We start from the raw sequence: 51,990 nt of genomic DNA, 5'->3' as shown, positions 1-51,990 counted from the left end.
CCGCATATCGGCTTTGCTCGGTGCGCAGAAAGTCGGCCGCCTGCTCGGGCGTGTTCAACATTAGGAAATTGTCCCGGCTGGCAAAACCTGCCTGAACCTGCGGATCGTTGAAGGCCTTGACGAAACCGGCATGGATGCGCTGGACGTGCTCGGCCGGCAGACCCTTGGGCCCGACCACCGCAAACCACCCTGCCACGTCCACGTCGGGGAAACCCTGTTCGACGAACGTAGGGATCTCGGGCATGGACTTCAGGCGCTGCCTGCCCATCACGCCGATGGCGTGCAGCTTGCCGCTGCGCAAGTGGCCCTGCACGGCATCCAGCGACGCCACGCCCATTTCTATCTGCCCGCCCAGCAGATCGACGACCATCGGGCCGGTGCCCCGGTACGGTATATGGTCGGCCTGCACCCCGGCAGCCTGCAGGAACATCTCGCCGGCCAGATGAATGATCGTGCCGTTGCCAGCCGAGCCGAAATTCAGTTCATTGGGCCGGGTTTTCAGGTATGCCTGCAGTTCGGCAGCGGTGCGCGCAGGCACTTTGTCCGGATTGACCACGAAGATGAAGGGCGAGCCCCCGATTATGCTGATGGGCGTGACATCGGCCAGGCTGTCGTAGGGCAGGTTCTTCAGCACGGCCGGGTTCACCGAGTGATTGTTCGAGATGATGCCTACCGTGGTGCCGTCTGGCCTGGCCCGCACCAGCGCCTGGGTGCCGATCACGCCGCCCGAACCGGGACGGTTCTCTATCACGACCGACTGGCCATCGAAGGCCCTGGACAGCGCCTCCTGCGCCGAGCGCGTGATCACGTCCACGCCGGAGCCGGGACTGAGCGGCAGAATGACGTGAAGAGGGGCGGAATGCTGCGCATGCGCAGCGACGCTCGAGACCGCGGCGGCCGCTGCCAGCATGATCAGCGTTCTGCGCGCAAGGGAAAGCCTGGGCATGATTGTCTCCTCCAGGAGGGTTGCTTGGTCTTATGGTTTGACGCTGCGGGCCGCGCAGCGTGTGTCGGTGCATTGAGCAGGCTAGTCCGGATGTATCGCTCCCTTTGCCATGCGTAGCACTTCTTCGGTGTGTTCGCCCACCTTGGGCAGCGGCATACGAACCCCGGGCCGGCGATTGCCCAGCATCAGCGGGAGCAGCACCACATCGGTCGTGCCGCCATCGTCCGTTTGCATGGGCGCCAAGCCTCCGCTTTGCTTGAGGTGCGGGTCCTGGACCAGTTGGTCCGGCCGGCTGATCGGCGCGTAAGGGATGCCCGCCGCCTCGAGCCGAGGGGCCAGGTCGGCCAACGCATGCTCGCGCAGGATATCGCCCAGTTCCTGCAACAATTGAGGCCGGACCGCCACCCGCGCCGCGTTGTCGGCATACTCGGGCCGCTCCAGCAGATCCTGGCGGCCAAGCACCTGGCAAAGAATCGCAAATTGCCTGTCGCTGACCGCGCCGATGAACAATTGCTCCCGGTCTGCCAGCGTGAATACGTCGTAGACGCTCCAGGCCGATACGCGCGAAGGCATCGGCGGCGGGGCCTCCTGGGTCATTAGATATTGCTGCATGTGCTGGGCGCAGAGAAACACGCAGTTCTCGAACAGCGCGCTTTGCACTTCCTGCCCCTTGCCCGTGACGTCGCGCTCTCGCAAGGCGGCAAGCACGCCTATGACGCCGAACATGCCCCCCATGATGTCGTTGACGCTGGTCCCGGCCCGCAAGGGGCGGCCTGACGGGCCTGTCATGTACGCCAGCCCCCCCATCATCTGCACGACCTCGTCCAGGGCCAGGCGCTTTTCGTAGGGACCGGGCAAGAACCCCTTGTGTGATGCATAGACCAGACGGGGGTAGCGTGCCGACAGCGTCTGGTAATCCAGGCCGAATTTGGCCATCAGGCCGGGGCGGAAGTTCTCCAGCACGACGTCGCACTGGCCGATCAGTTCCACCGCGGCTGCCTGGCCGCCTTCGGTCGTGATGTCCAGCACGACGCTTTTCTTGTTGCGATTGAAGCTGCGAAAGAATCCGATGCCCAGCCCGGGCAGGTTGCGGGTCCTGTCCCCGCCGGGCGGCTCGATCTTGATGACCTCGGCGCCGAGGTCGGCCAGGATCATGCCGCAGGTCGGTCCCATCACCATATGGGTGAACTCCGCCACGCGGATGCCTTTCAGGGGAAGGGGATGAGTGTCGGTCATGGGACTCCTGTCATTTGAAGCGCTTGCACGCAGGCATGCTCAGCCTGCGAGGTGCGGCCGGTCGAAATGGCCGGGCAGGCCGGCCTTCCAGAGGGTGCCGTAGGTGGGCTCGCCATCCAGCCAGCGCGCCACCTTGCGCCTGAGCGCAAGCAGCTTGCCGATGTCGATGCCGGTGTCTATGCCCATCGACGCGAGCATGAAGGCCAGATCTTCCGACGAGGCGTTGCCGCTGGCGCCCGGCGCATGCGGGCAGCCGCCTATGCCGGCCAGGGAGGCATCGAACCGATCCACGCCCAGTTGCAGGGCGGCATATACATTGGCCAGCGCCAGGCCGCGCGTGTCGTGAAAATGGCCGCACCAGAACCTGTCTCCGGCAAGCCGCAGCGCCTGCTCGAACAGGCGAGCCACCGCAACGGGATCGGCATAGCCCACGGTGTCGGCCAGACTGACCCGGTCGGCCCCTGCGTCCAGCAGCGCCTGCATCAGCCGCAGCACCTCCGACGCCTTCACCTCGCCCTGCAGGGTACAGCCGAAGGCCGTACCCACTCCGCCTTCGATCAGCGTCTTGCTGCCCGAGGCGTCCCGGGCCGCGCGGATGCGCCGCATCTCGCCCACGACCTCGTCCGGCGTCTTCCTGAGGTTGGCCATGCTATGCGCAAGGCTGGCCGAAAGGGGCAGGACCATCAGGTCCGCTCCGCCCTCCAGGGCATGTTCGGCGCCCCGCAGATTCGGCACCAATACCGAGGCGAACAGGCCCGGCAGGGTCCTGGCATAGTGCAGGACCTGCGCCGTATCCGCCATTTGCGGCAAGAGGCGGGCCGGCACGAAGGAGCCCACCTCGATCTCGACCTGGCCGGCTGCCAACGCTTCGCGCACCCATTCGCACTTCTGTTCGGTCGTCAGCAAGGTTCGCACGCTTTGCAGGCCGTCGCGCGGCCCCACTTCGCGTATGACTGCTTTCTGGGGAAGACAGGCTTTCAAGGCGGATTTCCGTTTTCAAGGAAAGACGCTGGAACCTTAGGCTATCCTTATTGGCAAGTAAATTGCCGGATATCGGCCTTTATGTTTCCAAACTGGAAATCCTGATGAAAGACCTGGATATCACGGCCTTGCGCATGTTTATCGCCGTCTGCGAGCACCGCAACCTGGCCCGGGCCGGCGAACAAGCGCACATCAGCGTGTCCGGCCTGAGCAAACGCATGGCCCAGCTGGAGGAACAATTGCAGGTGCCGCTGCTGCACAGGCATCGGCGAGGCGTATCCCTGACGCCGGCCGGGGAAATCCTGCTCGATCATGCCCGCGCGATGCTGGCTGCGGCCGACAAGGTCGGCCGGGACATGACGGCCTACAGGCAAGGCATCAAGGGGCAGGTGCGCCTATTGGCCTCCGTTTCCTCGATCACCGAATCTCTGCCCGATGACATCGCGGCTTTCCTGCAATTGCCTGAGCATGCACACATCAGGGTGGACATCGAGGAGCGCAACAGCGCGGCACTGGTGCGCGAGGTCCGCGAAGGCCTGGCGCCCGTGGGAATCTGCTGGGACGCGGCCGACCTCGAGGGCCTTGCGGCCTGCCCCTACCGGGAGGACCATCTATGTGCCGCGGTACCGCCTGCGCACCCCTTGGCAAACCTACCGCGCTGCAGCTTCGCACAAACGCTGGACAGCGAACATGTGGGGCTGCCCGGTTCCACCGCCGTCTACTCCATGCTTTCGCGCGAGGCCGCCATCATCGGCCAGCCTTTGCATTACAGGGCCGTCGTTTCCACTTTCGATGCCTCGCTACGATGCGTGCGGGCCGGCCTGGGCGTCGCCATCGTGCCGCTGGAGATCGGCGCGCCGTTTGCCCGGGACGGCAGCATCAAGGTTCTCCCTCTTACGGATGCCTGGGCCAGGCGCCGCTTCGTGATCTGCTTTCGGAACGAGGCGCATCTCTCGCCCGCGGCGCGGCTGCTGGTTCGGTACCTGTCGGACAGGAAATGACCGTTTCCAACTGCCCAAAGTAAGCGAGCCTGAATTTCCATACGCTCAACGACATGGCAATCTTTTTTCAAGTCACCGCCACTGTGAAGGACAGTAAGATGGCGCGACCAGAAAAAAGAAAGGAGACGGATCGTGGGCTTGAGAAAAGCGCTGTGCGTTTTTTCCGTTTGCACGGCCGCACTGCTCGGCTGCGGCACGGCCGGACACATCCCGTCGAAGGCGATCGCGCCCATATCCGCCTACGATCGAGAAAACCTGCCCGCCGCCGCAGACCAACTGTCCTGGACCACCGAGGAAAAATGGTGGGACACAGGAACATGAACCTGATTTTCGAAAGCAAATATATCCGGGCTGGCGGAAAAACAAAGAAACTGGCCAGACAGGAGAACATAAAACTGACATACCTGTCGGATGGGAAAGAAGTAAGCATCGATGACTACCTTGAGCGCACGAACGGCACTTCGCTGCTTGTGATCAAGGACGGAAGGATAGTCTTCGAGCAATATGCAAACGGAAACCGGGAGGATCACGCCGCGTCATCCAGGTCCATGGCCAAATCCATTACATCGATGGTTGCCGGCATGGCCGTCAAGGACGGCAGCATCGGCAGCATCGACGATCCCGTCGTCAAGTATCTCCCCGAACTGAATGGCACGGCATACGAAACCGTCACGCTCAAGCATTTGCTGACGATGTCCAGCGGCGTGCGGTACTACGAGAACGCCAAAGACCCCGCCTCGGACCTGACGCCGCTGCAAGGCTGCCTGCTGGCCAACCGAAGCGGCTGCCTGATCCGGTTTCTCCGCGACCTGGCCAGCCGGCCGAATGCGCGGGTGGCCCCGCCTGGCGAGAAATTTCACTATTCGACGGCCGACTCCGTTGCAATGGGCATCGTCGTCGAACGCGCTGTAGGAATGCCGGTAACGGAATATCTATCCCAAAAGCTCTGGATACCGTTCGGCATGGAGCGCGACGCATACTGGAACGTCGAATCGCAAGATGGCAATTACTTTGGGGGGTCCGGGTTCGGCGCGACGCTACGGGACTATGGCCGCCTGGGGCTCTTCCTTCTGCACAATGGCAGGATCGATGGGGAACAAGTTCTGCCCGACATCTGGGTCAAGGAATCGACCACACCGAGTCCTGCCCGAGAGGATTACGGCTATTACTGGTGGCTGGATCACGGCAACGCCGCTTTCAGCGCCCGTGGCAGCAGCGGGCAGAGAATCGCTATCGTGCCGGGCAAGGCGCTGATCATAGTCAAGACGTCGGCGGCATTGAACCGCGAAGAAGACCAGGCATTGCTTGACGCCATTATCCAGCACTTCGACGCGTCCTGAGCGTCGCACCGTCCGGACGGCCCACCACCGCCCCCATCATCCACCCTCAAATGCCAGAACCCGCTGGCGGAGCCAGATCCGGCCTGCCGCCGGCTGTCGCCCCCAAGGTCTTGCGCAGGCTGCGCGCGGCCGCGCGCCGCGCCGGCAGCCCTACGTGTCGGCCGATCCGCAACCGCCTGCGTCCCTCGCACAGCCATAGCTCTTCGCCCCGGTCTCCGCCCCATTGCAGGCGGGTCCAGGCCGCGGTGAATACATGCTGCTCGCGCCGCAGGCCGCGGGTGGTCTCGACCAGTAGGGTGCCGTCCTCGCGCAGCCACAGCCGTTCGCCGTCGACCGCGTGGCGGGCAAAGGACAGGAGGGCGGCGGCCACCACCAGGGATTCGAGCCCGCAGACCACCGTGCCCATCCACAGGCCGCCTGCCATCAGCGCCACACCCACGGCCAGCGGCGTGCCGATCAGCACGGCGGAAGTCAGCACGAATCGGCGCGGACAGGTGCTGCAGTTGCGCTTGAGCAGCCAACTGCGTGCCGTGACCGGGAACTCGGGCGGGCTCCAGGCGGGCGCATCGGGATCGGACGGAAAGGCGCTTTCGTTCATGGCGGACAAGGCGCCGGACGCAAGGGTCGGCACGCGCGGAACAGGCACCACGCCATCATATACCCGGCCAGGCGGGCTTTAGGCGGCCTGCGCGCAGCGCGAACCGCCCGCCGTCTTGGCGGCGTACAGCGCCCGGTCGGCGGCATGCAGCACCGCCGCCGTATCGTTGCCGTGGCCCGGTATGCGCGCGATGCCCAGGCTGGTGCCGATCCTGGCCTGCACCGCGGAAGGCAGCACATAAGGGCTGCAGACGGTGGCGATGACCTGGTGGCCGAAAGCCGTCACGTCAAAGCCGGGCGCCAGCGGCACCAGCAGCACGAATTCATCGCCGCCGATACGCGCGGCCATGGCGCCGTGGGGCTTGAGGCCTTCCAGGCGCTCGCCCACCGCGCGCAGCAACGCGTCGCCCGCCGCATGACCGTGCGTGTCGTTGACGGCCTTGAAGCCGTCCAGGTCCAGGTAGTAGACCGCGTAGGCGGCGCGCCCGGCGCGGCCTTCGCCGATGGCCGCGTCGATGGCCGCCAGCAAGGCCGAACGATTGGCCAGGCCGGTCAGGGAATCCTGCAGCGCGCGGCGCTCGTTCTCGCGTTCGGCCCGCATGGTCGTGACCAGCATGCGGTTGAGCCGGTACGAGGCCATCGTCATGCTGAACAGGTAGAACGGCGCCTGGATGAAGATCAGCCAGAGCACCGGCTCGTCGGCGATCAGCGCGGCCAGGCAGCATGGGCCCAGCGTCAGGGTGATCATGACCGCGGTCATGCGCGGCGCGCCGAAATTGCGAAAGCAGATGCCGCCCACCATGGCCGCTGCCGACAGGCAGGACAGGGTGGCGATCACCCAGTCGCCGCTGATGATGGAAATGAAGCCGCCGTAGCCCACGCTGGCGGCCCACATCACCGCCAGCAGCAGGTAAAGGTCGGTATGGGTGCGTCCGCCGTGCCGGGCGTTGCGCCGCGCCGCCGCCAGCACCAGCAGGCGGCCCAGGCAGATGGCGATTTCCAGCCCCAGCCACAGCTGGAATAGCGGTTCCGGGCGCCGCAGCGCGATGACCAGCGCCACCATGATGCTGTTGACCACGCCGCCGAAGAAGATCGGCAAGGTGCCGAACAGCCCCGCGATCAGCGCCACCCGGATCTCGTGCGGCACGTCCTTGCCCGCATCGGCCAGCCAGCGCGTGGCCGGCCACTGGGGCATACTGAAAACTCTGCCTTCGGTAATCATTCGTGCTTGACCGGACCATGCCGGAATGAAGAGGGCGGCCGACGCTGCCCTGGACGGCATGGCTCAGAACCGTTAGCGAAGGTTACCGGAAAAGCATGTGCCGGTGCGGCGAAAACGTTTGCGGGCAGCCCTGCCGCGGCAAGCGGACCGGGCCGCCCCGCGAAAGGCCCGAATCCTTGACCCGGAAAAGCATCGATGCCGTTAAACGAACCCTATCTGCTTCTGGACGTGGCCCGCATGGCGCAGGCCGACCAACGCACCATCGCCGCCGGCACGCCGGGGACCGAACTCATGCAACGGGCCGGGGCGGCGGTGGCGCGCGAAATCATCCGGCGCTGGACGCCGCGGCCGGTGGCGGTCCTGTGCGGGCCGGGCAACAACGGCGGAGACGGCTACGTGGTCGCCTCGCTGCTGGCCGCGCAGGGATGGCCGGTGCGCGTGGCGGCCCTGTGTCCGTCTGCGTCCCTGCCCGACGATGCGCGGCACCATGCCGAATCCTGGGGCGATGACGTGCTGCCCCTGGAGCCGCTGGCGCTCGAAGGCGCCGCGCTGGTGGTCGATGCGCTGTTCGGCGCCGGGCTCGCGCGCCCCTTGCACGGGGCCGCCGCCCGTACCCTGGCGGCCGCCCGGGCGGCGGGCCTGCCCATCGTCGCGATCGACATACCCAGCGGGGTGATGGGAGACAGCGGCGAAGACCTGGGCGCGGTGGGCGCCGCGCTGACCGTGACCTTCGTGCGGCGCAAGCCAGGCCACCTGCTGATGCCCGGGCGCACCCTGTGCGGCGAAGTGGTGGTGGCCGACATCGGCATTGGCGAGGCCACCGTGGCCAGCCTGGGCGGCAACACCTGGGAAAACGTCCCCCAGGCCTGGCGCGACGCCTTGCCGCTGCTGGCGCCCGACACCCATAAATACCGGCGGGGCCATGCCCTGGTTTTCGGCGGCTATCCCATGACCGGCGCCGCCCGGCTGGCCGCGATGGCGGCCGCCCGCGCAGGCGCCGGCCTGGTCACCGTGGCCGTGCCCCCGGAAGGCTTCGCCATTTATGCCGCCTCGCTGCTGAGCATCATGGTCAAGCCCTGCGCCGATGGCCAGGCGCTATCGGCGCTGCTGGAGGACGAACGGCACGGCGCCTGCCTGCTGGGGCCGGGCGCCGGGCCCGGGCCGCAGACGCGCCGCATCGTGCTGGCCGCGCTGGCCACGGGACGTCCCTGCGTGCTGGATGCGGGCGCGCTGACGGCGTTCCGCTACGAGCCGCACACCTTGATGCAAGCCATCGCCGGCCCTTGCGTGCTCACCCCCCACGAGGGTGAGTTCGCCCGCCTGTTCGACGCCGGCGGCAGCAAGCTGGCGCGCGCGCGCCTGGCCGCCGCGCAATCCGGGGCGGTAGTGCTGCTAAAGGGCGCGGACACCGTGGTGGCCGCCCCCGACGGACGCGCGGCCATCAACGCCAATGCGCCGGCCACGCTGGCCACCGCGGGCGCGGGCGACGTGCTGGCCGGCCTGATCACCGGCCTGCTGGCGCAAGGCATGGACGCCTGGACGGCAGCCTGCGCGGCCGCATGGATACACGGCGAGGCGGCCGCGGCGTACGGCCCCGGCCTGATCGCCGACGACCTGCCGGGCCTGCTGCCCGGCGTGCTGGCCCGGCTGGGCGCCCCGGCCGGCGCCGCGCATCAGGGTCCGGTCCAGGGGTAGTTGGGGCCGGGATCGTGGAAGCCGCCCGGCATCATGGTGCGTCCGGGCGCGGGCGCCGGGTATTGCTGCGGGGACGGCGAAGCCGCGCCGGGATATTGCTCGCCGGGCGCGCGCACCGGCAGGTCGCGCTCCTGCGCGCCGTGATAGGCGCGGTCGTGCCGTCCGTCGTCCGTGGTGTCGCGGTAGGTGCAGCCGCCCAGCGCCAGCGCCGCCAGCACGCCCGCCAATATGCTTGCCTTGTTCATGAATGCCTCCTTGGTGCCGCGGGACCGGGCCATCGCGCCCGGCCGCGGGCCGCGCGCACGCGCCTTGCATGCGCCGCCGGCCCAGCACGAACCACGTTAGCGCAGCGGCGCCGCACGGGGTGCATCAGGGTGTATCGGCATGCGTAGCGGCGCGCGCCGCGCCGCAAGCGGCCAGCGGCCCGGTGACACTTGCAACCACCCATGTCCCGCCCCCGCTTGCGCGCCCCCGCTTGCTATAAGGAACAAGGCCGCGCCGCATCGGCCCGGCGGCCCCGCATGTCCACAGCAGGAGCACACCGTGCCCACTTCCCCCGCCCGCGCGGCGATACGCATCGGCATTTCCGGCTGGCGCTATGCGCCCTGGCGCGGCACCTTCTACCCCAAGGGGCTGGTCCAGGACGACGAACTGGCCTATGCGTCGCACCAGGTGCCCACCATCGAGATCAACGGCTCGTTCTATTCGCTGCAGCGCCCCGAACGCTACCAGCGCTGGTACGAAGCCACGCCGCGGGGATTCGTCTTCAGCGTCAAGGCGCCGCGCTACGTCACGCACATCCGCCGGCTGGCCGATGTACGCGCCCCGCTTGCCAATTTTTTCGCCTCGGGCGTGTTCAACCTGCGCGAAAAGCTCGGCCCCGTGCTCTGGCAGTTGCCGCCCAGCCTGCCCTTCGAGCCCGGGCGGCTCGAAGCCTTCCTCAAGCTGCTGCCGCAAGACACGCAGGCCGCCCAGGCCCTGGCCCGCTCGCGCGAGGCGCGCATGAGCGGCCGGGCGCGGATCAAGGCCCACGTCCACGGCCCCCTGCGCCATGCCCTGGAAGTGCGCCATCCCAGTTTCGCCGACCCGGCTGTCGCCGACATGCTGCGCCATTACGGCGTGGCGCTGGTGGTGGCCGACACGGCCGGCAAATGGCCCTACCTGGAAGACGTCACGGCCGGGTTCATGTACCTGCGCCTGCACGGCGACCAGGAGATCTACGTCAGCGGCTACACCGACCAGGCGCTGGACCGCTGGGCCGCGCGCATCAGCCGCTGGGCCGCCGGCGCCGAGCCGGCCGACGCCCGGCGGGCGGGCGGACCCGCGGCGGCGGCGCCCGCGCGCGACGTCTACTGCTATTTCGACAACGACGTGAAGGTGCGCGCGCCCGAGGACGCGCGCGGCCTGATGCGCCGGCTGGGGCTGCCCATGGCCCCGCAGGCGCCAGGAGACTGAGTTCAGGCGGCCAGCTTGGCCGCCGTCCGGGCCACCAGCTCGCCCTGGAAGCGCGCACCTTCCAGTTCGTTGCCGCTGGGCTGGCGCGAGCCGTCCCCGCCGGCGATCGTGCTGGCGCCATAGGGCGAGCCGCCAGTCACCTCGTCCAGCGTCATCTGGCCCTGGAAGCTGTAGGGCAGGCCCACCACCACCATGCCGAAGTGCAGCATGTTGGTGATCAGCGAGAACAGCGTGGTCTCCTGCCCGCCGTGCTGGGTGGCGCTCGAGGTAAAGGCCGAGCCGACCTTGCCATTGAGCGCGCCCCGGGCCCACAGGCCGCCGGTGCGGTCCAGGAAGGCCGCCATCTGCGAGGACATGCGGCCATAGCGCGTGCCGGTGCCGATCACGATGGCATCGTATTGCTCCAGCTCCTCGACCCGCGCCACAGGAGCGGGCTGGTCCAGGCGGTAATGGGACTTGCGGGCGATCTCCTCGGGCACCGTCTCGGGCACGCGGCGGATGTCCACCTGGGCGCCGGCCTTGCGGGCGCCCTCGGCCACGGCATTGGCCATTTTTTCGACGTGACCATAGGACGAGTAGTAAAGCACCAGGATTCTGGCCATGCGACCTCCTTCGTTCACACGCTGGGCGATCGCCTCAAGATAGCCTAGCGGCCGGCGTCCAGGCGTAGGCCAAGGCAAGCATGTGCAACAGCTTGCGAGCGCCGGGCCACGCCCGCCGCCCAGCCGGACGTTGACGGGTTGTATGCAATTTTTGTTTAATGGCTGCGCCTTCCCCTTGCCGGCCTACCCCAGATGCAGCCCTTACGCTCCGACTATCCCCGCGACCTGATCGGCTACGGCCGCAAGCCGCCGCAGGCCGACTGGCCCGGCGGGGCGCGCATCGCGGTGCAGTTCGTACTCAACTACGAGGAAGGCGGCGAGAACTGCGTGCTGCACGGCGATCCGCAGTCCGAGCGGTTCCTGTCCGAGATCGTGGGCGCCGATGCCTACCCGGACCGCCACCTGAGCATGGAATCGGTCTACGAATACGGCTCGCGCGTGGGCGTCTGGCGCATCCTGCGCGAATTCGAGCGGCGCGGCCTGCCCCTGACCGTATTCGGCGTGGGCATGGCGCTGCAGCGCCATCCCGAGGCGGTGCAGGCTTTCATGGAACTGGGCCACGAGATCGCCTGCCATGGCTGGCGCTGGATCCACTACCAGAACGTCCCGCCCGGGATCGAGCGCGAACACATGCGCCTGGGCATCGACAGCGTGCGCCGCCTGACCGGCGGCGTCTGGCCGCTGGGCTGGTACACCGGGCGCGACAGTCCCAACACCCGCGCGCTGCTGGTCGAACATGGCGGCATCGAATACGACAGCGACTACTACGGCGATGACCTGCCCTTCTGGACCGAGGTTGCGCGCGGCGACGGCAGCCGCACGCCGCACCTGGTCGTGCCCTATACGCTCGATGCCAACGACATGCGCTTTGCCACGCCGCAGGGCTTTAACACCGGCGGCCACTTCTTCGAATACCTGCGCGACACCTTCGACGTGCTGTACGCCGAAGGCCAGGACACCCCGCGCATGATGTCGGTGGGCATGCATTGCCGCCTGCTGGGCCGGCCCGGCAGGCTGGCCGGCTTGCAGCGTTTCCTGGATCACATCGGCCGCCACGACCGCGTCTGGGTCGCGCGCCGCATCGACATCGCGCGCCACTGGCGCGACCGCCACCCCTGCCCGTTCCACCACCCATGAAGATCAAGATCGTCAATCCCAACACCACCTGGAGCATGACGGACAAGATGCAGGCTTGCGCCCGGCAGGTAGCGGCGGCCGGCACGCAGATCCTGGCGGTCAGCCCCTCCATGGGACCGGTGTCCATAGAATCCCACTACGACGAGGCGCTGGCGGTGCCCGGGCTGATCGAGGAAATCCGCAAGGGCCAGGCCGAAGGCTGCGACGCCTACGTCATCGCCTGCTTCGGCGATCCCGGGCTCGATGCCGCGCGCGAGCTGGCCAGCGGCCCGGTGATCGGCATCGCCGAGGCCGCCATGCATTGCGCCAGCCTGCTGGGCACGGGTTTTTCTGTGGTGACCACGCTGGGCCGCACCTGCGGGCAGGCCTGGCACCTGGCCGAGCGCTACGGGATGACTCGTTTTTGCCGCAACGTGCGCGCCTGCGAGCTGCCGGTGCTGGCGCTGGAGGAGCCGGGTTCGGACGCGCGGCGCATCATCGAGGCCGAATGCCGCCGCGCGCTGCACGAAGACAGGAGCGACGTCATCGTGCTGGGCTGCGCCGGCATGGCGGACCTGGGCGCGGCGCTGGCGCGCGAACTGGGCGTGCCGGTGGTCGAGGGCGTCTCGGCCGCGGTCAAGCTGGCCGAAAGCCTGGTCGCGCTAGGCTGCAAGACGTCCAAGCGGGGCGACTATGCCGCGCCGCCGCCCAAGCCTTACGAGGGCGAGCTGGCGCGGTTTTCGCTGCAGGCGCGGACGGACTAGCCGCGGCGGCTGGCGGTCCAGCTGCCCGAGCCGCCTTCGGTGCCATTGATGCTGTCGCCCTGCACCTGGCCGCTGTAGCGCACGCCGTTGACTACGAAGCTGATGCGCGTGCCGTCCACGCGGCCCTCGGTGATCTGGGCATCGCCCAGCTTGCCCGAGATCATCTGGTATTGCTGCGTCAGTGCCAACGGCTGGCCGCCCAGCTGCCACTGGCCCTGCACCTTGGCCGGCACCACCCACAGCAAGGCGGTGCAATAGCTGCTGCAATCCTGCGTGACGGTTTCGGAGGCGTCAGGCTCCCAATCGCCCATGCGGAAGGTATTCGAGACGATGCGCGTGCCCGGCTCCAGGTCCAGGATGGTGGGGCGCAGCTTCTCGTTGATGCTGGGCAGCAGGAACATGGTGATCACGTCCGCCTGCGACAGGTCGGTCTCGAAGAGGTCGGCCGTCTCGAACGTGGCGCGCTCGGAAACCCCCGCCTTGGCGGCGTTGCGGCGCGCCAGCTCGACCATGTCGGGGTTGTATTCGATGCCCTTGGCGGTCAGGCCGCGCTGGGCGGCGGTAATGACCGTGCGGCCGTCGCCCGAGCCCAGGTCCATCAGGCGGTCCTGGGGAGTGACCTGCGCCAGGTCCAGCATTTTCTCGACCACGGATTGCGGCGTGGGCACCCAGACCACGTCCTTGCCGGATTGGCCCACGTTGGGAACGTACTCGGCGGCGGGCTCGGCGGACGCGGCGCCGGCCTGCTGCGCCTGCCCGGCCAGCGGAAAGGCAAGGGCCAGCGCCAGGGCGCCGGCCCGCAGCAGCGCCTGGCGGCGGCCGGAAAAAGAAACGCGTAGAGATTCGATCATGCTATGACTTCCTGTACGGGATCTGATGGAAGCGGCGGTGCCACGAGCCGCCCCTGGACGGGCCGGCCCGGCTGCGCACCACCGCCAGGCGGAGTATTTAGGAATGGACGATGCCTCGCGAGCCTTGCTCGGACCGCGCGCAAGCGTTCAAGTTCCTTTCAGCCACGCCCGCCTCAGCCGCCCTTGCCCAGGTGCTGGCCGAACCAGGCCAGCATGCGCCGATAGCCGTCCTCGGCCGGCTCCTTGCGGTAGCTGGGCCGGTAGTCGGCATGAAAGGCGTGGGGCGCATCGGGATAGACCACGAACTGCGATGCCCTGGCCGCCGGCGAGCCTTCGGCCAGCGCCTTTTTCATCGCATCGACCGAGGACAGCGCAATGCCGCTGTCCTGGCCGCCATACAGGCCCAGCACCGGGGCATGGAGCTTGCCGGCGACGTCCACCGGATGCTGCGGCTGCAAGGCGCTTGGGTCGCCCACCAGCCGCCCGTACCAGGCCACGCCGGCCTTGACGCCGGGATTGTGCGCGGCATACAGCCAGGTGATGCGCCCGCCCCAGCAAAAACCCGTGATGCCCAGCCTGCCGGTGTCGCCGCCGTGCTTGCCGGCCCAGGCCACGACGGCATCCAGATCGGCATAGACCTGTTCGTCGGGCACCTTGCTGACGATCTGGCTGAGCAGCTGGGAGACTTCCTGGATCTTCGAGGGATCGCCCTGGCGCGCGAACAGTTCGGGCGCGATCGCCATATAGCCTTGCTGCGCGAGGCGGCGGCAGACATCCTTGATGTACTCGTGCACGCCGAAGATTTCCTGCACGACCAGGATCACCGGCGGCTTGCCGCCCTTGGCCGGCATGGCGCGATAGGCCGGCAGCTTGCCGTCGGCCACCGCAATGGCGACCTCGCCGGCCTTCAGGCCGTCGTCGCTGGTCTTGATGGCGGTCTGGGCCACGGCCGGGCCGGCCGCCAGCGCAAAGCCGCTGGCCAGCGTGGTGGCAAGAAAGCCGCGGCGATCCAGCGCCAGCGGCGGCAGCAGGCTGTCGAACTCGTCGTCGTTATGTGGCATGGCAAAGCTCCTGGCAAGTTGAAGAACGTGACGCAATGCACTGCTAGACGAAAGGCGGCAAGCGCCGGCGGTCATCCCCGCCGGGCGGTCCAGCCCGAGCCTTCGATGGCGTCGCCCTGGACGCGGCCGGTATAGCGCCGGCCGTTGACGGTGAACGTGATATCGCGGCCATTGAGACGCGCATCCGAGATCGGCGCATCGCCCAGGCTGCCGCTGAGCTGCTGGTACTTCTGCTTGAGCACCAGCGGCCGGCCATCGAGCCGCCAGCTGCCTTCGACCTGGGCCGGCACGACCCACAGCAGGGCGGTGCAATAGGTGTGGCAGTCGTCATCGACCTCGGCCGAGGCGTCGGGCTCCCAATCGCCCATGGGGAAAGTGTTGGAGACGACGCGCGTGCCCGGCGCAAGCCCGAGCAAGGTCGGCCGCAGTTCCTCGTTGATGGTGGGCAGCAGGAACAAGGTGATCACATCGGCCTGCGACAGGTCGGCCTCGAACAGGTCGCCCTGCAGGAAGGTGGCGCGCTGGGATACGCCGGCGTTGGCGGCGTTGCGCCGGGCCAGCGCCACCATGTCGGGGTTGTATTCGATGCCCACGGCGGTCAGGCCGCGGCGCGCGGCGGTGATGACCGTGCGCCCGTCGCCCGCGCCCAGGTCGATCAGGCGGTCCTGGGGGGTGACCTGCGCCAGGTCCAGCATCTTGTCGACCAGCGTCTGGGCGGTGGGCACCCAGATCACATCCTTGCCGTCCTGCCCGACCTCGGGCGTGAAGTTGTCGGCCGCCTGGGCCGCCGCTGCGGCGGGCAGCGGCAGGCCCGCGGGCGCCAGCGCCCAGAGCGCCAGTGCGCAGGCCAGCGTGGCCAGCCGCGGGCGCGCGGCCGCCCGGAGGGAAAAATCGAGCATGACGGATTCCTTGTCCATGAGGGAAAGCCGCGGGACATGGCAAGGCGTCCCGCCGGCAAGCCGGTCCTTTTTACAGGACAAGCGCCGCAGCAATCCAGTCCCCGCATGGAGGAAAATACCCGCCCGGACCGGGCGGCGGCCTTGCGGGGCTCAGGCGGCGATGCGCGCCTGGGCAGCCTGCGGCTCGCGCTGGTGCGCGCGAAAGAACGGCAGGGCGCGCGCCACGGCCAAGTCGATGCGCGCCTGCAGGGACGGCGAGCAAATCCGGTAGTCGCTGAAATCCGCATCGGTGGCATAGACCCCGATAGGCAGCGTCACGCTCTGGAAAAAGCTGAACAAGGGCCGCAGCTGATGATCGATGACCAGCGCGTGGCGGTCGCTGCCGCCGCAGGCAGCCAGCAGCACGGGCGTATCGACCAGCGCATCCTGGCCGACCAAGTCCAGCAGGTGCTTGAGCTGGCCGGGCAAGGCGCCGCGATAGACCGGCGAGACGACGATGAGCAGGGCCGCCGACTCGATGGCCTGCAGCACGGCCTCGGCCTCGGGCGCCAGTTCGCGGCGCGATTGCGCGGCGCCGCTGACGCGCGCGATGTCGCCCAGGTGGATCAGCTGGCTGTCGATATGCAGATGCCGGCCGAAGCCATCCAGCAGGGATTGCGCCAGCACCAGGCTGCGGGAGGGAAGGAAGGTGCTGCCCGACAGGGCGACGGCTTTGAGGGTTTGGGTCATGGGCGCACTCAGTCCAGCTGGATGCCGGCCTGCGCGGCCAGCGCCTTCCATTGCGGGATCTCGCGCCGCACGACCTCGTCCAGCGCCTGCGCCGTGCTGCCCACCGCCACCGCGCCCTGCGCCAGAAAGGCCTGCTGCACGGCCGGATCGCGGCCCGCGGCCACCAGCGCATCCTGCACCTTGCGGATCGCCTCGGGCGGCGTGGCCGCCGGGGCGAACACGGCATACCAGGAATCCACGTCAAAGCCCGGCACGGTCTCGGCCGCCGCCGGCACCTCGGGCAGCACGGGCGTGCGCTCGGCGGTCGAGACCGCGATGGCCTTCAAGCGCCCTTCCTTGACGTGCTGGGTCACGGCCGGCAGGGACACCCATAGCAGCGGGATCTGGCCGCCCAGCACGTCCACCACCGCCGGCCCGCCGCCGCGGTAGGCCACGTGCATGAAAGGCAGGCCGGTGCGCTGCTTGAGCAGTTCGCCGGCGATGTGGCTGGGCGAGCCGGTGCCGGCCGAGCCGTAGGGGATCTCGGTGCGGCTTTGGCGCGCGTACTCCAGCAGCTCGGGCAGCGTCGAGGGAGCAAAGGACGGATGCGCCACCAGGATCTGCGGCGCCGAGGCCACCAGCGACACCGGGGCGAGGTCCTTCTCGGTATCGAACGGCAGCTTGCTGTAGATGGCCGGGTTGATGGTGTGCGAGGACAACGTGATCAGCAGCGTGTGGCCGTCGGGCGCGCTGCGCACGACGTGGTGCGTGCCGATGGTGCCGCCCGCTCCGCCGCGCGTCTCGATGATCACCGGCTGGCCCAGCGCGCGGGCCAGCGGTTCTTGCAGGATGCGCGCGGCCACGTCGACGCTGCCGCCGGCCGGATAGGACACCACCAGCGTCACGGGCTTGCTGGGAAATGGCGCCGCGTGCGCACAGGCCGCGGACAAGGCCAGCGCGGGCAGCAGCCCATGCGCGGTGCGGCGCAGCGCGCGGGCCAGGCGCGCGGCACGGGAAAGCGGACGGAGGACGGAATGGCGCATGGCGGCTTCGCGGCAGGAAAGGAAGCGGCATTTTTAGTACAGCGCCCGCCGGCCCGTCCAAGACCGGCTGCGCATTAGGATAAAGCCCCAGGAAATATCGGCGCGGCGTATTCAGGCCGCCCGCCACGCCCGCGGCGGTATCTGGACGATGGCGCTTTCCCGGGCCGGCTGCCCCTGGCGCAGGTGCCGGACCAGGTCTGCCGTGGTCGAGCGGCGCGTCAGCATCAGGCAGCTCACCTGCCCTTGCGCCACGCGGGTGGCATGCCAGCAGCCCGGCCGCATGCAGATCCCCTGCCCCTGCGGCACGGCAAAAGCCGCCAGGGTGCCAAGCGCCGGCGCGCCCGCCGCGTCGCTGGCGGCCACCACGTGAACCACCGGGCCGGTCAGCGGCACGATGGCCTGCTGGGTAAGCAGATGTTTTTCCAGCTGGCCGACCTCGGCGCCGCTGCGGTAGTTGACCCACAGGACCTCGACCTCCCCGTCCGGGCCCGCGTCAAAGGCATGCTCGTGCCAGAAGTCGGTGGCGGCGTTGCTGAAGGCCGGCACGGCCTGATGCGCGGGATAGGGCTTGCCCAGCATCCAGCCGTAAGGCGCGAAGGCTTCGGGCGTCAGGGCCTGGACGGCCAGGGGGGCGGAAGACGGCATGGCATGGACTCGGTATGCGCCCGCAAAGCCGGGCGCACGCAGCATACTCCGGCGCGGGTTGCACCTGGTAGCGAAGCCCTACAGGCGCATCGGACGCGTTCCCGTACATTGTGCGCTTGGCATCGGACGACGGGATAGATGGGACGCGCACTGGCCCTGGGCAGACTGGTTTGGAAGGACGAATTGCGCCTGGCGCTGCAGACCGTGGCGGCGGTGCTGCTGGCCTACCACGTGGCGCGCTGGCAGGCGCTGCCGGACCTGAGCTGGGCCGCTTTCTCGGCGCTGTTCGTGGTGCGCGCCAGCGCCGAGGGCACGGTGGGCGAAGCCGGCGCGCGCATGCTCGGCGCCCTGGCGGGCGTGTGCATCGGCGTCACCTTCGCGCTGCTGGCCAACGGCCTGCTGGACCAGACGGTGTCGATCCTGGCCGGCGTGGGGCTGATGAGCTATCTGGTGGCGCGCAAGCCGATCCTGAGCTATGGCCTGGTCACGGCCGTCATCCTTACCGTGACGCCGGACCCCGACGTCATCACCGGAGCCTGGGACAAGGTCGTGGCGATCGGCACCGGCTCGCTGTGCGGCGCCTGCGCGGGCCTGACCGTGCTGCCCATCTCGGCCCGCCGCCGGGCGCGCAACAAGATCGCCGAATCGCTGGAAATGCTCGGCGAACTGGCCAGGACCTGCACCGCCACCTTCATCGATTGCCGGGCCAGCCCGCGCCAGGAGGGCTATTCCACCGTGGACCCGTCCTCGGAGACGGCGCGCGAGATGCTGGCGCAGGCCCGCGCCGGCTTGCTGCATCGGCGCAGCGCCCGCCCGGCCGGCCAGGTGCTGGCCCGGGTGGACGGCCTTTGGCGCACCGTGCCCCTGCTGGACAGGGCCACCCAGCTGCCGCTGTCGGAGACGGCTTGCCAGGCCGTCGGCCACGCCTTCGAGGCGCTGGCCCAGGCCTTCGCCCAGGACATGCGCAGCCTGGCCGCCGCGCTGCGCCAGCGCCGCGCCCCGCATGCCAGCCTGCGCACCGGGCCGGCCATGCAGGAACTGGAAGACGCGCTGGCGCGCCATGCCCTGCCCGACACGGACCGCGAGGCCGCGCGCATCACGCGCTGGGCCTGGCGCCAGCTGATCCACGAGCAGCGGGCGCTCGAACGGATGCTCAGGCAGGCGCACGAGAGCTAGCGCCCGGCCGGGGCGGGGTTCTCAGGCCTGCCCGGGCTCGCCGGCGGCGCCCGCCCGGTGGCGCTGCGCCAGCCACTGGCGCAGCGCCTCGGGCGGCAGCGGCCCGGAGAACAAATAGCCTTGCAGCACCGGACATTGATAGTGCCTCAGGAGCTCGTGCTGGGCCGGGGCCTCCACGCCCTCGGCGACCACCGTCAGGCCCAGGTTGCGCCCCAGTCCTATCACCGCGCTGACCAGGGCGCGCAGCCGTTCGTCCTCGAGCGACTTGCCGACGAAGCTGCGGTCTATCTTGACCTCGGTCACCGGCAGCTGCACCAGGTTGGACAGGCTCGAATAGCCGGTGCCGAAATCATCCACCGCCAGGCCCACGCCCAGCGCGCGGATGGCGTCCACGGCCTGCAGCATGCCCGGCGTCAGGGCCATCATGCTGCCTTCGGTGATCTCGATGGTCAGGCAGCGGCCCGGCAGCCCGTAGTCGTGCAGCAGGCTTGCCACATAGGCCGGCAGGTCGTCCTCCTGGAAATTGAGCGGCGACAGGTTGACGGACACGGCCGGCACCTGCAGGCCCTCGGCGCGCCACCGGGCCAGCTGCCGGCAGGCTTCCCGCAGCGCCCAGCGGCTTAGCGACTCGATCTGGCCGACCTCCTCGGCCAGGCCGATGAACCTGCCGGGAGGCACCGCGCCGAACTCGCCGTCGTGCCAGCGCGCCAGGGCCTCCAGGCCGTGGATGCGCTCGCTGCCGGTGTAGACCTGCGGCTGGTAGTGCAGGCTCAGGCGTCCCTCGGCAATGGCGCGCTTGAGCGCCGCGCCCAGCAGCAGGCGGTCGCGCGCGGCAGGGTTTATCCGCGGTACCCGCAGCTCGAACGTGCCGCCGCCCTTGTCCTTGGCCGACTGCATGGCCGAAGTGGCGGCTGCCAGCAGGCTGTCGCGGTCGCGGCCGCCTTCCGGATAATGGCTGATGCCGATGCTGGCGCCGAGATTGAGCGTATGCCCGCCGATGGCCATCGGCTCCTGCAGGCACCGCTGCAGCATGCCGGCCAGCCAGCTGGCCCGGATCTCGTCGCAGCGCGCCACGACGACGAACTGGTCGCCGTGCATGCGCGCCAGGAATTCGCCGCCGTGCAGGTGCCGGTGCAGCCGGTTGGCCGTCACCACCAGGGTCTGGTCGCCCGCGGCGTGGCCCAGGGTTTCGTTGATGTCGCGAAAGCGGTCCAGGTCGACGACCAGCAGCGAAAACCCCTCGCCGTCCGCGCCGGCGCCTTGCATCTGCGCATCCAGGTGGCGCAGCAGGTTGGCCTGGTTGGGCAGGCCGGTCAGCGCATCGAACAGCACCAGCCTGGCGATCTGCTGGCGGTTCTCCTCGCGCTCGATGGCCAGCACGCACATGTGCACGCCCGCCTCGGCGATGCGCTGGAGCTTTTCCTGCGGCCGCACGCCCTGCCGGAAATAGAAGGCGAAGGTGGCGGCCACGCTGCCGTCGCGGCGCTTGACCGGATAGGTCCAGCAGGCCCGGTAGCCGTGCGGCAGCATCACCTGCCTGTAGGGCGCCCACAACGGATCGGTGGCGATATCGTCCACCATCACCGGCTCGCCGCGGTACGCCGCCGTGCCGCAGCTGGCCACGCCCTCGCCGATCTCCATGTCCTGGAAGAAGGCGCCGTACTCGTCGTGAAAGCTGGGCGCGGCCCACGGGCGCATCCGGTTGCCGGAGATCAGGCACACCGACACGCGCACGCCGGGGGAGATATCCTCGATGCGGCGGCAGATGTAGTTGCCCAGGTCCTGGAACGACAGGTCGCTGGTCAGCGCTTGCAGGACGTCGCGCTCCATGGCGCGGATCTGGCGGTCTTCGTGCGCCAGCGCCAGGCCCTCGGGCAGGCCGGCCTCGTGGTTTTCCTGCATGCTCAGCGGCCTCTGGGGATATGGCGGGCGGCCCGGGCGGGCGCGCGGCATGCTTCTTGCCGCAAATCCAAAAGCAGTTGATTATAAAAGCGCGCCTCGCCCCCGCCGACACCCGGCTGCCGATACACTGTCACACACAGGTAGACAATGCGGATAGAAGATCTGGAAATCTTCCTTGCCACCGTGCAAACCGGCAGTTTCACCCGCGCGGCGGAGAAACTCAGCCTGTCCAAGCAGTACGTCAGCCGCCGCATGGACGCCCTGGAAGCCTCGCTGGGCGTGCAGCTGTTCGTGCGCAATACCCGCAGCCTGCGCATCACCGACCTGGGCCACGAGCTGCGCGCCCACGCCCAGCACATCCTGGGCGCGGTGGGCGCGGCCGAGCGCGCCATCTCGGAACGGCGCGACCGCCTGCAAGGCCGGCTGAAGATCACCGTGCCGATGTCCTTCGGGCTGCGCTATCTTGCGCCGGTGCTGTCGGGATTTTCCCGGCAGCACCCCTCGGTCCAGCTCCAGGTCGAGGTCAACGACCTGTTCGCCGACCTGATCGGCGAGGACTTCGACATGGCGCTGCGCATCGGCCGCCTGCCCGACTCCTCGCTCATCGCGCGCAAGCTGGGCGAGCTGCCGATGTACGCCTGCTGCAGCCCCGACTATGCCCGCCGCCACGGCGTACCGGCCACCCCGCACGAGCTGGCCGGCCACCAGTGCCTGCTCTACGGCCGCGAGGGCCAGAGCGGCTGGCAGTTCAACATGGACGGCAATCCGCTTACCGTGCCGGTGCAAGGCCCCATGGTGGCCAACAACGGCGAGTTCCTGTGCGATGCGGCCCTGGCCGGCTGCGGCATCGCCTTCCTGCCGAGCTTCATCGTGGAGGCCCCCATCCAGGCGGGGCTGCTCGTGCCCGTCCTGCAGGCCTACAGCCCGGCGCCGCTGCAGGTCAGCGTGGTCTACCCGCATCACCGGCAGGGCTCGCTGCTTGTGCAGACCCTGTTCGACTTCATCCGCCTGAACCTGCCGGCATCCAGCTTCGCGCCCCGCGTACTGCCGTTCGAGGCGCAGCAGGACGGCGTCCGCCAGGCGGGCTAGAGCCCCGGCGCCGCACCCGGCCCGCCGGCCCGCCCCGGCAGGCCTTGTCCTACAGCAGCCCGGCCTTTTGCGCCACCTGCCGCCACTGTTCCAGCTCCTTGCCGATCCGCTCGGAGAAAGCCTGCGGCGTGCCGCCGCCGGGGGCGATCCCGCGCTCGGCCAGCACGCCTTGCAGCGCGGCGTCCGCAAGCGCTTCGTCCAGCGCCGCGTTCAAGGCCTGGACGATGGGGCGCGGCGTGTCCTTGTTGGCCATGATGCCTATCCACGCGCCGCTCAGCAGCTCCGGATAGCCCTGCTCGGCCGTGGTCGGGATATCGCCGGTCTGCGCCAGCCTGGCCGGCGCGGTCACGGCCAGCGCCTTGAGCTTGCCGGCCTGCACCAGCTTCATGGTCGCGACCGGGGAGTCGAAGGTGAAATGCACCGTGCCCGCCAGCAGGTCCGGCATGGAGGCGCCGCTGCCGCGGTAGGGCACATGCAGCGCATCGACTTGCGCCAGCGTCTTGAACCATTCTCCGGTCAGGTGGATGACGGTGTGGTTGCCGAAGGACGAATAGCTGTATTTGCCGGGATTGGCCTTGAGCAGCGCCACGAACTCCTTCATGTCGCTCACCGGCAGGGAAGGCGTGGCCACCAGCAGGTAGGGCCATTCGCCCACCAATCCCACCGGGGCCAGGTCCCGCCGGGGGTCGTAGCGCAGCGCCGGGTTCACGGCCGGCCCCACCACGATTTCGGACGAAGCGGCCACCAGGAAGGTGTAGCCGTCCGGTTCGGCGCGCATGACGGTCGCCACGCCGATGGCGCCGCTGGCGCCCGAGCGGTTCTCGACCACGACCTGCTGCCCGAGCTTGCCCGTCAGGCGGTCGGCCAGCAGCCGGGCCACCGTATCGGCGCCACCGCCGGGCGGGTAGCCCACGATGAAAGTGATCGGTTTGGCCGGCCAGGCGGCCTGGGCATGCGCGCCCCCCAGCGCCGGCAGCAGCGCCGCCGCCGTCCATGCGGCCAGGCCCAGGACCGCGCCCGGCAGGCGCCACGCCCACCGGCGCAAGCGCCCGGCAACATTATCCACACTCCAAGAGATCCGGTTCCCCTTCATGGCTTTCTCCATAAACAGACTGGTCTACTTGTCTCGCTCCGGGAATCGGCGATTCCCTTCGTGCCCTGCACGGTCCTTCAGTCCTGGGCGCGCTGCTCCTGCAGCAACTGCTGCGCGCCCAGCTGGTTCAGGCGCCTTCCCACCCTGGCGCCCAGCGAGTGCGGATCGGTGAAACCCGAGCCGTCGCTCACGTGTATCGAGGCCTTGCCGTCGCCGGCAATGACCACCGCTTCTATCCGCAACATGCCGTCCGCGATCCAGGCATGGCAGCCGATGGGCGAATCGCAATGCCCGTTCAGCGCCTTGAGCACCGCCCGCTCCGCCTGGGCGCAGTAGGCCGCCTGGCGGTCGCTGATGGCGGCAAGCAAGCCCGCCAGGTCGGCGCGCGCGCGCAGCGCCTCGACCACGACGATGCCCTGGCCGGCCGCCGGACACATCTCGCCCACCGAAAAAACCCGCGAGATCCGGTGCTGCAGCGACAAGCGCTCCAGCCCGCTCTTGGCCAGTATCAAGGCGTCCACGCAAGGCGTCTGGCCGCCGTAGTTGAACTGCATCGGGATGCCCTGGTCCATCCGCTCGATCCGCTTGTCGGCCGCGCCGCGAAACGGCACGACGGTGGCATCGGGATACAGGCGCCGCGCGAAGGCCGCGCGCCGGACCGAGGCGGTGCCGATGACCGCGCCGGCCGGCAGCCGCTCCAGGCCCTTGCGCAGCACCAGGACATCGCGCGGATCGTCGCGGGGCAGGAAGGCGCCCAGCACGAACCGGTCGTCCACGTAGTACTCGGCGTTGCCCGGCATGTCCTTGAGGGAATGCATGGCGACGTCGACCTCCTGCCGGCACATCATCTCGCGCATGGCCGTGATGAACGCCCCGCCCTTGCCGCCCAGGGCGCTGAGCCGGCTCTTGAGATCCTTATCGGCCTGCGCCTGCCTGGCGACGATGCGGGTCTGCAGCGCCGGGGCGGCGCGCGATGCCGCCCCGGCCACCGCCTCGGCCTGCCGCAGCGCCATCTGGCTCTTGCGCGTGCCTATCCTCAATGGCCCGGCCGGCGCGGGTGCGCCGGCTTCGGTACGCGCGTCCTCATTCATATTGCGCAAACCCGGCGGCACGCCACTTCAGCGCGGCGGACAGGCCTTGCTCGCGCTTGATGCGGTCGAAGGCCTCGGCCTCGGGCGAGCCGATCGTGTTCATCATCGCCGCGGCCTCGGCGCCGTATTCGATGGCGTGGCGCAGCCCCATCATCTCGAAGGTGCGGTTGATGATCCGCTTGTTGGTGCGCAGGTATTCGAGCGACACCTGCGAGATGCGCCTGGCCAGCTTGAGCACCTCGCCGCGCAGCGCATCCTTGGCGAAGACATCGTCCACCAGGCCGATGCGCAAGGCCTTGTCCGCATCGAAGGTATCGCCGCTGTAGACCAGCGCGCGCGCCCGCGCGCCGATGATCCAGGGCATGATCATGGTGGCCACGCCGCTGGCGAACCTTGCCTCGGTCACGGCAAACCTGGCATCGTCGGCGCAATAGCGCATGTCGCAGCACATCGCCAGCTCCAGCGCGCCGGCCAGGCAATAGCCGTTGATCTCCGCGATCACCGGCTTGCTGCAGTCCCACACCGAATAAGTGAAGCGGTTGTCCTTCTGCATCCTCTGGTGCCATTGCCGGGCGCTGCGCTTGGGCTTTTCGCCGGACTCCTTGATGTCGTAGCCCGACGAGAACACCTCGGGCCCGCCCGTGACCACGAGCACCCGCACCGCCTCGTCCGCGTCCGCGCGCGCCACCGCGTCGATGAACTCGTCCACCATGCGCTCGCTCAGCGCATTGCGGCTGGCGCCCCGGTTCAAGGCGATGATGGCCACCCGCTCGTCCACGCTGTAGACGATATCCTGATACATGGCATTTCTCCTTTTTACCGCGCCTTCAGTGCCGCCGCTCGGCCAGAAAATCCACGCCCATGGCGCCTTGCGCGGAAACGATCAACGGATTGATCTCCATGGCGCCGAAGGCCTGGGCGAACTGCGCGCCGAAGCGGGAAAAGGCGACGATGGCCTGCACGGCGGCCTGCATGTCATACGGCCCCTTGCCGCGCACGCCTGCGATCAGCTTGGCCGCCACCGTCTCCTGCAGCATCTCGCGCGCCTGTTGCGCATCGACGGGGCCGCGCCGCATGCTGCTCTGGCGGCTGATCTCCACCAGCACGCCGCCCACGCCGACGATGATGAAACTGCCAAAACCCGGTTCGTTGCGTATGCCCAGGAACAGCTCCACCCCCGGCGCGGCCATCTGCTGCAGGACGATCTCGCCGTCCCGCGGCGCCAGTCCCAGCTCGCGGCGCTTGTCGTCCAGGGCCGCATACGCCTGGCGGACCGCAGCCTCGTCGCGCAGGTCCAGCAGCACCAGGCCCAGGTCGCTCTTGTGCGGCAGCGTCTCGGAGACCAGCTTCATCACGCAGGGCAGGCCCAGCTGCCGCGCGTGGGCGCCGGCCTGCTCCGCGCTCTGGCAGGACAGCGAACGCACCATCGGCACCCCGGCCTGCGACAAGGCCTCGAACCAGGCCCGCTCCGCGTCCGGCACCGGCGGCATGGGCGGCGGCGGCCCGGGCGGGACGGCCGGCTGCCGGCGCGCCGCCGTCCTGGCGATGCTGGCGATGGCCGACAAGGCGGGCTTCAGGCCCGACAGGTAGGGAATGTCACGGCGCCGCAGCTCGGCGTGCAGGGCGGCATGGGTGCCCCGGCCGGCCATGTTGTTGATGAAGACGAAGGTCTTGTCCTGGCGGAACTCGCCGGCCACGTCCGCCATGTCCAGCGCATAGGCCAGGTCCACCCCGCCGCCGGCTGGCGCGTCCACGCAGACCAGGATGTGGCGCAAGGCCGGATCGGCGGCAAGCGCCTTGACGATGACGCGGAAGTTGTCCTTGTTAAAGCCCAGCCCCCAGGCATCGACGGGGTTGCGGATGGTCGAGTACTCGGGATAGGCGGCGCGCATGCCGGCGATGGTCCGCTCCTCCAGCATGGGAAACCGCAAGCCCAGCGGCTCGGCCATATCGGCGATCAGGGCCGCCTCCCCGCCCGAGAGCGTCAGCGCGACCAGCCCCGGGCCGGGCGCGAACGCCGGCTGCGAGGACAGCAGTACGGCGGCCTCCAGCATTTCGTCCAGGTCGCGCACCCGGATCACGCCCAGGTCATGGAAGAACTCGTCGTAGAGCTTGTCATCGCCCGCCAGGCTGCCGGTGTGCGCCTGCACCAGGCGCCCGCCCGCCTCGCTGGTGCCCACCTTCAGCGCCACCAGCGCCTTGCCGGCGGCCCTGGCCTTGGCGGCCGCGCGCTGGAACCCTTGCGGGTCTCGCAGCGTTTCCAGGTACAGCAGCACCACTTGGGTCCGCGCATCGTCGGCCACGTGGTCCAGGTAGTCCGAGACGTCCAGCACGGCCTCGTTGCCGGCGGTGATGATGTAGGAAAAGCCGATCCCGCGCTCGTTTTCGCTGATGGCGATGGCGATCGAGCCGCTTTGCGTGATCACCGCGACGTTGCCCGGCACCAGTTCCCTGGCGATGCGCGGCGTCCACAGCGGCGTCTTGCGATGGACGTTGATCATGCCGATGTTGTTGGGCCCGCACACGGCCAGCCCGTAGCGCCGCGCCACCTCGGTCAGGGCGTCCTGGCGCAGCAGGCCTTCTGCATTGCCGTCGGCATAGCCGTTGGCATTGACGAACACCGCCGCGATGCCGCACCGGCCCGCCTGCTCGGCCAGGGCCACGCCCGAGCCCGCCGGCACGGCCAGGAAGGCGGCATCGACTTTCTCGGGCAAGGCATCCAGGTCCGGATAGCAGGCCAAGCCGTCGAGCTCCTGGTATTTGGGATTGACCGGATAGATGCGGCCCTCGTAGCCCTGGGCGCGCAGATTCGCGAGAATCTTCGTGCCGATGGCATCGCGCCGGGTCGAGGCGCCCACGATCGCCACGCTTTCGGGCGCAAGCAAAGCCTTCAGATTGTTGTTCATGCCGTATGTCTGCTGTTGTCCTGTTCCCCCGCTGGCCGGGCCCGCCTCAGATCGATATCTCGTCGAACTGTCCGTTGCGCCACTTGAGCGCGGCCTTCAGGCCCTGCGTGCGCGCGATCTCCACGAACTTGCCGCCCGCCTCGGTCTTGGCCGCATACAGCGGCGCCACCGCATCCAGGCCGGCCTGGATGCCGCTGCGAAAGCCCGAGATGTCGGCGCTTCGGGTCAGCGCCTGCTTGACCGCCTGCAGCGCCTGCGGCCCCACCAGCGCCAGGCGCCGGGCATAGTCCAGCGTGTAGGACTCCAGCTCGTCCTTGGCCACGACCCGGTTGATCATGCCGAAGTCCAGCGCCTGCCGGGCCGTGATCATGTCGCCGAAGTACAGCAGTTCGCGGGCGCGCTTCTGGCCGATGATGAACGGCATGACCAGCGCCGGCCCCGCTTCGGCAAAGCGCACCTCGGGTTCGCCGAACTTCGCGTCGTCGGCGGCCAGGGTCAGGTCGCAGAACATCGCCAGTTCGCAGCCTCCGCCCACCGCATACCCTTGCACCGAGGCGATCACCGGCTTGCGCATGTACCAGGGCGTCATCTGGAACTGGATGCCCGCGGTCAGCGTCTCGTGCCACTTCAGCGTGTCATGGCGCCAGGGATCCTTTTCCGGCTCCCCGCCGGTGATGTCAAAGCCCACGCAAAAACTGCGCCCGGCGGCCCGCAGGACCACCACGCACGTGCTTTCGTCGGCGTCGGCCTCGGCGAAGGCCTGCACCAGCTGCTGGCGCAGCGGCTTGCTCAGCGCGTTGAGCTTTTCGGGCCGATTGAGGGTGATGATCCCCACCTTATCCCGGGTTTCGTACAGAACCAGCTTGTCTTGCACAGATGCTCTCCTTGGTGATGTCTAGTCGCTGACCGTCAAGCCGACCTTGCGGACCACGTCGCTCCAGCGCCGCAGCTCGGCGTCGATGCGCTCGCGCACGGCCTGGCGCGAGCCGCCCCCGGGTTCCACGCCGCGCGACTGCAGCGCCTGGATCATTTCCGGCGAACGCATGATTTCTTCGACGGCGGCGTTCAGCTCGTCCAGCACCTCCTCGGGTGTGCCCTTGGGCGCCATCAGCCCGTTCCAGCCGCGCGCCACCAGCTCGGGGTAGCCCGCCTCGGCGCTGGTGGGAATCGAATCGTTGGCCTTCAGGCGCTCGGGGGCGGTTACCGCCAGGGGCTTGATCCGGCCGCTGCCGATCAGGCCCAGCACCTGCGCCGGGGAATCGAACATCAGCTGGATGTGGTTGCTCAACAGGGCCGGCACCGCGTCCCCGCTGCCCTTGTACGGCACCTGCAGCAGCTCGATGCCCGCCAGCAGCTGCAGCAGTTCGCCGGTCAGGTGGGTAAAGGTGTTCTGGCCATAGGACCCATAGCTGACCTTGCCCGGGTTCGCCTTCGCATAGGCCACCATCTCCTGGAAGGTATTGGCGGGAAACTCGGCCGAGGCGACCAGCAGATAGGTCGTCTGGCTGGTGACGGCCACCGGCTCGAAGTCCTTGCGGGGGTCGTACGGCAGGTTGCGCCGCACCGTGGGCACCACCGTCAGTTCGGACGAGGCCGACGCCAGCAAGGTATAGCCGTCGGCCGGCGCCCGGGCGACCGCCGAGGCGGCGATGGTGCCGCTGGCTCCTGGGCGGTTCTCGACGATGAAACGCTGGTTGTATTTCTTGCTCAGCTGGTCGGCCAGCAGGCGCGCCACCGTGTCGGCCCCGCCGCCGGGCGAATAGCCCACCAGCAGCGTCACCGGCTTTTGGCCCGGCCATTTGGCGGCCGATGCCGCGTGCAGCCCGGGCGGGGCCAGCAGCAGGGCGGCGCCCAGCGCCACCGCCCATCTCCGCACAAGGTATGCGGAAATCTTTTTGGACAATGTTTGCATTGTCTTTTCCCCTGTCTATCGTTCGTTTGTTTTCTAATAGACCAGTTTACTACTGACTGGCCACACGAACCGGCCTTGCGCATCCCTTGCCTGGTACTGCCCGGCGCGGCGTGCCAGGGCAGTATAGTAGACTAGTTTACTTGATTCAATACCTTTGCCAGCGATCCTGGCCCGGCGGGCAAGCCGATCCGCGAACCGGCCTAGAATCCTCTCTTCCATCCACTGACGAACCGTATGACAGCCACTCGATCCCTACCCAAAGGCGGCGGCCGCGCCAAAGGAGACACCCGCTCCGCACTCATCTGGTGCGGCGTCGAAATGTGCACCATCAAGGGTTTCCGCAACACGCGCATCGAAGAGGTCCTGAAGACGGCCGGCGTGCCCAAGGGGTCCTTCTATCACTACTTCCCCAGCAAGGAAGCGTTCGGCGAAGAAGTCATCCAGCAGTACGCCGACTACTTCTATCGCAAGCTCGAACGCTTCCTGGGCGAGGCCACGCAGCCGCCCGTCCAGCGCCTGCAAGCCTTCGTGCGCCATGCCCAGGAAAACATGGTGCGCTTCTCGTTCCAGCGCGGCTGCCTGGTCGGCAACCTCGGCCAGGAACTGGGCGATGCGAACGACGCTTTCCGGGCGCAGCTCGAACGGGTGCTGCAGTCCTGGCAAACCCGCACAGCCGCCTGCCTGGCCGAGGCCGTGCAGGCCGGCCAGATCTGCGCCGACAGCGATCCGCAGGCGCTGGCCGAATTCTTCTGGATCGGCTGGGAAGGCGCCATCCTGCGCGCCAAGCTGGCCAAGAGCGTGCAGCCCATGGAACGTTTTTCCGCCGTGTTCTTCGAGCAGATCCTGCGCGTGGGCGACCCGCGCCGACCGGCCGGGCCGGGCGCGGCCGGCTAGGGCGGCAAGGCCAGCGCGGCCTTGCAATGGTCCACGAACAGGCGCGCCGGACGCGACAGCGGCGCGCGCTTGAGCCAGGCGGCGACCAGGCACGAGCCGGGAACGTCCTCGGCGATGTCGATGCAGCACAACCGCTTGCCGTCGTAGGTCAGGTCCGAGCGCGGGCGGGTCACCAGCACAGAAAAGCCGAAGCCCTGCCCCACCATGCCGCGGACCATTTCGATGGACGGCGAGCTGAACGCGATGTTCGGCGACAGGCCCAGCGCCTCGAAGATGCGGATGAAGTACTTGCGGCTGGGCAGAACGTCGAGCAGGACCATCGGCTCGGTGGCCAGCTCGCGCAGCCGCACCTGCGCCTGGCCGGCCAGCCGGTGACCTTGCGGCAGCAACACATAGGGCCGTCGCGGCGGCGTGAGCGGGTCGGTGTCGATGGTGCCGTCCAGCTCGCTGTCGTAAAGGATGCACAGGTCGAAGCGCCCGCCCGTCATGCCCTGGATGAGTTCTTGCTGTTCGCCGTCGTGCAGGCGGATCGACACGCCCGGATAGCGGTGCCGAAAGCCCGCGATCAGGCTGGGCAGGTACAGCGGCGCGACGGTCTCGAAGCAGCCGATGTCGATCTGCCCGCTCAGCACATCGCTGTCGGCCAGCGCCTCGTGTTCGAACTCGCGCGCCATGCGCAGCAGCATCTGGGCCTTGCGGTGGAACCGCGCCCCGGCCGGCGTCAGCGATATGCCTTGCGCGGGATGGCGGATGCACAGCTGCACGCCGAAGCTGGTTTCCAGGCTCTTGATGGCGGCGGCTATGGCCGGCTGCGCGATGAACAGCTGGCGGGAGGCCTGGGCGACGCTGCCGCATTCGACCGTGGTGACGAAATACTTCAACTGGCGCAGGGTATAGGCAGCCACGCAGGTTCTCCGCTACTCGGACTGCCCCCGCGGCGGGCCGTCCAGCCGCGCGGTGCCGGCCCGCCATGCGCCGCCGCCTCGCCGCCCGGGCCCGTCAGGCGCAGTAGGGAAACAGATTTTCAGGCAGCGGCTGGCCTGGACGCAAGCTTTTGGCCAGTTCCGGGTAAGGCGGCGAGGTCTCGCCGCCGCGATCCACGTACACGGCCTCATCGCCCAGCCAGCGCGTCGAGATGACCCGGCGCGAATGCGTACGCGAGCGGTTGCCCGGCGCGCCGTGCACGGTCAGGAAATCGAAGGCCACGGCATCGCCCGGCGCCAGGTCCCAGCCCAGGATGCGGTACTGCTCGCGGTGCGCATCGATGTCCGGCATTTCCTCCAGGCCGTCCGAGCGCTGCTCGTAGCTGCCCGCGGTGAACTTGCGCGGCCGGAACAGCTTGCCCCAGCGGTGCGAGCCGGCGATGAATTCCACGCCGCTGTCGCGCGCCACCGGATCGAGCGGCAGCCAGAGGCTGACCGTCTGCCGCGCCGTGACGCAGTAGTACGGCTCGTCATGATGCCAGGGCGTGACCTTGTCGTTGCCCGGCTCCTTGACCAGCACGTGCTCGTGGAAGATGCGGGCGCGCTGCGAGCCCATGATCGCCTTGGCGATCGCCGCGGCCGGCCCTTTCAGGATGAAATCGCGATAGCCCGGCACGTTCTGCCAGTTGCAGTAGTCGCCAAAAAAGCGCGCCTGGCCGGGCTGGCTTGTATAGTCGCGAAAGTTCGGTCCCGGATGCGCTTCGTTGTAGGCCAGCGCCTCGCGCAAGGGTTCGATCCAATCGTTGAACAGGCCGCGCAGCACCACGGCGCCATCGCGTACGAAATCCTGGTGCAATTGCTGCAACATGGCGAAGTCTCCCAGATAGTGACAAGCCTGGCCCGCGCCCGCGCGGCCCGCCGTCTTGGCGGCGGGCTCGGCGGCGGCGCGTGCCGGGCATGCGGCTATCTTGGCCAAGCCCCCGGCTGGGCACAACCAGCAAATACATGGACTGAAGACAGGAAAAAGCTGTGTTGCCGCGCCTCGTTCCGGTGCCTGGCGCACCGCAGCGGGGATCACGCCGCGCCGCTGACCGTATCGCCGGCCGGCGCCTGCCCGGGCCCGCCCTCGGCACCGCCGCGCGCATCGCGTCCGGGCGGCGTCATGCCCGGGATGTACTCGTTGGAGATGAAGCTGCGGCAACGGTGCATGAAAGCCTCGACCACATGGCGCGGCTTCTGGCCGCACGCCCAGGCCAGCCCGAGCAGCATGGGGCGCGGCTGGCCCCGCAGGTGCACGCTGACGATCTTCTTGCCGTCCAGCGAATGGCTGGAGCGCGGGCGCACGTTGGCCAGCGAATAGCCCACCCCGTTGGCCACCAGCGAGCGCACCACGTCGGGGCTGGGCGAACGGGCGGCGATCAGCGGCGTGACGCCGGCCTCGTGAAAGAGCGCCAGGAAATAGTCGCGGCTCAGCGGCATGTCCAGCAGCACCATCGGGCGATTGGCCAGCTCCTTGAGCGTAGCAACTCGCCGGTAGGCCAGGGGATCGGTTTCGCCGACGATGACGTGAGGCGGCAGCGAGGCCAGCGGCTCGAAGGCGATGTCGGCCTGCGCCACGCTCAGGTCATAGGTGATGGCCACGTCGATGCGCGCCTGGCGCAGGCGCTCGATCAGGCCTTCCTGGTGATCCTCGACCTGCGTGACCTGCACGCCCGGATGCGCCCGCGCGAACCCCTGGCACAGCTCGGGCGCGACCAGCGCCGCCAAGGGAGTCAGGCAGCCCACCCGCAAGGGGCCGCGGATGGCGCCCTGCGCGGTATCGGCCACGTCGTACAGCGCCAGCGTCTGGTCCAGCAGGTGGCGTATCTGGCGCAGCACCTCCTGGCCCACCGGCGTGAGCGAAAGACCCTGCCCGTGATGGCGCACGAACAGCGCGACCGACAGCTCCGACTCGACGTGCGCGATCGCCGAGGAGATGGAGGAAGACGACACGTGGATGCGCTCGGCGGCCTCGGCGATGCTGCCGTACTCGGCCGCGGCGACGCAGTATTCCAACTGTCGCAAGGTCAGGCGTGTCAGCACGGGGCAAGCGCAAGATCGTCGCAAGGGCAAGGGAGGAGGAACACTATACCGCCATCCCCGCGGCCCCGGCCGCCACGGCCAGCGGCCGCCCCCAGTCGAAGTGCGCCTGCAGGGCATGCTGGCAGGGCGCGAGGCCGTCGCACGGCGGCGCCCCGGCAGCGGCCAGCTCGGCCAGGTAGCGCGAGTCCAGCACGTCGCGCGCATAGGCCAGCAGCCGGCCGGGCCCTGCCGCCTGCTGCGGCGCGGCATGGGCTGGCTCGTGCAGCGCCGCGCACAGCGCACGCGCCGCGGCGGCCGTCTCGCCCAGCCCGGCGCCGGCCAGCGCCAGGCCGGCATGCAGCAGGGACTGGTTGGGCATCATCAGGCCTGCGGGGCTGGGCTCGGCCAGCGTGATGGCGGCAGTCAGGTGCGCATGGATGGCCTCGCGGTAGGCGGCCAGCCGGACCAGCGCGCCCTGCGCCTGCGCTTCGGTGCCGGCAAGCCGCGCGGCCAGCAAGGCGGCGCCGGCCAGCATATCGGCCAGCGCCAGGCCCCGCTGCAGGCGGGAGAAGCCCGAATAGCGGCTTTGCGTGGCGCGCACGAACTCCACGGCCCCGGCATGGCGATAGAACAGCACCTGCTCCCAGGGAATCAGCGCATCGTCGAAAACGATGTCGGTCGGCACTTCGTCCAGGTGCCGCGCCAGCACGGACGGCTCGCCGTCCTGGCGCGCCGCGCCGCGGGCGCTGCAATGCAGGCCCACGCCCGGCGCGCCCAGGTCGCAGACGAATCCGACCGCCCGGGCGGCCGGCGCCCGCTGCGCTTGCCACGCGGCGCCGGGACGCACGAAGGCACGGTCGGCGTAGGCCGCGGCCGTATCGCGCGCCACGCCCCGCACGACGAGGCCCGCATCGGTATCGCGCACCACGTGCAGCGGCGCCTTGGCCTGGTCGCTGTCGGCGCAGACCAGGAACGGATCCTCGTGCAGCACATGGTGGATGTGGGCGCGCAGGTTGGCGCGGTAGGCCGGGTCCATGTCGTTGAGCACGTCCTGGCCGTCGAACAGCGACCACATCTCGCCCGCCGACTCGCTGCCCAGGCGCGCGGCCCAGCCGCCGGCCGCTTGCATCAGCGCGTCCATGGCGCGGCGCTTGTCCCACCAGTCCTGCTTGGTCAGCGGCAGCTTGTTGCCGATGGCATGCCGCTCGACGCCGTCATCGAAACTGAGCACGTCGCGGCTTGCCGGCGCATGCTGCAGGTCGTACAGCCGCGCGCGGGTATCCACCAGGGGCTTGAAGACAGGATGGGCGGCGACGTCCGCGACCCGTTGGCCATCGAGCCGGACGTCCCGGCCGTCGCGCAGGGACTGCCGGTACTGCTCTCCGGTTCTGATCACTTGTCCATCCTCTTGCCTGCCCCGGCGCCGCCCGCGGCCGCTGGTTTACTCGTGCTTGACCCACTCGCCGTTCTTGACGGTATGGATCTGGATATCGACGGGAATCTGCGTCTGGCCGTTCTCGTCGAAAGTGGTCGTGCCCAGGGCGCCATCGTAGCGGGCGGCGCGAATCGCCTTGGCCACGGCCGCCTTGTCCTTCAGGCCGGCGGTCTTGAGCGCATCGAGCAGCAGGCCCGTGGCGTCATAGGCGTACTTGGTATAGGGGCTTTGCGCCTCGGCGTAGCCCTTCTCGGCGTAGGCCTTGTTCATGGCCTCGAGCTTGGGGTTGTTCTGGGCCACCGGCACGCCCACCATGACGCCGTCGGCCGCCGCGCCGGCGATCTTGATCAGCTGCGGATCGAAGATGCCGCTGATGCTGAGCATGGGCTGCTTCATCCCCAGGTCGGCCATCTGCCTGCGCAGGATGCCGGCCTCGGTGATGACGCCGCCGAAGTACACGGCATCGGGCTGCAGGCCCCGCACCTTGGTCAGGATGGCCCGAAAGTCGGTGGTGCCCACCGGGAAGCTCTCGGACGCCACGACCTGGCCGCCCGCTTCCTTGAAGAAGGTGCCGAACCAGGTTTCGTTGGCGCGCCCATAGTCGCTGGTGTCCGAGACGATCGCGATCTTCTTGGCGCCCAGCTCGCCGGCGGCCCATTGCGCCAGGGGCTTGTTCTCGTTGACCAGCGTGGGCGTGACCCGCGTGGTGTTGGGCAGGTTCTGCTCGGTGATCTTGGGGCTGATGGCGCCCCACACGATGAAGGGCATCTGGCTGCGGTGGAACACCGGCAGCGTGGCCAGGGCCACGGGGCTGTTCCAGTGGCCGGTGGCGCCGACCACGCTGCGGTCGTTGACCAGCTTCAGGGCCGCCGATACGCCGGTTTGCGGGTCCGAGGCGTCGTCCAGCACCACGCCCTGCACCTTGAAGGGCGCGTCCGGGGCCGCGTTCCATTGGTCGATGGCCAGCAGAAAGCCGTTCTTGGCGCCCAGGCCCTGCTGGGCGTTGCCGCCGCTGAGCGGGCCGATGAAGCCCAGCTTGACGGTCGGCTGCGCCAGCACGCCGCCGGACAGGAGCAGGCCCGCGCCGGCCAGCGCAAGGCCGGCGGCCAGATGGCGCCGCCGCGCCCGGGAAAAAGCGGAAAAGGTCGAAGATCCGTGCATGGTTACCCCTTGAGTGTGGAATTGGCATTCTGTGGTCCGCGTGGCTCGGGCACGACGCCTGCACGGGACTGCAGGGATCGTATCGGCAGCGGCCCATCCCCTGGTTCGTTTTTTTCGAAGCAATGCTTTGGAAAACGCGAAGCAAGCGGCCCGCGCTTCGCGATCTAATGCCGGTCTGCTGCGCGTATTCGAATAAATAATCGACAAGGGAGAAAGCCCCATGCAGGACTTGCTGTTCCAGCAGATCATCAACTGGCTGACATTGGGCTGCATATACAGCCTGCTCGCCCTGGGGTTCAGCCTGCTGTTTGGCGTGCTGCAGGTGATCCACTTCTCGCATGGCGACGTCGCCATGGTGGCGCCCTTCATCGCGCTGGCCGCCGTGCAGGCCGTGGCCGCCGCGCTGGGCGGCCCGTCCGCCTGGGTCACGCTGGGGCTGGCATGCCTGGTCGCCATCGCCGCGGTCGGCAGCCTGGGCGTGGCGCTGGACCGCCTGGTGATCAGCCGCTTTCGCGATGCGCCGGCCATGATGCCGCTGGTGGCCACCGTCGCGCTGGGCATCGTGCTCCGCGAGCTGATCCGCCACCTGTACCCCGAAGGCAGCAACCCGCACGCCTTCCCGGCCCTGGCCCAAGGCGCCATCGCCACTGCCCTGGGCAACGTGCCGCTGATCAGCCTGGTCGCCGTGCTGGTATCGGTCAGCCTGGTGGCGCTGCTGTTCTACGTCCTGCACCACACGCCGGCGGGCATGCGCATCCGCGCCGTCTCGCAGGACCGCGACACCGCCCGGCTGTTCGCCATCGCCCCCGGCCCGGTGTTTCGCAACACCTTCTTCATCGCCTCGGCGGTCGGCGCCGTGGGCGGGCTGTTCCTGGCCAGCTACGCCGGCGTGGTGCGCTTCGATTTCGGCGTGCAGGCCGGGCTGATCGGCTTTTCGGCGGCAGTGGTGGGCGGGCTGGGCAGCCTGGGCGGGGCCATCGTAGGCAGCCTGCTGATCGCGGCCATCGAGACCGTGGTCCAGGGCTACGTCCCCAACGGCACTTCCTACCGCCTGGTATTCGTGTTCGTGCTGGTGATCGGGGTGCTGATCTTCCGGCCTGCCGGGCTTTTCGGCGTGCAGAAAATGGAGAAAGTCTGATGCAAGGATCGGTTTCCCCCCGCCTGGCGGACACGGCCATCGTCCTGGCGGTGGCCACCGGCGGCGCCGTGCTGCTGCGCGCCTTCCTGCTGGCCGAAAGCTGGATCACCGTGCTGGCGCTGCTGGCGGCGTTCGCGGTGCTGCTGGTGGCCGTGCAGCGGCGCCCCCTGTTCGAGGAGCGCCTGGTCGCCGCCTTTCGCCGCGCGCGCAAGCTGGCCACGCTGTGGGGCATTGCCATCGTCGCGGTGTTTCCCTGGCTGCTGCAAGGCGACAGCTACGCCCTGCACCTGCTCATCGTCGCCAACCTTTACGCCGTGCTGGCGCTGGCGCTGAACTTCCAGCTGGGCAGCGCCAACATACCGAACTTCGCCACCGGCGCCTCCTACGGCATCGGCGCCTACGCCTCGGCGCTGCTGGCCATCCACCTGGGCGTGAACTTCTGGATCTGCCTGCTGGTGGCGGCCGTGGTGGCCACGCTCTTCGGCTTTCTGCTGGGCCTGCCGTCCATGCGCACGCGCGACAGCTACCAGGCGCTGGTGACCATCGCCTTCGGCATCGTGGTGCACCAGCTGCTGATGAACCTGGAGTGGACCGGCGGGGCCAACGGCCTGGTGGGCATCCCCGCCCCCACGCTGTTCGGCCATTCCTTCAACGACCCCATCACGCTGTTCGGCCACAGCCTGCCGGGCCAGGGCAACTACTACTACCTGTCGTGCGCGCTGGTGGGCCTGGCGATCCTGTCGGCGCGGCGGCTGCACAGCTCGCGCGTGGGCCTGGCCTGGAACGCGCTGCGCGACGACGAACTGGCCGCGCGCGCCTGCGGCATCAACGTGACCTGGTTCAAGGTGCAGGCCTTCGCCGTGGACGCCTTCCTGGCGGGCTTTGCCGGCACGGTGTATGCGTTCTACGTCAGCTTCATCTCGCCGGACAACTTCACTTTCCTGGTCTCGGTCACCATCATGACCATGGTCATCGCTGGCGGCATGGACAACATCCTGGGCGTGATCGTGGGCGCCTTCCTGCTGACCATGCTGCCCGAGAAGCTGCGCGCCTTCTCCGACTACCGCATCCTGTTCTACGGACTGGTCGTGATCGCCTTTCTCATCATCCGCCCGCGCGGCATCTTCCCCCAGCGAGTGCGCAACCATGAGCATTGATACCTCCGCGGCCCTGCCCGGGCCGGTGCTGGAAGGCCGCGGGCTGACCATGCGTTTCGGCGGCCTGGTGGCGGTGGACGACGTCAGCCTGCGGCTCGAACGCGGCGAGGTGCTGGGCGTCATCGGCCCCAACGGCGCCGGCAAGTCCACCCTGCTCAACCTGCTGACGGGCATCTACCAGGCCACCTCGGGCGAGGTGCTGCTCGAAGGCAGGAGCCTGGCGGGCATGCCGGCGCACGAGATCGTGGCCGCCGGCATCGCCCGCACCTTCCAGACCAGCCGGCTGTTCGGCAGCCTGAGCGTGCTGGACAACGTGCTGATCGGCATGCACACGCGCACGCGCTGCGGCGTCTTCACCGCCATGCTGCGGCCCGGCCGTGCGCGCCGCGAGATGCGGCAGGCCGCCGAGCGCGCCTGCGCCTTGCTCCAGGCCGTCTCGCCCGACCTGCTCGAGCGGCGCAACCAGCTTGCCAGCAGCCTGCCCCAGGCCGACAGGCGGCGCCTGGAGATCGCCCGCGCGCTGGCCGCCGAACCGAAGATCGTGCTGCTGGACGAACCGTCCAGCGGCATGGACGACCGCGACACCGATGCGCTGATCGCCGACATCGAACGCCTGCGCGCGCAGAACCCGGCCCTGAGCTTCATCATCATCGAGCACGACATGCGGCTGATCGCCGCCTTGCCGCAGCGGGTGATGGTGCTGGACTACGGCCGCAAGATCGGCGATGACACGTTCGAGGTGGTCCGCCAGCTGCCTCGCGTACAGGAAGCCTATCTCGGCAGGAAGGCCAGCCATGCTTGAACTCGAATCCGTCAGCACCCGCTACGGCGTGGTGAACATGCTCAACCAGGTATCGCTGCGCGTGCCCGAAGGCAGCATCGTCTGCCTGCTGGGCCCGAACGGCGCGGGCAAGACCACCACCTTCAAGGCCATCGCCGGGCTGCTGCCGCTGCAATCGGGCCGCATCCGCGTGCTGGGACAGGACCTGGCCAGCCTGCGCACCGAGGCGCTGGCGCCCCTGGGCGTGGGCTTCGTGCCGGAAGGCCGGCGCCTCTTTCCCGAGGCCAGCGTGCGCGAGAACCTGCAGATCGGCTATGACGCCTTGCGGCCCAAGGAACGCTTCGCCCAGGCGCTGGACCGGGTCGTGACGCTGTTTCCGCGCGTGGGCGAGCGCCTGTCGCAGGCGGCCGGCACGCTTTCGGGCGGAGAGCAGGCCATGGTCGCCCTCGGGCGGGTGCTGATCGGCAATCCGCGCCTGGTGGTCATGGACGAGCCCACGCTGGGCCTGTCGCCCAAGCTCATCGACGAATACTTCGAGACGGTGCAGCGCATCCACCAGGCCGGCATCACCGTGCTGCTCATCGAGCAGAACGCCGAGGCCGCACTGTCCATCGCGCACAGCGGCTACCTGCTGCTCAAGGGCCAGATGGTGGCCTCGGGCACCGCGCAAGAGCTGCTCGGCAACGACGTGGTCAAGCACCTGTACCTCTAGCGCCGGCGCCGCTTCCCTTCACGATCACCCTTCATTCATCAAGGAACCAGGCCATGACAGCCGAATTCACTTCCATCGATACGCTGGTCGTCGGCGCCGGCCAGGCCGGCATCGCCATGAGCGAGCACCTGGGCCGGCACGGCGTTCCCCACCTGGTGCTCGAACGCGCCCGCATCGCCGAGCGCTGGCGCACCGCCCGCTGGGATTCCCTGGTCGCCAACGGGCCGGCCTGGCATGACCGCTTTCCCGGCATGACCTTCGAGGACCTGGACCCGGACGCCTTCGCCGGCAAGGAGCGCGTGGCCGACTACTTCGTCGAATATGCCCGCAAGTTCCAGGCGCCCGTGCGCACCGGCGTCGAAGTCACGCGCGTCACGCGCAACGCCGGCCAGCCCGGCTTCACGGTGCAGACCTCCGAAGGCGCGCTGCAGGCCATGCGCGTCGTGGTGGCCACCGGCGCCTTCCAGAACCCGGTGATACCGCCCATCGCGCCCCGGGACGACTCGCTCACCCAGCTTCATTCGGCCCATTACCGCAATCCGGCGCAGCTGCCGCCGGGCGGCGTGCTGGTGGTGGGCGCGGGCTCCTCGGGCGTGCAGATCGCCGATGAACTGCAACGCGCCGGCCGGCAGGTGTACCTGTCGGTCGGGCCGCATGACCGTCCGCCGCGGTCGTACCGCAACCGCGACTTCTGCTGGTGGCTGGGCGTGCTGGGCGAATGGGACCGCGAGGCCGCCGTGCCCGGCAAGGAGCACGTGACCATCGCCGTGAGCGGCGCACGCGGCGGCCACACCGTCGACTTCCGGGCGCTGGCGCACCAGGGCGTGATCCTGACCGGCATGACCCGGGCGTTTCGCGACGGCGTCGTCAGCTTCGCGCCGGACCTGGCCGCCAACATCGCGCGCGGCGACGAAAGCCTGCATGCGCTGCTCGATGCGGCGGACGCCTACGTGGCCCGCAACGGCCTGGACCTGCCCGAAGAGCCCCAGGCGCGCCGCAAGCTGCCCGATCCGGACTGCGTCACCGCCCCGCTGGCGGAACTGGACCTGGCGCAGGCCGGCGTGCGCACCATCATCTGGGCCACCGGCTATTCGTCGGACTATGGCTGGCTGCAGGTGGACGCCTTCGACGAAAAGGGCAAGCCCCGCCACCAGCGCGGCGTCTCCAGCGAACCGGGCGTGTACTTCCTGGGCCTGCCCTGGCTGTCGCGCCGCGGCTCGTCGTTCATCTGGGGCGTGTGGCATGACGCCAGGCACGTCGCCGACCACATCGCCATACAGCGCACCTACCAGTCCTACCGCGATGCCGCGCAGCGCCAGCAGCAGGATGGCGGCAAGACGCTCGGTCCCGCGGCGCGCGCCGTTTCCACCGACCACTGAGGAGCCAAGCATGAGCCAACCCACCCATACCCGGATCCGCATGTTCAACACCAAGGACACGTATCCCAACCAGGCGCTGGACAACGACCTGTGCCAGGCCGTGCGCGCCGGCAACACGGTCTACGTGCGCGGCCAGGTCGGCACCGACTTCGAAGGCCGGCTGGTGGGCCTGGGCGATGCGCGGGCGCAGGCCGAGCAGGCCATGAAGAACGTCAAGCAGCTGCTGCAAGAGGCCGGCAGCGATCTTTCCCACATCGTCAAGACCACCACCTACCTGATCGACCCGCGCTACCGCGAACCGGTCTACCAGGAGGTCGGCAAGTGGCTCAAGGGCGTCTATCCCATCTCCACCGGCCTGGTCGTCAGCGCCCTGGGCCAGCCGCAATGGCTGATGGAGATCGACGTGATCGCAGTGATTCCCGACGGCTGGACGCCGTCCCAGGCCCAAGGAAACGCGCCATGACCTTCTCCATCATCGGCCGCTGCCGCGACACGGGCCAGCTCGGTATCGCCATCAGCTCCTCCAGCATCTCGGTGGGCGCGCGCTGCCCCTGGGTGCGCGCCGGCGTGGGCGTGGTGGCCACGCAGAACGTCACCTTGCCCTCGCTGGGCGCGGACATCCTGGAACTGCTGGCCGGCCAGCCGCTCGACCCGGCCCAGGCCCTGCGCCAGGCCCTGGGCACGGACCGCTACAGCCAGTACCGGCAGGTCACGGTGCTCGACAGCCAGGGCCGCACGGCGCTGTTCAGCGGCAAGGAATCGCTGGGCGTGCACAACGCCGTGGCCGGCGACCAATGCGTGGCGGCAGGCAACCTGCTGGCCGGCGAGCATGTCATCGCGGCCATGGTGCCGGCCTTCGAGCAGGCGCCCGGCCAGCTGGCCGACCGCCTGATGGCGGCCATGCACGCGGCCACGGCCGCTGGCGGCGAAGCCGGGCCGGTGCATTCGGCCGCGCTCAAGGTGGCGGGCGAGGTAGCCTGGCCCATCGTGGACCTGCGGGTGGACTGGGCCGACCAAGACCCCATCGGCCAGCTCGACGCCCTGTGGCAGGCCTACCGGCCGCAGATGCAGGACTATCTGGCGCGCGCGCTCAACCCGCTGGCCGCGCCCAGCTATGGAGTGCCGGGCAATGAATGAAGAAGCCGGGCGCGGCAGCCGCGCGCTGCTCGAGCGGCTGATCGGCTTTCCGACGGTCAGCCGCGACTCCAACCTGGCGTTGATCGCGTTCGTGCGCGACTACCTGCGCGATCTCGGCGTGGACAGCGAGCTGTTCCACAACGCCGAAGGCACCAAGGCCAATCTCTTTGCCACCATCGGCCCGCGCGAGCGCGGCGGCATCGTGCTGTCGGGCCACACCGACGTCGTGCCGGTCGACGGGCAGGACTGGAGCGTCGAGCCCTTTTGCCTGAGCGAGCGCGACGGCCGCCTTTACGGCCGCGGCACGGCGGACATGAAAGGTTTCCTGGCCTCGGTGCTGGCGGCCGTGCCGGCCTTCCTGGCCCAACCCTTGAAAGTGCCGGTGCACCTGGCCTTCTCGTACGACGAAGAAGTGGGCTGCCTGGGCGTGCGGCCCATGCTGGCGGCGCTGGCGCAACGCCCGCACAAGCCGCGCCTGTGCCTGATCGGCGAGCCCACCGGGCTCAAGCCCGTGCTGGGCCACAAGGGCAAGCTGGCCATGCGCTGCCAGGTCAAGGGCGCGGCCTGCCATTCGGCCTACGCCCCGCATGGCGTGAACGCCATCGCCTATGCGGCGCGCCTGATCCGGCAGCTGGACGAAATCGGCGAGGCGCTGGCCCGGCCCGAGCATCACGACGCCCGCTTCGATCCGCCCTATTCGACGGTGCAGGCCGGCCTGATCCAGGGCGGCCGGGCGCTGAACATCGTGCCGGCCGAATGCGAATTCGATTTCGAAGTGCGCGCCCTGCCCGGTTTCGATGCCGAGGAAGTGCCGCGCCAGCTGCAGCGCTACGCCCAGGCCGAACTGCTGCCGCGCATGCGCGCGGTGCAGGCCGACACCGATATCCGGATGCAGCCGCTGGGCGACTATCCCGGCCTGGCCACCTCGCCGCAAAGCGAGGCCGCCAGGCTGCTGGCCTGGCTGAGCCGCTCGGAGGACTTCGGCACGGTGGCCTTCGGCACCGAAGGCGGCCTGTTCGATCAGGCCGGCATCCCCACCGTGGTGTGCGGTCCGGGCAGCATGGACCAAGGCCACAAGCCGGACGAGTACATCACCGTCGCCCAGCTGCGCGCATGCGACGAGATGCTGGCGCGGTTGGCCGGCTACCTGCGGGAAGAAGCGATGGGCGGTTGAGGGCGGCGCGGCACCCGCTGCTCGATGAAGCGGTTCAGCGGCCCCAGCGTATCGATGGCAATGCGCATGGTTTCCCCCGCGAAGGCGGTAAGCAGAGTGTATGCCATCGCCACGGCCGCTCCTACAATGCGGCAAGTCATCCGAGGAGGCAGGCCGTGCAGGTGCACATGACGCTGGCGAACATGCTGACGCTGTTCGGCGCGATGCTGGTCCTGGCGCTGATTCCCAGCGTCAGCGTGCTGGCGGTCGTGGCCCGTTCCGCATCGTCCGGCCTGGCGCACGGCGCGGCCGCGGCGGCGGGCATCGTGGCGGGCGACCTGCTCTACATCGCGCTTGCGATCTTTGGCCTGGCGCTGCTGACCCAGGCGCTGGGCAAGGCATCCTTGCTGATTCCCTATGCCGGCGGCGCCTACATGATCCTCGTGGGCCTGCGCCTGTGGAAAGCGGGCGCCAGACCGGCCGGCGCCGCCGCGTCCGCCGATGCCTCCTCGCTGGCGTCGAGCTTCATGGCCGGCCTGCTGATTACGCTGGCCGACCAGAAGGTGCTGCTGTTTTACCTGGGCTTTCTGCCGGCATTCATGGACCTTGGCGCCATCGGCGCGCTGGATGCGCTCATCGTGATGGCGATCGCCGTGCTGGCTGTCGGCGGCGCCAAGCTGGGCTATGCCTTGCTGGCCCACAAGGCCGCAACGGTGCTGGGCGCCCCCGCCGGCACGCTCGTCAACCGGCTGGCCGGCGCAACGATGATGGCCGTGGGCTTGTATCTGCTGCTGGCGCGGTAGCCGGCGAGGCCGCGCGCAAAGCGCACGAGCAGCGCTGTCCGATCCCGCCCTGGGGTTGCAGGAGTATGATGAAAGCAACCGGCCTGCCTTCAGAAGCCGGCGCGGCCGTGCCCCGCCCTCCCGCATACCAACCAAGACAATCCCAGAGATGACAAGCGCAGCACCCGCCTGGCTCATGCCAGTCGCGGCAATCTTCATTCTGCAGACCATTTCCTCGTTTCTGGCCCGGGTCATTCCCATCATCGCCCCGGCCATGTCCGCAGAGTACGGCTGGAGCGGCAGTTCCATCGGCTACCTGACCGCGAGCAACTCGATGGGCGGATTGGCGATCCTGGTCGCCGGTTCGGCCTTGCTCAAGCAGATAGGCGGGATGCGCACCTTGCAGTTGACCCTGGTGCTGGGCGCGGTGTGCATGGCGCTCTTTCTGTATCCCGTGGTCGGCGTCGCATTGGCGGCCTGCTTCGCCATGGGCCTGAGCAACGGCGCGGCCAATCCGGCCGGCAGCGAAGTCCTGCAACGCTTTTCCCCGCCGGGCAAGCGCAACCTCATGTTCTCGATCAAGCAGGCCGGCGTTCCCGTGGGCGGGGTGATAGCCGGGCTGCTCGTTCCGGTGGTGGTGGCCTCCTCGGGATGGCGCATGGCCCTGCTTGCCTGTGCGCTCATCGTGCTGCTGCCCGTGGCGCTGAGCTGGCGGCTAAGCGGCAGCCTGGATGCCCCGGCAGGCAAGCCGGACGGCGCGGCCGGCAAGAAAAGCGGCTTTGCCATGCCCACCTTGCAGTCGCTGCGTACGCTCAGCGTGCCGCTGGCCTCGCTCACGCACAGCCGCGGCCTGATGAAAATATCCGTCGTGGGCGGCCTTTTTGCCGTGTGCCAGAGCTGCTGGTTCACCTTCACCGTCATCTATCTCATCGACGACCTGGGCTACTCGCTCGGCCTGGCCGGGATGGTCTTTGCGGTCATGCAGGCCGGCGGCGTGATCGGCCGCATCGCGCTGGGCTGGCTGTCCGACTACTTGCGCTCGGCCACCGCGACGCTATCCATCGCCGCCATCCTGTCGGCGGCCACGACGGCGCTGCTGGGGCTGACCAGCACCCAATGGCCGCTCTGGGCCGTGATAACGCTGGCGTTCGTCGCCGGCTGCTCGGCGGCCAGCTGGAACGGGGTACAGATCGCGGAGGTGGCGCGGCGCTCGCCGCCGCACCTGATCTCCGAGACGGCGGCCGGCTCCAGCATCCTGGTCAACCTGGTCAACATGGTGGCGCCCACGACCTTCGCCGCGTTCGTCGCGGCCAGCGGACGCTACGACTACGCCTTCCTGTGCACCGGCGCGTTCTCGCTGCTCGTGCTGGCCTGCCTGCCGCGCGACCGGCGCGATCCCGCCGGCGCGGCGGACCGCCCGCGCTGAGCCGCCCGCTTGCGGGCCGGCCAGGGCGGCCGCCCGGCCGGCGGTGCGCCGTCATTCGTGCGTCAGCGCCTTGATCGACGCATGCAGATAGCGCAGCACGATTTCCCGGTTCTTGCACTGGCCGGCGCCTTTATGCCAGACCGCGCCGATATCCATCGTGGGCACGACCTCGCTGACATTGCAGCGCAGGATCCGCCTGCCCTCCAGCGACCAGGGCCGGTAGACCAGGTCGGACAGGATCGCCACGCCCTTCTGGAAGGCAACCAGGCTGCGCACCGCTTCCAGCGACTTGCTCTGGAAATAGATATTGGGCCTGAGCCGATGCCGGCGCCAGTACTTTTCCATCGTGTCGATATGCTCGTCCATGTCCAGCAGTATGTAGTCGTACTGGACGATGTCGTGCAGGCCGACCTTGGACCTTTGCTGCAGGGGATGATCCGGGTGGGTCCAGAGCCGGCGGGGCGACTTGAGCATGATGTCGTATTCCAGCGCATCGTTGCCGGTCAGGTTCGAGACGATCAGCAAGGCAAGGTCGATGCTGCCATCCAGCAGGGCCCGCTCGATGCTCGGACGGTCGCTTTCCACCACCTGGATCCGCAGGTTCGGAAAACGTTGCCCGGCGGTGGCAAGCACGCTGGGCACCAGGTAGGCCGAGATGGTCTCGGTCACGCCGATACGCAGGCGCCCGCTCACATCGCTGGGGGCGGACCGTATGTCTTCGATGGCGCGCGAGGCGGCATTGGTGACGTTGCGCGCATGGGAGACGAAACGCTCGCCCGTCTCGGTCAGCCGCAATCCCTTGGAATGCCGCACGAACAAGGGAACGCCCAGCGCCTGCTCCATGCCGCGCAGCGCCACCGTGACGGAAGACTGCGACACATTGCAGCGCAAGGCGGCCTTGGAAACCTGTCCGGTTTCCGCCAGCGCCAGAAAATATTCGAATTGCCGCAGCGTCAATTGCACGGCCCGCCCCCTGATATGCACTAGCTCTATATCACAACTTCAATAATATATATTAGCCATATCAGAGGGAATCTTTTAGGATATCCGGCCCGAAATAGTCCAATGGCGGGAAGGAGTTGTCACGATGTCGGCGCAGATCAGCGGCTATTGCACCTTGTGCCGTTCGCGTTGCGGGACCCTGAACACGGTCCGCGGCGACGCCTTGGTTCGTGTCCAAGCCGACACCGGCCACCCCACGGGCAGCGCGACCTGCCCGAAAGGCCGGGCCGCGCCCGAACTGGTGCACAGCCCCCACCGCATGCTTTACCCCATGCGGCGCACCACGCCCAAGGGCTCGGCCGATCCGGGCTGGCAGCAGATTACCTGGGACCAAGCCCTGGACGAGATCGCGGCGCGGTTCGGCCGGATACGGCAGGAAAGCGGCCCCGAGGCGGTCGCGTTCGGCGTGACCACGCCCAGCGGCACGCCATTGTCCGACAGCATCGACTGGATCGAGCGGTTCGTGCGCGCTTTCGGCAGCCCGAACATCGCGTATGGGACGGAGGTCTGCAACTGGCACAAGGACTTCGCCCACGCCTTCACGTTCGGCTGCGGCATTCCGGTGGCCGATTATCCGAACGCCGATCTCATCCTGTTATGGGGCCACAATCCCAGCAACACCTGGCTCGCGCAGGCCAATGCCATCGGCGAGGGAAGACGCGCCGGCGCGCGCCTGCTGGTGGTCGATCCGCAGCGCACGGCGCTGGCCGCGCAGGCCGACGCATGGCTGCCCGTCAAGCCGGGAACGGACGCCGCATTGGCCTTGGGCCTGGCCCACCTGCTGCTGGCCAGCGAACGCTACGATCACGCCTTCGTCCGCGACTGGACCAACGCCCCGCTGCTGGTGCGCGCCGACACCGGCCGGCTGGTGCGCGCCGGCGATGTGGACAAGCACGCGCAAAACCCCCAGGCCTGGGTCGCCTGGGACCGGGACGCCAGGCGGCCCGTGGCCTACGACACCGGCTATCACCCCGGTGCGCAAGGCGCCGCCTCGTTCGCCCTGCGGGGAGAGTACCTGCTGCAGATCGACGGGGCGCCGACCACCTGTCACACCGTGCTGGAAAAACTGGCGCGCCGCTGCGCCCAATACACGCCTGCCCGGGTAGAGGCGGTCACGGGCGTGGCGCCCTCGAGCCTGCGGGCCGCGGCCGAGCTGATTGCGCAAAGCCGGGCCATTGCCTACCACTCGTGGTCGGGCGTGGCCCAAAGCACCAACGCCACCCAGACGGACCGGGCGATCGCCGTCCTGTATGCGTTGACGGGCAGCTTCGACAAGCCCGGCGGCAACCGCGTGTACCCCAAGCAGCCCGCCAACCCGGTCAATGGCCTGGACCTCATCGCCCCGGCCCAGCGCGCGAAGGCCCTGGGCCTGAAAGAGCGGCCGCTCGGACCGGCAGCCATGGGCTGGGTGACCGCGCGGGACCTGTATCAGGCGATACTGGCCGCGCAGCCCTACCGCGTCAGGGCCTTCATGGGATTCGGCACCAATCCGCTGGCCTCGCAGGCGGACGTCGGCATGGCCCAGGCCGCGTTGCAGGAACTGGAGTTCCATGTGCACTGCGATCTGTTCGAGACACCCTCGTCCCGGTACGCCGACATCTTCCTGCCCGTCAACACGCCTTGGGAGCGGGAGGGCCTGCGCATCGGCTTCGAAATCAGCCAGGACGCCCAGGAGCTGGTGCAGCTGCGGCCAAGAATGGTCACGCCCCGCGGACAATCCCGCTCGGACAACGAGATCGTATTCGACCTGGCGTGCCGGCTGGGCATGAGGCCGGTATTCTTCGATGGCCAGCTGGAACAGGGCTGGAACCACCAATTGGCGCCGTTGGGCGTGACGGTATCGGATCTGCGCCGCAGCCCCGGCGCCAGCCTGCGCCTGCCCCTGGTTCACCAGGACAAAAAATATGGCCTGCCCCGGTCGCCCGGAGGCCAGGACGGCCCGCAGGAAAATACCGTCAACGGCTTCGAGACACAGACCCGGCGGGTCGAGCTTTATTCGGAACTGCTGCTTAGGCACGGCTACGATCCCCTGCCCAGCCATGACGACCTGCTGTCCGGCGCCGGGCACGACGGCAAGACGTATCCGCTTACCCTCACGTCCCGCAAGAACGGCTACTACTGCCATAGCCAGCATCGCTCCCTGGCCTCTCTTCGCAAACGCGCCAAGATGCCGCAAGCCGTCATCCATCCCGCGCTGGCGGCCGAAAAAAACATCGAACCGGGCGATTGGGTCCGCATCACCACGCCTGCCGGCTCGGCGCGGTTCATGGCGACGCTGGACCCCCACCTGGGCAAGGATGTCGTCTACGCCGAAGTCGGGTGGTGGCAAGCCTGCCCCGAGCTCGGCGAGCCTGGCTATCCGATCCAGGGAGAGGACAACAGCAACTACAACGGCCTGATCTGCGCGGACAAGGCCGATCCGATCAGCGGATCGGTGCCCATGCGCCAGTTTCCCTGCGATATCGAGCGCGATGCCGCTTTCGACCTGGGGCAACGCCTTTGGACGGGACGGCGCGACTTCCGTATCGACGCCCTGGACCACGTTGCCGAAGGCGTCCTGGAACTGACGCTCTCGCCGCAGGATGGCGGCGTGCTGCCCGATTACCGCCCCGGCCAGCACATCACCATCGAAGTCCCCCAGGACGATGGCGGCGCCATGGTGCGCAGCTATTCGCTGATCGGCCCGGCGCGGCTGCCCGCGCGGCGCAGCTACCGGATCGCCGTGCGCCACCAACGCGGCCGGGACGACGCCGGGCAAGCCTGGGAAGGCGCGATGTCGGGCCACCTGCATGCGAACGCCCGCGTGGGCTCGGCCGTCAAGGTGGGCGCGCCCAGCGGCTCCTTCGTCCTGCCCGAAACCTCTGCGCAGCCCATCGTCCTTTTCGCCGGCGGCATCGGCATCACGCCCTTCCTGTCCTATCTCGAATCGCTGGCAGGCGCGGCGCACGCGCCCGAAGTCTGGCTGCACTACGCCAACCGCAACCGGCACACCCGGGCGTACGGCGACCGCTTGCAGCAGCTTTGCGGGCAGCTGCCTCGATTGACCGTCAGGGATTACTACGGCGACCCGCTGGCCAGCGACCCCGACCCGCGCGAAGTGCTGGGCGCCCACGTGGTGCCCGACAGCCTGATCCAAGCCCGGGCGCGTTTCTACATGTGCGGCCCGCCCGCGATGATGGATAGCATCCGGCAGGGCTTGTGCGCGCGCGGCGTGCCGGCGTTCGACATCTTCAGCGAGATATTCCGCTCGCCTGCCGCCCCCGATCCTGGCGGCACGGCGCGGTTCGAAGTCCGTTTCAGCAGGTCGGGCAATGCCAAGGCGCAATGGACGGCCGAGCGCGGCACCTTGCTGGGATTCGCGGAGAGCCTGGGGCTGTCCGTGCCCAGCGGGTGCCGGGTCGGGCAATGCGAAAGCTGCGCGGTCAGGGTCGTCTCGGGGCAGGTGCGCCACCTGCACGGCGCCGAACCGGAGGATCCGTCGATATGCCTGGCCTGCCAGGCCGTACCCGCGTCCGACCTCGTGCTTGACATTTGAAGTGCCACGAAACGTAGACCAAAATAGCGGGGACGCACGATTTGCGGATCCGCGCACAGCACAGGAGGACTTGGCCGCCACAACGTTGATTCACAAACAGGGGAGCGGATCGATTAATCTTCGGTCCGCAAGTGAATTTTCAGCATCCAGATAATCACAAGGCACAAACATGTCTCAGCACAACAACCAAGCCGGCGCCAGGTCATCGGGCCTGATGGGGCCGGTCAACAACTTCCTGGAACGGTGGATTCCATCGGCGATGACCTTCGCCATGGCCCTGACCCTCATCGTGGCCCTGATGGCCCTTGCCCTGACCGACACCGCGCCCACGGATATCGTCAGGTTCTGGGGCAACGGCCTGTCCGGCATCCTGGCGTTCATGACGCAGATGTGCCTGATCCTGCTGCTGGGCCACATCCTGGCCAATACCGGGCCGGTCCGGAAGGTCCTCATCGCCCTGGCGCGCGTGCCGTCGCGGCCGGCAACCGCCTACATGTTCGTTTTTGTCATCAGCGCCGTGCTGTGCTTTTTCATCTGGGGCCTGGGGCTGATCGCCGGCGCCGTGCTGGCGCGTGAAATCGCCGTGCAGGGCCGCGAGCGGGGCATCAAGCTGCATTTCCCGCTGCTGGTGGCCGCGGGATATTCGGGCTTCATCGTCTGGCACATGGGTTATTCCGGGTCGGGGCCCTTGACGGCCGCCACCGCGGGCTCTTTCCTGTCCAATGCGCTGGGCGGCGGCACCATCCCGGTATCGGAAACGATCTTCGCGTCGTGGAACATCATCGCGGCCATCCTGGTCATCGTCGTCTGCGCCGCGCTGTTCTGGCTGGTCGCCCCCAAGGACGGATCGCGCGTCTACGAACTGCCCGCGGATGTCGGATCCGAGGAGCACAGCGAGGCGAAATACGAGGTCCTGACGCCCGGCGACCGCATGGACGCATCCAGGATCCTGGTGTTCGTTTTCGGCCTGGCGCTGCTCGCTTACCTGGTCATCCACTTCGCCCGGGGCGGCAGCATCACGCTGGATATCGTCAACTGGTCCCTGCTGGCCCTGGTGCTGCTTTTCACCCGGAACGTATTCGAGCTCATCCACCTGACCCGAAACGCCGCGGGCAGCGTGGGAGAAATCCTGCTGCAGTTTCCGCTGTACGCGGGCATCCTGGGCATCATGCAGCACACCGGGCTGATCGCCCTGTTCTCGAGTGCCTTCGTGGCCATCTCGACGCCGCAGACCTTCGGCATCCTGGCCTTCCTGTCGGCGGGCATCGTCAACTTCTTCGTGCCCTCGGGCGGCGGCCAGTTCGCGGTCCAAGGCCCGATCATGCTCGATGCCGCCCAGCAGCTCGGCGTGGATCCCGCCATCGCCATCATGGCCGTGGCCTATGGCGACCAATGGACCAACATGCTGCAGCCGTTCTGGGCGCTTCCCATCCTGGCCATCGCCGGACTGAAGATGCGCGACATCCTCGGCTACACCATGGTGACGCTGTTCGGCTCGGGCGTGGTGATGATCGGGGCGCTGTGGTTGGCGGCCTCGTTATGACGGCAGACTGACCCGGGAAACCGGGCAGTTTGCAAAGCCCGGTTGTTCAAGGCCCGGGCCCGGTTTGAACCGGGCCCGGGCCTTTTAAGTTGAAGCAGGCCGGATATGGGCCGGTGATTGCATTCCGGCCAAAACCCTTCCACCGATGCGCCGTGCCCGCAGGCCGCGCGTTGTACGGCACGCCGCGGCCGATCCCGGCTTGGCCGGGATCGGCTCTGCCCAAAAGATGGGAGTGTTCATGCCAGCCGCCAAGGCCAGGCCTAGATGTCGCTGCGTGTTCGCTTCGAACGACCCGTTATGCTGCATCCCTGCCTCGATCTAGCCGACCTTCCCAGCAGCGGCATTCGATGCTGGTGCTTTGCTGACACCCACAAAGGCAGCGCTGAAAAAAACGCTGAATTGTGCTGGGCATCTTTGGCCATCCCCGGAAAGAAAAAACC

The 51,990-nt window shown here is 68.5% G+C and carries 49 protein-coding genes; 22 read left to right on the top strand and 27 right to left on the bottom strand.

Translation table 11 applies throughout. The annotated features are described in order from the left end of the window. The 3 genes from V8Z80_RS19045 to V8Z80_RS19035 form a co-directional block, all read right to left on the bottom strand. Positions 1 to 946: tripartite tricarboxylate transporter substrate binding protein (locus V8Z80_RS19045; RefSeq protein ID WP_336063125.1), on the bottom strand; the 946-nt coding region annotated here is incomplete at its 3' end. 81 nt (positions 947 to 1,027) lie between these two features. Then, on the bottom strand, positions 1,028 to 2,182 hold the full coding sequence (locus V8Z80_RS19040; protein ID WP_336063124.1) for a CaiB/BaiF CoA transferase family protein: 1,155 nt from the start codon (positions 2,180 to 2,182) through the stop codon (positions 1,028 to 1,030). A gap of 39 nt (positions 2,183 to 2,221) precedes the next feature. Next, on the bottom strand, positions 2,222 to 3,163 hold the full coding sequence (locus V8Z80_RS19035) for a hydroxymethylglutaryl-CoA lyase (RefSeq protein ID WP_336063123.1): 942 nt from the start codon (positions 3,161 to 3,163) through the stop codon (positions 2,222 to 2,224). A 104-nt stretch (positions 3,164 to 3,267) separates the two neighbouring features. Here V8Z80_RS19035 and V8Z80_RS19030 point away from each other — a divergent pair, with 104 nt between their 5' ends. From V8Z80_RS19030 to V8Z80_RS19020, 3 genes are all read left to right on the top strand, one after another. After that, positions 3,268 to 4,164: a LysR family transcriptional regulator gene (locus tag V8Z80_RS19030; protein ID WP_336063122.1), complete on the top strand. Its 897-nt coding sequence runs from the start codon at positions 3,268 to 3,270 to the stop codon at positions 4,162 to 4,164. A 132-nt stretch (positions 4,165 to 4,296) separates the two neighbouring features. After that, on the top strand, positions 4,297 to 4,485 hold the full coding sequence (locus V8Z80_RS19025) for a hypothetical protein (protein ID WP_336063121.1): 189 nt from the start codon (positions 4,297 to 4,299) through the stop codon (positions 4,483 to 4,485). Further along, positions 4,482 to 5,504: a serine hydrolase domain-containing protein gene (locus tag V8Z80_RS19020; RefSeq protein WP_336063120.1), complete on the top strand. Its 1,023-nt coding sequence runs from the start codon at positions 4,482 to 4,484 to the stop codon at positions 5,502 to 5,504. The genes V8Z80_RS19025 and V8Z80_RS19020 overlap by 4 nt, the downstream gene beginning before the upstream one ends. 46 nt (positions 5,505 to 5,550) lie before the next feature. Here V8Z80_RS19020 and V8Z80_RS19015 read toward each other — a convergent pair whose 3' ends face one another. Both V8Z80_RS19015 and V8Z80_RS19010 read right to left on the bottom strand, forming a co-directional pair. After that, positions 5,551 to 6,102 carry a DUF2244 domain-containing protein gene (locus V8Z80_RS19015; RefSeq protein WP_336063118.1) on the bottom strand — a complete coding sequence of 184 codons (552 nt, stop codon included), beginning with the start codon at positions 6,100 to 6,102 and terminating at the stop codon, positions 5,551 to 5,553. A 78-nt stretch (positions 6,103 to 6,180) separates the two neighbouring features. Next, on the bottom strand, positions 6,181 to 7,323 hold the full coding sequence (locus V8Z80_RS19010) for a diguanylate cyclase (protein ID WP_442952001.1): 1,143 nt from the start codon (positions 7,321 to 7,323) through the stop codon (positions 6,181 to 6,183). Positions 7,324 to 7,518: 195 nt separating this feature from the next. On the opposite strand from V8Z80_RS19010, the gene V8Z80_RS19005 reads away from it, so the two are divergent. Then, on the top strand, positions 7,519 to 9,018 hold the full coding sequence (locus V8Z80_RS19005; RefSeq protein ID WP_336063116.1) for an NAD(P)H-hydrate dehydratase: 1,500 nt from the start codon (positions 7,519 to 7,521) through the stop codon (positions 9,016 to 9,018). On the opposite strand, the gene V8Z80_RS19000 is transcribed toward V8Z80_RS19005, so the two are convergent. Then, positions 8,997 to 9,263 (bottom strand): hypothetical protein, encoded by a 267-nt coding sequence (locus V8Z80_RS19000; RefSeq protein ID WP_155195323.1) that lies wholly within the window; start codon positions 9,261 to 9,263, stop codon positions 8,997 to 8,999. The two genes, V8Z80_RS19005 and V8Z80_RS19000, sit on opposite strands and share 22 nt — an antisense overlap. Positions 9,264 to 9,561: 298 nt before the next feature. Between V8Z80_RS19000 and V8Z80_RS18995 the strand changes: the two genes are divergently transcribed. Further along, positions 9,562 to 10,473 carry a DUF72 domain-containing protein gene (locus V8Z80_RS18995; protein WP_336063115.1) on the top strand — a complete coding sequence of 304 codons (912 nt, stop codon included), beginning with the start codon at positions 9,562 to 9,564 and terminating at the stop codon, positions 10,471 to 10,473. 2 nt (positions 10,474 to 10,475) lie between these two features. Here V8Z80_RS18995 and wrbA read toward each other — a convergent pair whose 3' ends face one another. Further along, complete coding sequence (gene wrbA / locus V8Z80_RS18990) at positions 10,476 to 11,075, bottom strand: NAD(P)H:quinone oxidoreductase (RefSeq protein WP_155195325.1); 600 nt, start codon at positions 11,073 to 11,075, stop codon at positions 10,476 to 10,478. A gap of 192 nt (positions 11,076 to 11,267) precedes the next feature. Here wrbA and puuE point away from each other — a divergent pair, with 192 nt between their 5' ends. Continuing rightward, a complete protein-coding gene (puuE, locus tag V8Z80_RS18985; protein WP_336063114.1) occupies positions 11,268 to 12,212 on the top strand; it encodes an allantoinase PuuE in 945 nt (314 codons plus the stop codon). Next, positions 12,209 to 12,955 carry an aspartate/glutamate racemase family protein gene (locus V8Z80_RS18980; protein WP_155195327.1) on the top strand — a complete coding sequence of 249 codons (747 nt, stop codon included), beginning with the start codon at positions 12,209 to 12,211 and terminating at the stop codon, positions 12,953 to 12,955. Before puuE ends, V8Z80_RS18980 begins: the two co-directional genes overlap by 4 nt. Here the strand turns inward: V8Z80_RS18980 and V8Z80_RS18975 are convergent. The 6 genes from V8Z80_RS18975 to V8Z80_RS18950 all read right to left on the bottom strand — a co-directional run bounded on the left by V8Z80_RS18975 (position 12,952) and on the right by V8Z80_RS18950 (position 18,162). Continuing rightward, positions 12,952 to 13,806, bottom strand: a complete 855-nt coding sequence (locus V8Z80_RS18975) for an SAM-dependent methyltransferase (protein ID WP_155195328.1) — start codon at positions 13,804 to 13,806, stop codon at positions 12,952 to 12,954. The genes V8Z80_RS18980 and V8Z80_RS18975 overlap by 4 nt on opposite strands. Before the next feature lie 173 nt (positions 13,807 to 13,979). Continuing rightward, positions 13,980 to 14,867, bottom strand: a complete 888-nt coding sequence (locus V8Z80_RS18970) for a dienelactone hydrolase family protein (protein ID WP_155195329.1) — start codon at positions 14,865 to 14,867, stop codon at positions 13,980 to 13,982. Between the two features lie 71 nt (positions 14,868 to 14,938). Next, positions 14,939 to 15,784, bottom strand: coding sequence for an SAM-dependent methyltransferase (locus V8Z80_RS18965; protein WP_336063113.1), 846 nt, complete (start codon positions 15,782 to 15,784; stop codon positions 14,939 to 14,941). Between the two features lie 132 nt (positions 15,785 to 15,916). Beyond that, positions 15,917 to 16,495: an FMN reductase gene (msuE, locus tag V8Z80_RS18960; RefSeq protein ID WP_155195330.1), complete on the bottom strand. Its 579-nt coding sequence runs from the start codon at positions 16,493 to 16,495 to the stop codon at positions 15,917 to 15,919. An 8-nt stretch (positions 16,496 to 16,503) separates the two neighbouring features. Next, positions 16,504 to 17,517 (bottom strand): tripartite tricarboxylate transporter substrate binding protein, encoded by a 1,014-nt coding sequence (locus tag V8Z80_RS18955; RefSeq protein ID WP_155195331.1) that lies wholly within the window; start codon positions 17,515 to 17,517, stop codon positions 16,504 to 16,506. 111 nt (positions 17,518 to 17,628) lie between these two features. Then, the gene (locus tag V8Z80_RS18950; protein WP_155195332.1) at positions 17,629 to 18,162 is read right to left on the bottom strand and encodes an ureidoglycolate lyase; all 534 of its coding nucleotides are present in this window, start codon (positions 18,160 to 18,162) and stop codon (positions 17,629 to 17,631) included. A 138-nt stretch (positions 18,163 to 18,300) separates the two neighbouring features. On the opposite strand from V8Z80_RS18950, the gene V8Z80_RS18945 reads away from it, so the two are divergent. Further along, positions 18,301 to 19,338 carry an FUSC family protein gene (locus tag V8Z80_RS18945; protein ID WP_155195333.1) on the top strand — a complete coding sequence of 346 codons (1,038 nt, stop codon included), beginning with the start codon at positions 18,301 to 18,303 and terminating at the stop codon, positions 19,336 to 19,338. 21 nt (positions 19,339 to 19,359) lie between these two features. Here V8Z80_RS18945 and V8Z80_RS18940 read toward each other — a convergent pair whose 3' ends face one another. Then, positions 19,360 to 21,240, bottom strand: a complete 1,881-nt coding sequence (locus tag V8Z80_RS18940) for an EAL domain-containing protein (protein WP_336063112.1) — start codon at positions 21,238 to 21,240, stop codon at positions 19,360 to 19,362. A gap of 147 nt (positions 21,241 to 21,387) precedes the next feature. Here V8Z80_RS18940 and V8Z80_RS18935 point away from each other — a divergent pair, with 147 nt between their 5' ends. Continuing rightward, positions 21,388 to 22,329 (top strand): LysR family transcriptional regulator, encoded by a 942-nt coding sequence (locus tag V8Z80_RS18935; protein WP_336063111.1) that lies wholly within the window; start codon positions 21,388 to 21,390, stop codon positions 22,327 to 22,329. A gap of 49 nt (positions 22,330 to 22,378) precedes the next feature. On the opposite strand, the gene V8Z80_RS18930 is transcribed toward V8Z80_RS18935, so the two are convergent. The 6 genes from V8Z80_RS18930 to V8Z80_RS18905 all read right to left on the bottom strand — a co-directional run bounded on the left by V8Z80_RS18930 (position 22,379) and on the right by V8Z80_RS18905 (position 29,331). Next, positions 22,379 to 23,374, bottom strand: a complete 996-nt coding sequence (locus V8Z80_RS18930; RefSeq protein WP_336063110.1) for a Bug family tripartite tricarboxylate transporter substrate binding protein — start codon at positions 23,372 to 23,374, stop codon at positions 22,379 to 22,381. Positions 23,375 to 23,499: 125 nt separating this feature from the next. Continuing rightward, entirely contained in the window at positions 23,500 to 24,513 is a 1,014-nt protein-coding gene (gene hemC, locus V8Z80_RS18925) for a hydroxymethylbilane synthase (RefSeq protein WP_155195337.1), read from the bottom strand. Beyond that, positions 24,506 to 25,315, bottom strand: coding sequence for an enoyl-CoA hydratase/isomerase family protein (locus V8Z80_RS18920; protein WP_336063109.1), 810 nt, complete (start codon positions 25,313 to 25,315; stop codon positions 24,506 to 24,508). The genes hemC and V8Z80_RS18920 overlap by 8 nt, the downstream gene beginning before the upstream one ends. Positions 25,316 to 25,340: 25 nt before the next feature. Beyond that, positions 25,341 to 27,419 carry an acetate--CoA ligase family protein gene (locus V8Z80_RS18915; RefSeq protein WP_336063108.1) on the bottom strand — a complete coding sequence of 693 codons (2,079 nt, stop codon included), beginning with the start codon at positions 27,417 to 27,419 and terminating at the stop codon, positions 25,341 to 25,343. Between the two features lie 46 nt (positions 27,420 to 27,465). After that, positions 27,466 to 28,293: an enoyl-CoA hydratase-related protein gene (locus V8Z80_RS18910; protein WP_155195340.1), complete on the bottom strand. Its 828-nt coding sequence runs from the start codon at positions 28,291 to 28,293 to the stop codon at positions 27,466 to 27,468. A gap of 21 nt (positions 28,294 to 28,314) precedes the next feature. Beyond that, complete coding sequence (locus tag V8Z80_RS18905; protein ID WP_336063107.1) at positions 28,315 to 29,331, bottom strand: Bug family tripartite tricarboxylate transporter substrate binding protein; 1,017 nt, start codon at positions 29,329 to 29,331, stop codon at positions 28,315 to 28,317. A 234-nt stretch (positions 29,332 to 29,565) separates the two neighbouring features. Between V8Z80_RS18905 and acuR the strand changes: the two genes are divergently transcribed. Further along, on the top strand, positions 29,566 to 30,225 hold the full coding sequence (gene acuR / locus V8Z80_RS18900; protein WP_442952000.1) for an acrylate utilization transcriptional regulator AcuR: 660 nt from the start codon (positions 29,566 to 29,568) through the stop codon (positions 30,223 to 30,225). On the opposite strand, the gene V8Z80_RS18895 is transcribed toward acuR, so the two are convergent. The 5 genes from V8Z80_RS18895 to V8Z80_RS18875 form a co-directional block, all read right to left on the bottom strand. Beyond that, positions 30,222 to 31,130, bottom strand: coding sequence for a LysR family transcriptional regulator (locus tag V8Z80_RS18895; protein WP_336063105.1), 909 nt, complete (start codon positions 31,128 to 31,130; stop codon positions 30,222 to 30,224). The two genes, acuR and V8Z80_RS18895, sit on opposite strands and share 4 nt — an antisense overlap. Positions 31,131 to 31,224: 94 nt before the next feature. Further along, the gene (locus tag V8Z80_RS18890; protein WP_155195342.1) at positions 31,225 to 32,016 is read right to left on the bottom strand and encodes a phytanoyl-CoA dioxygenase family protein; all 792 of its coding nucleotides are present in this window, start codon (positions 32,014 to 32,016) and stop codon (positions 31,225 to 31,227) included. A gap of 206 nt (positions 32,017 to 32,222) precedes the next feature. Further along, positions 32,223 to 33,230: a LysR family transcriptional regulator gene (locus tag V8Z80_RS18885; protein ID WP_336063104.1), complete on the bottom strand. Its 1,008-nt coding sequence runs from the start codon at positions 33,228 to 33,230 to the stop codon at positions 32,223 to 32,225. Between the two features lie 43 nt (positions 33,231 to 33,273). Then, positions 33,274 to 34,605 (bottom strand): 4-hydroxyphenylacetate 3-hydroxylase N-terminal domain-containing protein, encoded by a 1,332-nt coding sequence (locus V8Z80_RS18880; RefSeq protein WP_336063103.1) that lies wholly within the window; start codon positions 34,603 to 34,605, stop codon positions 33,274 to 33,276. 45 nt (positions 34,606 to 34,650) lie between these two features. Further along, positions 34,651 to 35,805 carry a branched-chain amino acid ABC transporter substrate-binding protein gene (locus V8Z80_RS18875; RefSeq protein WP_336063102.1) on the bottom strand — a complete coding sequence of 385 codons (1,155 nt, stop codon included), beginning with the start codon at positions 35,803 to 35,805 and terminating at the stop codon, positions 34,651 to 34,653. A 220-nt stretch (positions 35,806 to 36,025) separates the two neighbouring features. Between V8Z80_RS18875 and V8Z80_RS18870 the strand changes: the two genes are divergently transcribed. The 8 genes from V8Z80_RS18870 to argE are packed head-to-tail and all read left to right on the top strand — an operon-like array spanning position 36,026 to position 43,283. Further along, positions 36,026 to 36,943, top strand: a complete 918-nt coding sequence (locus V8Z80_RS18870) for a branched-chain amino acid ABC transporter permease (protein ID WP_336063101.1) — start codon at positions 36,026 to 36,028, stop codon at positions 36,941 to 36,943. After that, entirely contained in the window at positions 36,943 to 38,100 is a 1,158-nt protein-coding gene (locus V8Z80_RS18865; RefSeq protein ID WP_155195346.1) for a branched-chain amino acid ABC transporter permease, read from the top strand. Before V8Z80_RS18870 ends, V8Z80_RS18865 begins: the two co-directional genes overlap by 1 nt. After that, a complete protein-coding gene (locus V8Z80_RS18860; protein ID WP_155195347.1) occupies positions 38,090 to 38,902 on the top strand; it encodes an ABC transporter ATP-binding protein in 813 nt (270 codons plus the stop codon). The genes V8Z80_RS18865 and V8Z80_RS18860 overlap by 11 nt, the downstream gene beginning before the upstream one ends. After that, positions 38,895 to 39,593 (top strand): ABC transporter ATP-binding protein, encoded by a 699-nt coding sequence (locus tag V8Z80_RS18855; protein ID WP_155195348.1) that lies wholly within the window; start codon positions 38,895 to 38,897, stop codon positions 39,591 to 39,593. The genes V8Z80_RS18860 and V8Z80_RS18855 overlap by 8 nt, the downstream gene beginning before the upstream one ends. A 53-nt stretch (positions 39,594 to 39,646) precedes the next feature. After that, positions 39,647 to 40,972, top strand: coding sequence for a flavin-containing monooxygenase (locus tag V8Z80_RS18850; protein ID WP_336063099.1), 1,326 nt, complete (start codon positions 39,647 to 39,649; stop codon positions 40,970 to 40,972). A 10-nt stretch (positions 40,973 to 40,982) separates the two neighbouring features. Continuing rightward, entirely contained in the window at positions 40,983 to 41,435 is a 453-nt protein-coding gene (locus V8Z80_RS18845) for a RidA family protein (protein ID WP_155195350.1), read from the top strand. Next, a complete protein-coding gene (locus tag V8Z80_RS18840; protein WP_336063098.1) occupies positions 41,432 to 42,109 on the top strand; it encodes a DUF1028 domain-containing protein in 678 nt (225 codons plus the stop codon). Before V8Z80_RS18845 ends, V8Z80_RS18840 begins: the two co-directional genes overlap by 4 nt. Continuing rightward, positions 42,102 to 43,283: an acetylornithine deacetylase gene (gene argE / locus V8Z80_RS18835; protein ID WP_155195352.1), complete on the top strand. Its 1,182-nt coding sequence runs from the start codon at positions 42,102 to 42,104 to the stop codon at positions 43,281 to 43,283. Before V8Z80_RS18840 ends, argE begins: the two co-directional genes overlap by 8 nt. Here argE and V8Z80_RS18830 read toward each other — a convergent pair. After that, positions 43,253 to 43,390, bottom strand: coding sequence for a hypothetical protein (locus V8Z80_RS18830; protein WP_155195353.1), 138 nt, complete (start codon positions 43,388 to 43,390; stop codon positions 43,253 to 43,255). The two genes, argE and V8Z80_RS18830, sit on opposite strands and share 31 nt — an antisense overlap. A gap of 60 nt (positions 43,391 to 43,450) precedes the next feature. On the opposite strand from V8Z80_RS18830, the gene V8Z80_RS18825 reads away from it, so the two are divergent. Both V8Z80_RS18825 and V8Z80_RS18820 read left to right on the top strand, forming a co-directional pair. Next, entirely contained in the window at positions 43,451 to 44,065 is a 615-nt protein-coding gene (locus V8Z80_RS18825) for a LysE family translocator (RefSeq protein ID WP_336063097.1), read from the top strand. 175 nt (positions 44,066 to 44,240) lie between these two features. Beyond that, positions 44,241 to 45,470, top strand: a complete 1,230-nt coding sequence (locus V8Z80_RS18820) for an MFS transporter (RefSeq protein ID WP_336063096.1) — start codon at positions 44,241 to 44,243, stop codon at positions 45,468 to 45,470. 51 nt (positions 45,471 to 45,521) lie between these two features. On the opposite strand, the gene V8Z80_RS18815 is transcribed toward V8Z80_RS18820, so the two are convergent. Further along, a complete protein-coding gene (locus V8Z80_RS18815; RefSeq protein WP_336063095.1) occupies positions 45,522 to 46,433 on the bottom strand; it encodes a LysR family transcriptional regulator in 912 nt (303 codons plus the stop codon). 124 nt (positions 46,434 to 46,557) lie between these two features. Between V8Z80_RS18815 and V8Z80_RS18810 the strand changes: the two genes are divergently transcribed. Both V8Z80_RS18810 and V8Z80_RS18805 read left to right on the top strand, forming a co-directional pair. Next, on the top strand, positions 46,558 to 50,007 hold the full coding sequence (locus tag V8Z80_RS18810; protein WP_336063094.1) for a molybdopterin-dependent oxidoreductase: 3,450 nt from the start codon (positions 46,558 to 46,560) through the stop codon (positions 50,005 to 50,007). 169 nt (positions 50,008 to 50,176) lie between these two features. Beyond that, positions 50,177 to 51,550, top strand: coding sequence for a short-chain fatty acid transporter (locus V8Z80_RS18805; protein WP_336063093.1), 1,374 nt, complete (start codon positions 50,177 to 50,179; stop codon positions 51,548 to 51,550). Positions 51,551 to 51,990 lie beyond the last annotated feature (440 nt).

It is taken from the genome of Orrella sp. JC864, from assembly GCF_037026685.1.
In the GTDB taxonomy this organism is placed as follows: Bacteria; Pseudomonadota; Gammaproteobacteria; order Burkholderiales; family Burkholderiaceae_B; genus Orrella.
This window is presented reverse-complemented; position numbering and strand designations above follow the sequence as displayed.

What these genes read in the sequence shown, in the direction of transcription:
- V8Z80_RS19040 (WP_336063124.1), bottom strand. Translation starts at nt 2,182, where the DNA reads ATGACCGACACTCATCCCCTTCCCCTGAAAGGCATCCGCGTGGCGGAG.
- V8Z80_RS19030 (WP_336063122.1), top strand. Translation starts at nt 3,268, where the DNA reads ATGAAAGACCTGGATATCACGGCCTTGCGCATGTTTATCGCCGTCTGC.
- V8Z80_RS19020 (WP_336063120.1), top strand. Translation starts at nt 4,482, where the DNA reads ATGAACCTGATTTTCGAAAGCAAATATATCCGGGCTGGCGGAAAAACA.
- V8Z80_RS19015 (WP_336063118.1), bottom strand. Translation starts at nt 6,102, where the DNA reads ATGAACGAAAGCGCCTTTCCGTCCGATCCCGATGCGCCCGCCTGGAGC.
- V8Z80_RS19010 (WP_442952001.1), bottom strand. Translation starts at nt 7,323, where the DNA reads ATGATTACCGAAGGCAGAGTTTTCAGTATGCCCCAGTGGCCGGCCACG.
- V8Z80_RS19005 (WP_336063116.1), top strand. Translation starts at nt 7,519, where the DNA reads ATGCCGTTAAACGAACCCTATCTGCTTCTGGACGTGGCCCGCATGGCG.
- V8Z80_RS19000 (WP_155195323.1), bottom strand. Translation starts at nt 9,263, where the DNA reads ATGAACAAGGCAAGCATATTGGCGGGCGTGCTGGCGGCGCTGGCGCTG.
- wrbA (WP_155195325.1), bottom strand. Translation starts at nt 11,075, where the DNA reads ATGGCCAGAATCCTGGTGCTTTACTACTCGTCCTATGGTCACGTCGAA.
- puuE (WP_336063114.1), top strand. Translation starts at nt 11,268, where the DNA reads ATGCAGCCCTTACGCTCCGACTATCCCCGCGACCTGATCGGCTACGGC.
- V8Z80_RS18980 (WP_155195327.1), top strand. Translation starts at nt 12,209, where the DNA reads ATGAAGATCAAGATCGTCAATCCCAACACCACCTGGAGCATGACGGAC.
- V8Z80_RS18975 (WP_155195328.1), bottom strand. Translation starts at nt 13,806, where the DNA reads ATGATCGAATCTCTACGCGTTTCTTTTTCCGGCCGCCGCCAGGCGCTG.
- V8Z80_RS18970 (WP_155195329.1), bottom strand. Translation starts at nt 14,867, where the DNA reads ATGCCACATAACGACGACGAGTTCGACAGCCTGCTGCCGCCGCTGGCG.
- V8Z80_RS18965 (WP_336063113.1), bottom strand. Translation starts at nt 15,784, where the DNA reads ATGGACAAGGAATCCGTCATGCTCGATTTTTCCCTCCGGGCGGCCGCG.
- msuE (WP_155195330.1), bottom strand. Translation starts at nt 16,495, where the DNA reads ATGACCCAAACCCTCAAAGCCGTCGCCCTGTCGGGCAGCACCTTCCTT.
- V8Z80_RS18955 (WP_155195331.1), bottom strand. Translation starts at nt 17,517, where the DNA reads ATGCGCCATTCCGTCCTCCGTCCGCTTTCCCGTGCCGCGCGCCTGGCC.
- V8Z80_RS18950 (WP_155195332.1), bottom strand. Translation starts at nt 18,162, where the DNA reads ATGCCGTCTTCCGCCCCCCTGGCCGTCCAGGCCCTGACGCCCGAAGCC.
- V8Z80_RS18945 (WP_155195333.1), top strand. Translation starts at nt 18,301, where the DNA reads ATGGGACGCGCACTGGCCCTGGGCAGACTGGTTTGGAAGGACGAATTG.
- V8Z80_RS18940 (WP_336063112.1), bottom strand. Translation starts at nt 21,240, where the DNA reads ATGCAGGAAAACCACGAGGCCGGCCTGCCCGAGGGCCTGGCGCTGGCG.
- V8Z80_RS18935 (WP_336063111.1), top strand. Translation starts at nt 21,388, where the DNA reads ATGCGGATAGAAGATCTGGAAATCTTCCTTGCCACCGTGCAAACCGGC.
- hemC (WP_155195337.1), bottom strand. Translation starts at nt 24,513, where the DNA reads ATGAATGAGGACGCGCGTACCGAAGCCGGCGCACCCGCGCCGGCCGGG.
- V8Z80_RS18920 (WP_336063109.1), bottom strand. Translation starts at nt 25,315, where the DNA reads ATGTATCAGGATATCGTCTACAGCGTGGACGAGCGGGTGGCCATCATC.
- V8Z80_RS18915 (WP_336063108.1), bottom strand. Translation starts at nt 27,419, where the DNA reads ATGAACAACAATCTGAAGGCTTTGCTTGCGCCCGAAAGCGTGGCGATC.
- V8Z80_RS18905 (WP_336063107.1), bottom strand. Translation starts at nt 29,331, where the DNA reads ATGCAAACATTGTCCAAAAAGATTTCCGCATACCTTGTGCGGAGATGG.
- acuR (WP_442952000.1), top strand. Translation starts at nt 29,566, where the DNA reads ATGACAGCCACTCGATCCCTACCCAAAGGCGGCGGCCGCGCCAAAGGA.
- V8Z80_RS18890 (WP_155195342.1), bottom strand. Translation starts at nt 32,016, where the DNA reads ATGTTGCAGCAATTGCACCAGGATTTCGTACGCGATGGCGCCGTGGTG.
- V8Z80_RS18875 (WP_336063102.1), bottom strand. Translation starts at nt 35,805, where the DNA reads ATGCACGGATCTTCGACCTTTTCCGCTTTTTCCCGGGCGCGGCGGCGC.
- V8Z80_RS18870 (WP_336063101.1), top strand. Translation starts at nt 36,026, where the DNA reads ATGCAGGACTTGCTGTTCCAGCAGATCATCAACTGGCTGACATTGGGC.
- V8Z80_RS18865 (WP_155195346.1), top strand. Translation starts at nt 36,943, where the DNA reads ATGCAAGGATCGGTTTCCCCCCGCCTGGCGGACACGGCCATCGTCCTG.
- V8Z80_RS18860 (WP_155195347.1), top strand. Translation starts at nt 38,090, where the DNA reads ATGAGCATTGATACCTCCGCGGCCCTGCCCGGGCCGGTGCTGGAAGGC.
- V8Z80_RS18855 (WP_155195348.1), top strand. Translation starts at nt 38,895, where the DNA reads ATGCTTGAACTCGAATCCGTCAGCACCCGCTACGGCGTGGTGAACATG.
- V8Z80_RS18850 (WP_336063099.1), top strand. Translation starts at nt 39,647, where the DNA reads ATGACAGCCGAATTCACTTCCATCGATACGCTGGTCGTCGGCGCCGGC.
- V8Z80_RS18845 (WP_155195350.1), top strand. Translation starts at nt 40,983, where the DNA reads ATGAGCCAACCCACCCATACCCGGATCCGCATGTTCAACACCAAGGAC.
- V8Z80_RS18840 (WP_336063098.1), top strand. Translation starts at nt 41,432, where the DNA reads ATGACCTTCTCCATCATCGGCCGCTGCCGCGACACGGGCCAGCTCGGT.
- argE (WP_155195352.1), top strand. Translation starts at nt 42,102, where the DNA reads ATGAATGAAGAAGCCGGGCGCGGCAGCCGCGCGCTGCTCGAGCGGCTG.
- V8Z80_RS18830 (WP_155195353.1), bottom strand. Translation starts at nt 43,390, where the DNA reads ATGGCATACACTCTGCTTACCGCCTTCGCGGGGGAAACCATGCGCATT.
- V8Z80_RS18825 (WP_336063097.1), top strand. Translation starts at nt 43,451, where the DNA reads ATGACGCTGGCGAACATGCTGACGCTGTTCGGCGCGATGCTGGTCCTG.
- V8Z80_RS18820 (WP_336063096.1), top strand. Translation starts at nt 44,241, where the DNA reads ATGCCAGTCGCGGCAATCTTCATTCTGCAGACCATTTCCTCGTTTCTG.
- V8Z80_RS18810 (WP_336063094.1), top strand. Translation starts at nt 46,558, where the DNA reads ATGTCGGCGCAGATCAGCGGCTATTGCACCTTGTGCCGTTCGCGTTGC.
- V8Z80_RS18805 (WP_336063093.1), top strand. Translation starts at nt 50,177, where the DNA reads ATGTCTCAGCACAACAACCAAGCCGGCGCCAGGTCATCGGGCCTGATG.